The sequence below is a fragment of the uncultured Nocardioides sp. genome (assembly GCF_947488025.1).
In the GTDB taxonomy this organism is placed as follows: Bacteria; Actinomycetota; Actinomycetes; order Propionibacteriales; family Nocardioidaceae; genus Nocardioides.
The window spans coordinates 1-55606 of sequence record NZ_CANKYS010000011.1; the positions used below are offsets into that span (position 1 = coordinate 1).

At 72.3% G+C, this 55606-nt stretch carries 53 protein-coding genes (1 of these 53 cut by a window edge); 24 read left to right on the forward strand and 29 right to left on the reverse strand.

Annotated features, from left to right (window positions below):
- Positions 1-66 precede the first annotated feature (66 nt).
- From Q1B24_RS16720 to Q1B24_RS16730, 3 genes are all read right to left on the reverse strand, one after another.
- Entirely contained in the window at positions 67-1077 is a 1011-nt protein-coding gene (locus Q1B24_RS16720; RefSeq protein ID WP_299931151.1) for a sugar phosphate isomerase/epimerase, read from the reverse strand.
- Between the two features lie 111 nt (positions 1078-1188).
- Entirely contained in the window at positions 1189-3315 is a 2127-nt protein-coding gene (locus tag Q1B24_RS16725) for a PQQ-dependent sugar dehydrogenase (protein WP_299931152.1), read from the reverse strand.
- Positions 3316-3523: 208 nt separating this feature from the next.
- Positions 3524-5005: a class I SAM-dependent methyltransferase gene (locus tag Q1B24_RS16730; protein WP_299931153.1), complete on the reverse strand. Its 1482-nt coding sequence runs from the start codon at positions 5003-5005 to the stop codon at positions 3524-3526.
- On the opposite strand from Q1B24_RS16730, the gene Q1B24_RS16735 reads away from it, so the two are divergent.
- Positions 5004-5939 (forward strand): hypothetical protein, encoded by a 936-nt coding sequence (locus tag Q1B24_RS16735; RefSeq protein WP_299931154.1) that lies wholly within the window; start codon positions 5004-5006, stop codon positions 5937-5939. The two genes, Q1B24_RS16730 and Q1B24_RS16735, sit on opposite strands and share 2 nt — an antisense overlap.
- 86 nt (positions 5940-6025) lie before the next feature.
- Here the strand turns inward: Q1B24_RS16735 and Q1B24_RS16740 are convergent, their stop codons facing one another.
- A complete protein-coding gene (locus Q1B24_RS16740) occupies positions 6026-8347 on the reverse strand; it encodes a sodium-translocating pyrophosphatase (RefSeq protein ID WP_299931155.1) in 2322 nt (773 codons plus the stop codon).
- 182 nt (positions 8348-8529) lie between these two features.
- Positions 8530-8865 carry an anti-sigma factor antagonist gene (locus Q1B24_RS16745; RefSeq protein WP_129427178.1) on the reverse strand — a complete coding sequence of 112 codons (336 nt, stop codon included), beginning with the start codon at positions 8863-8865 and terminating at the stop codon, positions 8530-8532.
- 186 nt (positions 8866-9051) lie between these two features.
- Between Q1B24_RS16745 and Q1B24_RS16750 the strand changes: the two genes are divergently transcribed.
- Together Q1B24_RS16750 and Q1B24_RS16755 are read left to right on the forward strand one after the other, a co-directional pair.
- Complete coding sequence (locus tag Q1B24_RS16750) at positions 9052-11394, forward strand: DEAD/DEAH box helicase (RefSeq protein WP_299931156.1); 2343 nt, start codon at positions 9052-9054, stop codon at positions 11392-11394.
- A gap of 15 nt (positions 11395-11409) precedes the next feature.
- Complete coding sequence (locus Q1B24_RS16755; RefSeq protein WP_299931157.1) at positions 11410-11715, forward strand: hypothetical protein; 306 nt, start codon at positions 11410-11412, stop codon at positions 11713-11715.
- A gap of 8 nt (positions 11716-11723) precedes the next feature.
- Here Q1B24_RS16755 and Q1B24_RS16760 read toward each other — a convergent pair whose 3' ends face one another.
- The 7 genes from Q1B24_RS16760 to ssd all read right to left on the reverse strand — a co-directional run bounded on the left by Q1B24_RS16760 (position 11724) and on the right by ssd (position 16368).
- Positions 11724-12086 (reverse strand): Rv3654c family TadE-like protein, encoded by a 363-nt coding sequence (locus Q1B24_RS16760; protein WP_299931158.1) that lies wholly within the window; start codon positions 12084-12086, stop codon positions 11724-11726.
- Entirely contained in the window at positions 12083-12460 is a 378-nt protein-coding gene (locus Q1B24_RS16765; RefSeq protein WP_299931159.1) for a pilus assembly protein, read from the reverse strand. Before Q1B24_RS16765 ends, Q1B24_RS16760 begins: the two co-directional genes overlap by 4 nt.
- Positions 12460-12684: a DUF4244 domain-containing protein gene (locus Q1B24_RS16770; RefSeq protein WP_299931160.1), complete on the reverse strand. Its 225-nt coding sequence runs from the start codon at positions 12682-12684 to the stop codon at positions 12460-12462. Before Q1B24_RS16770 ends, Q1B24_RS16765 begins: the two co-directional genes overlap by 1 nt.
- A gap of 141 nt (positions 12685-12825) precedes the next feature.
- The gene (locus tag Q1B24_RS16775; protein WP_299931161.1) at positions 12826-13512 is read right to left on the reverse strand and encodes a type II secretion system F family protein; all 687 of its coding nucleotides are present in this window, start codon (positions 13510-13512) and stop codon (positions 12826-12828) included.
- Positions 13509-14060 carry a type II secretion system F family protein gene (locus tag Q1B24_RS16780; RefSeq protein ID WP_299931162.1) on the reverse strand — a complete coding sequence of 184 codons (552 nt, stop codon included), beginning with the start codon at positions 14058-14060 and terminating at the stop codon, positions 13509-13511. The genes Q1B24_RS16775 and Q1B24_RS16780 overlap by 4 nt, the downstream gene beginning before the upstream one ends.
- Positions 14061-14194: 134 nt before the next feature.
- A complete protein-coding gene (locus Q1B24_RS16785) occupies positions 14195-15358 on the reverse strand; it encodes a TadA family conjugal transfer-associated ATPase (RefSeq protein ID WP_299931163.1) in 1164 nt (387 codons plus the stop codon).
- Complete coding sequence (gene ssd / locus Q1B24_RS16790) at positions 15355-16368, reverse strand: septum site-determining protein Ssd (protein WP_299931164.1); 1014 nt, start codon at positions 16366-16368, stop codon at positions 15355-15357. The genes Q1B24_RS16785 and ssd overlap by 4 nt, the downstream gene beginning before the upstream one ends.
- A 146-nt stretch (positions 16369-16514) precedes the next feature.
- On the opposite strand from ssd, the gene Q1B24_RS16795 reads away from it, so the two are divergent.
- Positions 16515-17312: an HAD-IB family hydrolase gene (locus tag Q1B24_RS16795; RefSeq protein ID WP_299931165.1), complete on the forward strand. Its 798-nt coding sequence runs from the start codon at positions 16515-16517 to the stop codon at positions 17310-17312.
- Positions 17313-17565: 253 nt separating this feature from the next.
- On the opposite strand, the gene Q1B24_RS16800 is transcribed toward Q1B24_RS16795, so the two are convergent.
- Positions 17566-18282 carry an oxidoreductase gene (locus Q1B24_RS16800; RefSeq protein ID WP_299931166.1) on the reverse strand — a complete coding sequence of 239 codons (717 nt, stop codon included), beginning with the start codon at positions 18280-18282 and terminating at the stop codon, positions 17566-17568.
- Between the two features lie 57 nt (positions 18283-18339).
- Between Q1B24_RS16800 and Q1B24_RS16805 the strand changes: the two genes are divergently transcribed.
- From Q1B24_RS16805 to Q1B24_RS16830, 6 genes are all read left to right on the forward strand, one after another.
- A complete protein-coding gene (locus Q1B24_RS16805) occupies positions 18340-19188 on the forward strand; it encodes a class I SAM-dependent methyltransferase (RefSeq protein ID WP_299931167.1) in 849 nt (282 codons plus the stop codon).
- Between the two features lie 71 nt (positions 19189-19259).
- On the forward strand, positions 19260-20741 hold the full coding sequence (locus Q1B24_RS16810; RefSeq protein WP_299931168.1) for a calcium-binding protein: 1482 nt from the start codon (positions 19260-19262) through the stop codon (positions 20739-20741).
- Between the two features lie 77 nt (positions 20742-20818).
- Positions 20819-21946: a histidine kinase gene (locus tag Q1B24_RS16815; protein WP_299931169.1), complete on the forward strand. Its 1128-nt coding sequence runs from the start codon at positions 20819-20821 to the stop codon at positions 21944-21946.
- Positions 21943-22656, forward strand: coding sequence for a LytTR family DNA-binding domain-containing protein (locus Q1B24_RS16820; protein WP_299931170.1), 714 nt, complete (start codon positions 21943-21945; stop codon positions 22654-22656). The genes Q1B24_RS16815 and Q1B24_RS16820 overlap by 4 nt, the downstream gene beginning before the upstream one ends.
- Positions 22653-23048, forward strand: coding sequence for a hypothetical protein (locus Q1B24_RS16825; RefSeq protein ID WP_299931171.1), 396 nt, complete (start codon positions 22653-22655; stop codon positions 23046-23048). Before Q1B24_RS16820 ends, Q1B24_RS16825 begins: the two co-directional genes overlap by 4 nt.
- Entirely contained in the window at positions 23045-24559 is a 1515-nt protein-coding gene (locus tag Q1B24_RS16830; RefSeq protein WP_299931172.1) for a cation acetate symporter, read from the forward strand. Before Q1B24_RS16825 ends, Q1B24_RS16830 begins: the two co-directional genes overlap by 4 nt.
- A gap of 139 nt (positions 24560-24698) precedes the next feature.
- Here Q1B24_RS16830 and Q1B24_RS16835 read toward each other — a convergent pair whose 3' ends face one another.
- Positions 24699-24980, reverse strand: coding sequence for an excalibur calcium-binding domain-containing protein (locus tag Q1B24_RS16835; RefSeq protein ID WP_299931173.1), 282 nt, complete (start codon positions 24978-24980; stop codon positions 24699-24701).
- Between the two features lie 511 nt (positions 24981-25491).
- Here Q1B24_RS16835 and Q1B24_RS16840 point away from each other — a divergent pair.
- The 4 genes from Q1B24_RS16840 (at position 25492) to Q1B24_RS16855 (ending at position 30404) form a co-directional block, all read left to right on the forward strand.
- Positions 25492-26451 carry an ATP-binding protein gene (locus Q1B24_RS16840; RefSeq protein WP_299931174.1) on the forward strand — a complete coding sequence of 320 codons (960 nt, stop codon included), beginning with the start codon at positions 25492-25494 and terminating at the stop codon, positions 26449-26451.
- Positions 26444-29014 carry a S8 family peptidase gene (locus Q1B24_RS16845; protein ID WP_299931175.1) on the forward strand — a complete coding sequence of 857 codons (2571 nt, stop codon included), beginning with the start codon at positions 26444-26446 and terminating at the stop codon, positions 29012-29014. The genes Q1B24_RS16840 and Q1B24_RS16845 overlap by 8 nt, the downstream gene beginning before the upstream one ends.
- Positions 29015-29238: 224 nt before the next feature.
- On the forward strand, positions 29239-29529 hold the full coding sequence (locus tag Q1B24_RS16850) for a DUF1801 domain-containing protein (protein ID WP_299931176.1): 291 nt from the start codon (positions 29239-29241) through the stop codon (positions 29527-29529).
- Positions 29530-29621: 92 nt separating this feature from the next.
- Entirely contained in the window at positions 29622-30404 is a 783-nt protein-coding gene (locus Q1B24_RS16855; RefSeq protein ID WP_299931177.1) for an aminoglycoside phosphotransferase family protein, read from the forward strand.
- A gap of 32 nt (positions 30405-30436) precedes the next feature.
- On the opposite strand, the gene Q1B24_RS16860 is transcribed toward Q1B24_RS16855, so the two are convergent.
- Positions 30437-31852 carry a carotenoid oxygenase family protein gene (locus Q1B24_RS16860; protein WP_299931178.1) on the reverse strand — a complete coding sequence of 472 codons (1416 nt, stop codon included), beginning with the start codon at positions 31850-31852 and terminating at the stop codon, positions 30437-30439.
- Between the two features lie 68 nt (positions 31853-31920).
- Here Q1B24_RS16860 and Q1B24_RS16865 point away from each other — a divergent pair, with 68 nt between their 5' ends.
- Together Q1B24_RS16865 and Q1B24_RS16870 are read left to right on the forward strand one after the other, a co-directional pair.
- Entirely contained in the window at positions 31921-32568 is a 648-nt protein-coding gene (locus tag Q1B24_RS16865) for a TetR/AcrR family transcriptional regulator (protein WP_299931179.1), read from the forward strand.
- A 143-nt stretch (positions 32569-32711) separates the two neighbouring features.
- On the forward strand, positions 32712-33506 hold the full coding sequence (locus tag Q1B24_RS16870) for an alpha/beta hydrolase (RefSeq protein ID WP_299931180.1): 795 nt from the start codon (positions 32712-32714) through the stop codon (positions 33504-33506).
- Here the strand turns inward: Q1B24_RS16870 and Q1B24_RS16875 are convergent.
- The gene (locus tag Q1B24_RS16875) at positions 33493-34113 is read right to left on the reverse strand and encodes a hypothetical protein (protein WP_299931181.1); all 621 of its coding nucleotides are present in this window, start codon (positions 34111-34113) and stop codon (positions 33493-33495) included. The genes Q1B24_RS16870 and Q1B24_RS16875 overlap by 14 nt on opposite strands.
- A 356-nt stretch (positions 34114-34469) precedes the next feature.
- Here Q1B24_RS16875 and Q1B24_RS16880 point away from each other — a divergent pair, with 356 nt between their 5' ends.
- From Q1B24_RS16880 to hrpB, 3 genes are read left to right on the forward strand one after another with little or no spacing between them, the layout of a single operon-like run.
- Positions 34470-35537: a substrate-binding domain-containing protein gene (locus Q1B24_RS16880; RefSeq protein ID WP_299931182.1), complete on the forward strand. Its 1068-nt coding sequence runs from the start codon at positions 34470-34472 to the stop codon at positions 35535-35537.
- A gap of 60 nt (positions 35538-35597) precedes the next feature.
- Positions 35598-36905, forward strand: coding sequence for an FAD-binding protein (locus tag Q1B24_RS16885; protein ID WP_299931183.1), 1308 nt, complete (start codon positions 35598-35600; stop codon positions 36903-36905).
- 27 nt (positions 36906-36932) lie between these two features.
- Positions 36933-39458 carry an ATP-dependent helicase HrpB gene (gene hrpB / locus Q1B24_RS16890; RefSeq protein ID WP_299931184.1) on the forward strand — a complete coding sequence of 842 codons (2526 nt, stop codon included), beginning with the start codon at positions 36933-36935 and terminating at the stop codon, positions 39456-39458.
- Between the two features lie 39 nt (positions 39459-39497).
- Here the strand turns inward: hrpB and Q1B24_RS16895 are convergent, their stop codons facing one another.
- Positions 39498-40286: a hypothetical protein gene (locus tag Q1B24_RS16895; protein WP_299931185.1), complete on the reverse strand. Its 789-nt coding sequence runs from the start codon at positions 40284-40286 to the stop codon at positions 39498-39500.
- Positions 40287-40429: 143 nt separating this feature from the next.
- Between Q1B24_RS16895 and Q1B24_RS16900 the strand changes: the two genes are divergently transcribed.
- Positions 40430-40708: a hypothetical protein gene (locus Q1B24_RS16900; protein ID WP_299931186.1), complete on the forward strand. Its 279-nt coding sequence runs from the start codon at positions 40430-40432 to the stop codon at positions 40706-40708.
- Positions 40709-40720: 12 nt separating this feature from the next.
- Here the strand turns inward: Q1B24_RS16900 and Q1B24_RS16905 are convergent, their stop codons facing one another.
- From Q1B24_RS16905 to Q1B24_RS16925, 5 genes are all read right to left on the reverse strand, one after another.
- Positions 40721-41830, reverse strand: coding sequence for a uroporphyrinogen-III synthase (locus tag Q1B24_RS16905; protein ID WP_299931187.1), 1110 nt, complete (start codon positions 41828-41830; stop codon positions 40721-40723).
- Positions 41827-42186: a nitrite reductase small subunit NirD gene (gene nirD / locus Q1B24_RS16910; protein ID WP_299931188.1), complete on the reverse strand. Its 360-nt coding sequence runs from the start codon at positions 42184-42186 to the stop codon at positions 41827-41829. The genes Q1B24_RS16905 and nirD overlap by 4 nt, the downstream gene beginning before the upstream one ends.
- The gene (gene nirB / locus Q1B24_RS16915; RefSeq protein ID WP_299931189.1) at positions 42183-44813 is read right to left on the reverse strand and encodes a nitrite reductase large subunit NirB; all 2631 of its coding nucleotides are present in this window, start codon (positions 44811-44813) and stop codon (positions 42183-42185) included. Before nirB ends, nirD begins: the two co-directional genes overlap by 4 nt.
- Positions 44814-44944: 131 nt before the next feature.
- A complete protein-coding gene (locus Q1B24_RS16920) occupies positions 44945-45379 on the reverse strand; it encodes an SRPBCC family protein (protein WP_299931190.1) in 435 nt (144 codons plus the stop codon).
- 47 nt (positions 45380-45426) lie between these two features.
- The gene (locus Q1B24_RS16925) at positions 45427-45861 is read right to left on the reverse strand and encodes a hypothetical protein (protein ID WP_299931191.1); all 435 of its coding nucleotides are present in this window, start codon (positions 45859-45861) and stop codon (positions 45427-45429) included.
- Between the two features lie 64 nt (positions 45862-45925).
- On the opposite strand from Q1B24_RS16925, the gene Q1B24_RS16930 reads away from it, so the two are divergent.
- Together Q1B24_RS16930 and Q1B24_RS16935 are read left to right on the forward strand one after the other, a co-directional pair.
- The gene (locus Q1B24_RS16930) at positions 45926-46636 is read left to right on the forward strand and encodes a hypothetical protein (RefSeq protein WP_299931192.1); all 711 of its coding nucleotides are present in this window, start codon (positions 45926-45928) and stop codon (positions 46634-46636) included.
- A gap of 15 nt (positions 46637-46651) precedes the next feature.
- Positions 46652-47383, forward strand: a complete 732-nt coding sequence (locus Q1B24_RS16935; RefSeq protein ID WP_299931193.1) for a phospholipase D-like domain-containing protein — start codon at positions 46652-46654, stop codon at positions 47381-47383.
- Positions 47384-47390: 7 nt separating this feature from the next.
- Here the strand turns inward: Q1B24_RS16935 and Q1B24_RS16940 are convergent, their stop codons facing one another.
- Entirely contained in the window at positions 47391-48932 is a 1542-nt protein-coding gene (locus Q1B24_RS16940; protein ID WP_299931194.1) for an alpha/beta fold hydrolase, read from the reverse strand.
- A 152-nt stretch (positions 48933-49084) separates the two neighbouring features.
- Here Q1B24_RS16940 and Q1B24_RS16945 point away from each other — a divergent pair, with 152 nt between their 5' ends.
- A complete protein-coding gene (locus tag Q1B24_RS16945; protein ID WP_299931195.1) occupies positions 49085-50167 on the forward strand; it encodes a methyltransferase in 1083 nt (360 codons plus the stop codon).
- A 1-nt stretch (position 50168) separates the two neighbouring features.
- Here the strand turns inward: Q1B24_RS16945 and Q1B24_RS16950 are convergent, their stop codons facing one another.
- The 5 genes from Q1B24_RS16950 to Q1B24_RS16970 form a co-directional block, all read right to left on the reverse strand.
- The gene (locus tag Q1B24_RS16950) at positions 50169-51071 is read right to left on the reverse strand and encodes an NAD(P)-dependent oxidoreductase (protein WP_299931196.1); all 903 of its coding nucleotides are present in this window, start codon (positions 51069-51071) and stop codon (positions 50169-50171) included.
- Entirely contained in the window at positions 51068-51754 is a 687-nt protein-coding gene (locus Q1B24_RS16955; protein WP_299931197.1) for a phosphatase PAP2 family protein, read from the reverse strand. Before Q1B24_RS16955 ends, Q1B24_RS16950 begins: the two co-directional genes overlap by 4 nt.
- Positions 51755-51826: 72 nt before the next feature.
- Complete coding sequence (locus Q1B24_RS16960) at positions 51827-52750, reverse strand: ATP-binding protein (protein ID WP_299931198.1); 924 nt, start codon at positions 52748-52750, stop codon at positions 51827-51829.
- 144 nt (positions 52751-52894) lie between these two features.
- Positions 52895-53944: an S-adenosylmethionine:tRNA ribosyltransferase-isomerase gene (locus Q1B24_RS16965; RefSeq protein ID WP_299931199.1), complete on the reverse strand. Its 1050-nt coding sequence runs from the start codon at positions 53942-53944 to the stop codon at positions 52895-52897.
- Positions 53941-54654, reverse strand: coding sequence for an SDR family NAD(P)-dependent oxidoreductase (locus tag Q1B24_RS16970; RefSeq protein ID WP_299931200.1), 714 nt, complete (start codon positions 54652-54654; stop codon positions 53941-53943). Before Q1B24_RS16970 ends, Q1B24_RS16965 begins: the two co-directional genes overlap by 4 nt.
- 49 nt (positions 54655-54703) lie before the next feature.
- Here Q1B24_RS16970 and soxR point away from each other — a divergent pair, with 49 nt between their 5' ends.
- A complete protein-coding gene (gene soxR, locus Q1B24_RS16975) occupies positions 54704-55183 on the forward strand; it encodes a redox-sensitive transcriptional activator SoxR (RefSeq protein WP_299931201.1) in 480 nt (159 codons plus the stop codon).
- Between the two features lie 20 nt (positions 55184-55203).
- On the opposite strand, the gene Q1B24_RS16980 is transcribed toward soxR, so the two are convergent.
- Positions 55204-55606, reverse strand: the 3' portion of a protein-coding gene (locus Q1B24_RS16980; RefSeq protein WP_299931202.1) for a VOC family protein. It continues 8 nt past the right edge of the window; the window shows 403 of its 411 coding nt (coding positions 9-411); the start codon falls outside the window, past its right edge — the gene reads right to left on this strand; the stop codon is at positions 55204-55206.

Here is a 55606-nt window from a genome sequence, read left to right on the forward strand (position 1 = left end):
AGCTCAGAAACCTAGACAGGGAACGGCGTGCTCACGTTTCAGACGCGCAGGGCACCCACGGATGCGTCACATGAGCCAGAACTCGAGACCCTCGAGGTAGCGGAACCCCGTGTTGGCGGTCGCCGCCGGACGGAAGTCCGGGGTGTCGTTCTCGACGATGTACTCCTCGGCCTGGTGGGCCTTGAAGATCGTCGGGAAGTCGATCACGCCGAGGCCGAGGTCGGCCATGTCGCCGGGCTGCTGGTTGTAGAGCGCGACGGCGTCGGCACCGTGACGGTCCTTGACGTGGTACTGGCGGACCTCCTGCGGGGCAGAGCGGACCACGTCGATCGCGAACTGCAGCGGGTCGGCCGCGTTGGTGTTCACGCCAGCGGCGTAGGCCCAGTAGAGGTCGACCTCGAGGTGCACGAGCTTGGGGTCGAGCTCGCTGGTGAGGATGTCCCACGGGGTCTCCCCGCCACCGAGGTCGATCGTGAACTCGTGGGCGTGGTTGTGGTAGCCGTAGCGCATCCCGCGTCGCTTCGCGGCCGCCGCCTCGGTGTTCATCTGCTCGGCCCAGAGCTGCCACTCGCTCTTGCTGGTGGAGTTCAGGTAGGGCACGACGATGTACTTCTGGCGGAAGGTCTGCGCGTCGTCGAGCTTCTTGTTGAGCGAGGCCGCGTCGGCACTGATGCCGTCGTGGCTCGACGAGGCCCAGATGCCGCGGGCGTCGAACTCAGCCTTGAGCTTGGCAGCGGTGTCGAGCCCGGCAGCGGCGTAGAGGCCGGCCCGCTCCACGCGCTGGTAGCCGAACTTCTCCAGCTGGTCGAGCTGCTGCAGCACGCTGGCGTTGGTCGTCATGGCCGACCGCAGGGTGTAGAGCTGGATGCTGATGAGGTCGGTCGGCACCTCCTTCTGACGTCCGTGGCCGTGGTCGTGGCCCTTGCCCGGCTTGCCCGCCATGGCCGGCGAGCCCGCGGCGAGCACGGTGGCTCCCGCCGCGCCCGCGACGGCGCCGCGGATCAGACCGCGGCGGCTGGCGCCCTTCCTCTCGAGCGACTCGCGCAGGGCGGCGTCGCCGTCATATCCGAAACACATGTGCTGCCTTCTTCCTTGTTTCTCGGGGGATTCTCGGGGGCGGGTGGTGCTGGGGGCCTGGGGCGGGCCCGGGAGGACCCGGGCCCGCCTCAGGTCGGGGTTGGGTGGGAATCAGCCGGCCGGCTCGAGGACGACCTCGTCGGACCCGCTGAGCGGGGGCTCGGAGCCGCTGTCGGTGTACTCCGCGACGAAGACGCCCGCGAGGTCGTCGGTCGCCGGGTCGTGGCCGCCGGGCACCGTCGTGGTGAGCGATCCGGTGCAGCCGGTGGCCGTGGACTGCGGGTGACCGTGGGTGTCGTGGCCCAGCACGTAGGTCACGGTGACCCGGCTGCAGTCGACCGGCTGGTCGTCGGTCACCGTCACCTCGTAGGTCACCGTGTCACCGAAGGTGAACGTCTGACCGGCGACCGGCGAGACGAACTCGACGACCGGGGCCTCGTTGCCGACGACGACGTCGACGTCGGCCGAGGCGCGGCGGCCCCCCTTGTCGGTCACCGTCAGCGTGGCGCGGTAGGTGCCGTCCTCGGTGTAGGTGAAGGAGCCGTCGGCCCGTCGGCTGTCGATCTTGCCGTCACCGTCGAAGTCCCACGCGTAGCGCAGCTTGGTGTCACCGTCGGGGTCGGTCGTGCCCTCGCTCGAGAACTCGACCGTCAGCGGGGACTTGCCTGCCGTCGGCTCGGCCGCGATCGCGGGGACCGGGCTGCGGTTGTTGCCCTCACCGACGAAGTCGATGCGCGAGAGCTGCGCGTCGGGGTTCTCGGCGAAGAAGCCGTCGCCGTACTCCAGGACGTAGAGCGCGCCGTCCGGGCCGAACTCCATGTCGATCGGGTTGTCGGTGACGATGTCAGGGATGACATCCTCGATCGCGGCGACCTCACCGTCGTCGAGGTGCAAGCCCTTAATGTAGTCGCGGGTCCACTCGTAGAACAGCGGGGTGTCGTCGTAGCGCTTGGGCCAGGCGACGGGGTTGCGGCCCTTGGTGGCCTTCTTGTCCCACTGGTAGGCCGGTCCGGCCATCGGGCCGATGCCGCCGGTCTCGAGCTCGGGGAACTCCTCCGAGAGCCCGTAGCCGTACCAGATCTCCGGCTGCTCCACCGGCGGCAGCTCGCGCAGGCCGGTGTTGTTGGGAGAGTCGTTGACCGGGGCGTCGCAGTTGAACTTCGGGCCACTCGTGCGGGTGGCGAAGTCGAAGTCGTTGTAGGGCAGCTCGGCGGTGGCGCAGTAGGGCCAGCCGTAGTTGGACGGCCCGTCCACGACCGCCCACTTGCCCTGCCCGGCGGGGCCACGGTTCGGGTCAGCGTTACGGGCGTCGGGTGCGTAGTCGGCGACCCAGAGGTCGTCGGTGTCGGGGTCGATCTCGATGCGGAAGGGGTTGCGCCAGCCCATCGAGTAGATCTCCGGGCGCGTCTTCGGCGTCCCGGGGGCGAACAGGTTGCCCTCCGGGATCGTGTAGCCGCCGCCCGCCTTCGGCGTGATCCGCAGGATCTTGCCGCGCAGGTCGTTGGTGTTGGCCGAGGTGCGCTGCGCGTCGAAGGCGGGGTTCCGGTCGGGGCGCTCGTCGATCGACGCGAATCCGTCGGACTGGAACGGGTTGGTGTCGTCACCGGTCGACAGGATCAGGTTGCCCTCGGAGTCGAAGACGATGTCACCGCCGACGTGACAGCACATGCCGCGGTCGACGGGCACGTCGAGCACCTTCTGCTCCGAGTCCAGGTCGACCTGACCACCGGTGAACTGGAACCGGGACACCGTCAGCTTGCCCTTGTAGGGAGCGAAGTCGGCCGCCGTGCCGGTCTCCGGGGCGTCACCCTCGTTGATCGAGGTGGTCGCCGGGTCGTCGACCGGGGTGTCGAGCGGCGGCGAGTAGTAGAGGTAGATCCACTTGTTCTTCTTGCCGTCGTAGCCCGGGTCAAGAGCGATGCTCTGCAGGCCCTCCTCGTCGTGGAGGTAGACCGGGATGCGGCCGGCGATGCTGTTGACGCCGGTCTGGGCGTCGTTGCGCCAGATGACGCCCGCGCGTGTGGTGTGCAGGACGTCGCCGTCGGGCAGCACCGCGAGGTCCATGGGCTCGCCCGGACGGTCGTTGAGCGTGACCTTCTGGAAGGCCCCGTCAGGCGGTGGCGGAGGCGCGTCGTCGTGGCCATCGTGGGCGGTGGCCGCGGTGGTCACGGCCAGCATGGGCAGGCAGAGGGCGGCGCCGACGGCGGCCGTGAGCCCTGTGCGGAAGGGATGCTTCATTGGGGGGTCTCCTGTTCCCGAGGTGGCTGGGAGCCGACAAGTAACGTAGGCACGTGACCGGCGTCACGTCAACGAGCACACGACTTTTGTTCGCCTGTCGACACAAGTGCCACGCTCATGGGCCCACCCGCAGCGGTGAACCAACGCGGCTGTCGGTCGCCCGCCGCGACGTCCCACCCCGCGCGGCGGTCAGCCAGCCCCCGGGATGTCAGTCGAGGACCAGGAAGCCCTCGCCCACGAGCTCGCGCACGACGGGCAGGTAGGTCGTACGCAGCTCGGTCCCGTCACGCTGCAGCAGCGCGCCGATGGCGCCGAGCAGCTGCCCGAGCGACAGGTCACCGTCGCTGGCACCCACGAGGGCCGCCTCGACCGTGTCGGCCGTCCGGGCGCGGCGGAAGCCGTGCTGCTGGCGCAGCACGATCGCCTCCGGGTCCTCGGCGCCCGGTCGTCCGACCGTCTCCTGCTGCACGTCCTCCCGCGCGCGCAGCACCGAGCCCAGCAACGCGTCGTCGGTGAGCCCGCGCAGGCCCGTCGCCGCCTCGCCCCACGCCTGGATCGCGGGCCCGATCGGCTGCTCGACGTCGTACGGCCACTCGAGGAGCTCGTGGCGTCCTCCCCCGCCCAGCCGGACGTTGATCCAGCCGAACCCGACGCCCTCGATGCCGGTCTCCTCCAGCCAGGACAGCCAGGTGTCGTAGCGCCGGGCGTAGTCCGGGCGACCGTGGTGGCCGCTGTCCTTGAGCCAGAGCTCGACGTACGCCGACGGGTCCAGCGTCTCGCGCTGCACCACCAGCGCGTCGCAGTCGTCACGCAGCCAGGAGCCGAGCCGCTCGTCCCAGGGGCGGCCGTCGACGATCGCCCAGTTGGCGAGGACCTGCAGCCAGCCGCCCTCGGTGAGGTGGTCGGGCCCGCTGCGCACGATGTGCTCGACGACGCGGTCGCCCGGCAGGCCGGAGTCGCGGTAGACGAGGCGCTCGCCGGTCGCCGGGGAGATGACGAACGGCGGGTTGGTCGCGATCAGGTCGAAGCGCTCGCCCGCCACCGGCTCGAAGAACGACCCGTCCCGGACGTCGACCTCGACCTCATTGAGGGCCGCGTTCAACCGGGTCATCCATAGCGCCCGCTCGTTGACGTCCGTCGCCACCACGGTGTCGGCGTGGGTGGCGAGGTGCAGCGCCTGCACGCCGCAGCCGGTGCCGAGGTCGAGGGCGCGTCCCACCGGCTCGCGCATGGTCAGCTGCGCCAGGCTCGTCGAGGCGCTGGAGATGCCGAGGACGTGGTCGGGGCCGACCGCGACGGGTGCTCCGTCGAGCCCTGGGGTCAGGTCGGAGACGACCCAGAGGTCGCGCTCCCGTCCCGCCTCCGAGGTCGCGTAGGGCCGGCAGTCGGTCCGGGCCGCGACCTCGGCGACGCTCTGCTCGAGGAGCCCGGCGTTGCAGAGCCGGTCGACCAGGCCGGGGAGTGCTCGCTCCGCCTCGGCGCGCGCCACGGGCGTCTGCAGCAGGAAGAGGCGGACGAGGGTGTCGAGCGGCGCGCCCGACGTCGTACGCCGCAGCGCGGGGAGGGTCTCGTTGCGTCCGAGCGCCCGGTGCGCCTCCTCCCCGATCGCCTCGGCCACGCGGTCGTAGGTGAAGTCGGCGGCGAGCAGGGCCTCGCGCAGGGGGCCGGTGAAGTCGAGGTCGGACGGCATGGCCCCAGCCTCGCAGGTGTCGGGGTGGTTCGATGGCGCGGTGCTCGAACGACCGCCGGACGTGACCGACGACGAGGTGCTCGCCCTCGCGTGCCGCCTCTGGGAGCCGCGAGCCGACGCCGTCGAGCACCTGCCGGTCGGGTGGGGCGCGCACCACTGGCGCGTCGACGTGGCCGGGTCTCCGACCCTGTTCCTGACCCTCGATCCCGACCTGCCCCGGCACACGCGGGCCAGCCTGGAGGCGGCGTACGCCTCGGCGGCCGCGCTGGGCCTGCCGTTCGTGTGGCCGTCGCTGCCCTCCGCCGACGGCACGTACACCGCACCAGTCGGTGCGCGGACGGCCAGTGTGACCGGGTGGCTCGAAGGGAGCCGTCCCGAGGAGTCGGTCGCCGAGCTGCCCGACCTGCTGGCCCACCTGCACGCCGCACCCGCTCCGGCCGCCGCGCGCGCATGGCACACCGAGATCCCGTCCGACCTGCCCGTCCTCCTGCGCGACCTGCTCCAGCGACCGTGGACGGGCCCGCTCGGTCCAGCGGCGCGCGAGCTCCTCGTCGACCACCTCACCGCCGTCGGCGGCTGGGCCCGCGAGCATGCGCGCCTCGTCGCGCTCGCCGACCCCGCGGCGTACGTCGTCACGCACGGTGAGCCGCACGTCCGCAACCAGTGGCTGGCTCGCGGGCGCACCTGGCTGGTCGACTGGGAGTCGCTGCTGCTGGCTCCGCGCGAGCGCGACCTGGCCACGCTCGTGCACGAGGGCCGGGATGTCGACCACGACCGGCAGATGGTGCGACTGTTCGACCTGGAGTGGCGGCTCTCGGAGATCTGGTCGTTCGCCCAGTGGCTGCAGGGGCCACACGTCGGCGACACCGACGACCACACCGCGCTCGGAGGACTCACCGAGGAGCTGACCCGGCCGCACTTCGGCGAGAGCTGAGCTAAGCAGACAGCGTCATGGCGGCCGATCGCCGGAGCGACCAGCCGCCATGACGTCTGGAGCGGGGTCGAGCTGGGTGGAGCGGGTCAGGCGTGGTGCGTGAAGGACGACGAGCCGGTGTTGTCACCGTCGTCGGCGATGGCGACCTCGCGGCGCTTGGAGATGATCACCGCGCCGGCGATGATCGCGACCGCGACGAGCGCGATGACGATGCGCAGGACGTCACTCTGGTCCTCGCCGACGCTCAGGGAGACGACGGCGCTCGCGATGAGCAACGAGACGAGGTTCATCACCTTGATGAGCGGGTTGATGGCCGGGCCGGCGGTGTCCTTGAACGGGTCCCCGACGGTGTCGCCGATGATCGTGGCCTCGTGGGCGCCCGAACCCTTGCCGCCGTGGTGGCCGTCCTCGACGAGCTTCTTGGCGTTGTCCCACGCCCCACCGGCGTTGGCCAGGAAGACGGCCATGAGGGTGCCGGTGCCGATGGCGCCCGCGAGGAAGCCGGCCAGTGCGGTCGCACCGAGGCCGAAGCCCACGGCGATCGGCGCCAGGACGGCCAGGATGCCGGGCGTCACGAGCTCGCGCAGCGAGTCCTTGGTGACGATGTCGACGACCTTGCCGTACTCCGGACGGCCGGTGCCCTCCATGATGCCGGGGATCTCGCGGAACTGGCGGCGCACCTCCATCACGACCGCACCGGCAGCGCGGGCGACCGCGTTGATGGCGAGGCCGGAGAAGAGGAACACCACGGCCGCACCGAGCAGCACGCCGACGATGACCGCCGGGTTGAAGACGCTGAAGTCCAGCAGGTAGGCCTCGTCGGGGCCCACGTTGGCCTCGCGGAGCGACTCGAACACCGAGGTGGCGTAGGAGCCGAACAGCGCGGTCGCGGCGAGCACGGCGGTGGCGATCGCGATCCCCTTGGTGATGGCCTTCGTGGTGTTGCCGACCGCGTCGAGCTCCGTGAGGATCTGCGCGCCCTCCTCGCTGACGTCGCCCGACATCTCGGCGATGCCCTGGGCGTTGTCGGAGACCGGGCCGAAGGTGTCCATGGCGACGATGACACCGACGGTGGTGAGCAGACCGCAGCCGGCGAGCGCCACCGCGAACAGCGACACCGTGAGAGCCGCGCCGCCGAGGAGGTAGGCGCCGAAGACGGCGGCACCGATGACCAGCGTGGTGTAGACGGCCGACTCGAATCCGACCGAGAGTCCGGACAGGATGACCGTGGCCGGCCCGGTCAGGGAGGTCTTGCCGACGTCCTTGACCGGGCGGTGCTCCGTGCCGGTGTAGTAGCCGGTGAGGGCCAGGATGCCGGCCGACATCACGATACCGATGACCACGGCGGAGGCGGCGATGAAGCGGGGGTCGCCGTCGGCGCCGGCGAGGTCGCCGGCGATGTTGGTGAACTCCGCGAAGCTGCTCGGCAGGTAGACGTACGACAGCACGACGCTCGCGACGGCGGCGATGCCGGAGGAGAGGTAGAACGACTTGTTGATCGTGGTCAGGCCGTTCTCGCCTGCCTTGGGCTTGGTCAGGTAGACGCCCGCGACCGCGGTGAGGGCCCCGATGGCGGGGATCAGCAGGGGGAAGACCAGGCCCTTGTCGCCGAAGGCCTGCGAGCCGAGGATCAGCGCGGCGACCAGCGTGACGGCGTACGACTCGAAGAGGTCGGCGGCCATGCCGGCGCAGTCGCCGACGTTGTCACCGACGTTGTCGGCGATCGTCGCGGCGTTGCGCGGGTCGTCCTCGGGGATGCCCTGCTCGACCTTGCCGACGAGGTCGGCGCCGACGTCGGCGGCCTTGGTGAAGATGCCGCCGCCGACTCGCATGAACATGGCGAGGAGCGCCGCACCGAAGCCGAAGCCCTCGAGGACGACGGGCGCGTCGTCCTGGAAGAACAGCACGACGAGGCTGGCTCCGAGCAGGCCGAGGCCGACGGTCAGCATGCCGACCATCGCGCCGGTGCGCAGGCCGATCGTCATGGCCGGCTCGCGACCGGTGCTCTCTGCGGCAGCGGCGACGCGCAGGTTCGCGCGCACCGCGAGGTTCATGCCGAGATAGCCCACAGCAGCCGAGAAACCCGCGCCGACGATGAAGAACACCGAGCGGAAGATGCGAACGGTGGCGTCGTCGGCCGGCAGCACGAGCAGCGCGAAGAACGCGATCGCCGCGAAGATGGCCAGGGTCCGGAACTGCCGCTGCAGGTAGGCGTTGGCGCCCTCCTGCACGGCCTGGGCGATCGTCTTCATGTTGTCGGTGCCCTCGCCCGCGGCGAGCACCTGCGACCTGAAAATCGCGGCCATCCCGAGCGCGCCGAGCGCGATCAGGGCGACGACGACGACCAGGACGAGGTTGCTGCCTTCGAGCTCGGGAGTCGCGACGACCGCGGGCAAGATCCCCGTCATGCGTGTCCTCCTCGGACTTCATCAAGCGCTGGAAAAGATCCGTGAACGCGCCGGAGTCTACGCAGACGTGATCCAGATCACGGTGCGGCGTGACACACACCACACCGGCTATCTGGACCGGGTCGGGTTGGAACGTGACAAAACCCCTCCGGGCACGTCCGGAGGGGTGATGGGGGTGCGGATCAGGCGCCGGGCGCCAGGCCGACGGAGTCGTGGATCACGAACACCTTGGCGAGTCCGGTGATGCGGAAGATCTTGAGCAGCCGCTCCTGGGTGCAGACCAGGTCGAGCGAGCCGTCGTGGGCGCGGACCTTCTTGAGGCCACCGACGAGCACGCCGAGGCCCGTGGAGTCGAGGAACTCGACCGCTTCGAGGTCGATGACGATGTCGTAGGTGCCGGCACCGACGAGCTCGGTGATGCAGTCACGCAGCTTGGGGGCGGTGTAGACGTCGATCTCGCCGCCGACGGCAACGACGGCGCGGCCGTCCACCTCGCGTGTCGCAAGGGTGAGATCCACGACTGCTCCCCGGTCCCCGAACTCGTTCGGACAGTGCGCCTTCGGGCACGCTCGTGCCCCTTCGTTCTTCCGGGTGGTATCAAACCACGAGTCACAAGGGTTCCGCAGGACTCCTCTCCACATCACACCCGCCGCACCCCCGCCACCGCCGCGGGCGACGTCCCCGGCCTTTGCCAGACTGCGTGGGTGAACCCCTCCCGCCCCGGTGTCGTGCCGCCGGTCGACGTGCTCGTACGTCGGCTCACCGGCGCACCCGGACGCGAGGACCGGCTGCGACACCTGGAGGTGCTGCCGGCCCGCGAGGCGGTGCACGAGGACTGGCCCGCGTGGGTGCCCGACGACGTCCGCGGGGCCTTCGCCGCGCAGGGCGTGGCCCGGCCGTGGCGGCACCAGGTGGTGGCGGCCGACGCGGCCCACGCCGGCGACCACGTGATCGTCGCCACGGGCACGGCGTCGGGCAAGTCGCTGGCCTACCAGCTCCCCGCGCTGTCCGCGATCCGCGCCGCCCGCGGTCCGCGTGGCGAGCGGGGCGCGTCGGTGCTCTACCTCGCCCCGACCAAGGCGCTGGCCCACGACCAGCTCGCCGGACTGTCGTCGCTGGGGCTCGACGTACGCCTCGCGGCCCACGACGGCGACAGCTCGCGCGAGGAGCGCGACTGGACCCGCGACTTCGGCGAGTACGTCCTCACCAACCCCGACATGCTCCACCGCTCCCTGCTGCCGTCGCACCACCGGTGGTCGCGCCTGCTCGGGTCACTCCAGTACGTCGTGGTCGACGAGTGCCACCACTACCGCGGCGTGTTCGGGGCGCACGTCTCCCACGTGCTGCGCCGGCTGCGACGCGTCTGCGCGATGTACGGCGCCCACCCGACCTTCGTGCTCGCCTCGGCCACGGTCGCGGAGCCGGAGGTCACCGCCGGCCGGCTGACCGGCCTCGACGTGGTCGCACTGACCCGTGACGACTCACCGCGCGGGGAGGTCTCGCTGCTGCTGTGGGAGCCCCCCTTCACCTCCCACGCCGGCGAGAACGGCGCGCCGGTGCGACGGGCCGCGTCGTCCGAGGTCGCCGACTTCCTCGCCGACCTGGTGGCCGAGGACGTGCGCACCCTGGCGTTCATCCGGTCGAGGCGGGGCGCGGAGCAGGTCGCCCTGTCGGCCGCCGAGCTGCTGGCCGAGGTCGACCCGTCGCTGCCCGGACGGATCGCGGCCTACCGCGGCGGCTACCTCCCCGAGGAGAGGCGGGCGCTGGAGGCCGCGCTGCGCCGAGGTGACCTGGTCGGGCTGGCCGCGACCAACGCGCTCGAGCTGGGCATCGACATCAGCGGGCTCGACGCCGTGCTCATCGCCGGCTTCCCCGGGACCCGTGCGGCGTTCTGGCAGCAGGTCGGCCGGGCCGGTCGCGGCGCCCAGGACGCGCTCGGCGTGCTGGTCGCCAAGGACGACCCGCTCGACACCTATCTCGTGACCCACCCCGACAAGCTGATCGGCGCACCCGTCGAGGCCTCGGTCTTCGACCCGTCGAACCCCCACGTGATGGGACCGCACCTCTGCGCGGCGGCGCAGGAGCAACCGCTCACCGAGGCCGACCTTCCGCTCTTCGGGCCCACCGCCCGCGAGGTCGTCGACGAGCTGACGACCCTCGGCCTGCTGCGGCGGCGCCCGCGCGGCTGGTTCTGGACCGACCGGAGCAGGGCGGCCGACCTGGCCGACATCCGGTCGGCGGGCGGGTCGCCCGTCCAGCTGGTCGAGGCCGGCACCGGCCGGGTCGTCGGCACGGTCGACGCCGGTGGTGCCCACAACCAGGCCCACCCCGGCGCGGTCTACGTGCACCAGGGCGAGACGTGGCTGGTCGAGGACCTCGACCTCGAGCACCACGTGGCGACCATGCGCCGCGACGAGCCGTCGTACTCCACCACCGCCCGCGAGGTCACCGACATCAGCATCGTCGAGACCCGCGAGCGCCGGTCGTGGGCCGGGTGCGAGCTCGCCCTGGGCGAGGTCGACGTCTCCCACCAGGTGGTCTCCTTCCTCAGGCGGCGCCAGCCCGGGGGCGAGGTGCTGTCGGAGGAGGCGCTCGACCTGCCGGAGCGGACCCTGCGCACGACGGCGGTGTGGTGGACGGTCCCCGACGACGTCGTGGCCGAGGCCGGGCTCGCCGCGCTCGACGTGCCGGGCGCGGCCCATGCCGCCGAGCACTGCTCGATCGGCCTGCTCCCGCTCTTCGCGACCTGCGACCGCTGGGACATCGGCGGCGTCTCGACGGCCCGCCACGCCGACACCGGCGTGCTCACCGTGTTCGTGTACGACGGCCACCCGGGCGGGGCCGGCTTCTCCGAGCGAGGCTTCCGCACGGCCGTCGCCTGGCTCACCGCCACCCGCGAGGCGATCGCCAGCTGTGAGTGCGCCAGCGGCTGCCCGTCGTGCATCCAGTCGCCCAAGTGCGGCAACCAGAACAACCCGCTCGACAAGGCCGGCGCCATCTCCCTCCTCGACGCCCTCCTCTCGGGGGCACCGCACGAGGGTGGGTAGGACTAGATTCAGACCATGGTGATCCTCGGTCTTGGCCTCATGATCCTCGGCGGCATCGCCGTGCTGTCCGCGCTCTTCGTCAGCGAGCCCGGGTCGGGCGGCGAGCTCCTCGGCTTCAGTGTCACCACCCTCGAGTCCTTCCTGGTCGGCGTGGCTGCGGGCGCGGCCATCCTGTGGGGCTTCGCGATCCTCAAGTGGGGCACCAGGCGGAGCCTGGCCCACCGCCGCGAGCGCAAGGAGCTCACCGAGCTCAACCAGAAGCTCGAGCGGGTTGAGGCCGAGCGCCGCACCGACGACCCCGAGAACCGCGACACCGTCTGACCCGCTGGTCACCCGGGCCCCGCTCGCGCCTCGGCGCTCACCCTGACCTCCCGCCACGGGACGTCCGGGCCGTCCACGGAGACAGTGACCCGGACCGTCCGGCCGTCGGGGGTGCACGCGTCGAGCGCGGCCGCGTTGGCGCCGGCGACCCGGGCAGCGGCCGCGCACGCGTCGGCCGAGCCACGGACGCCCGCAAGCGCTGACGCTCCCCCGAGCGCGGCGAGGTCTGCCGCGGCCTGGGCCCGGCGCTGGGCCGTCACCAGGCCACCGACGGCAGCCAGGCCCACCATCACGAACATGAGCACGCCCGCCATCGCCACCACGAGCACCGTCGCCGCTCCGCTCTCGCCGCGGGCCTCCCGGAACGTCACGACTCCTCCACCGCCGCCACCGCGTCGGCCGTCACCGTCACGCCGGGCAGCGCGCCGAGCAGACCGCCAGGACCCCTGACCCGGGCGGTGGTCGTCACCACCACCTCGGCCTCGCCGACCTCGACCCGGACCCGCGCCCCCTTAGGGGCGATGCGCGTGGCCAGGCCCTGGGCCGAGGTGGCGTCGTCGCCGCGGGCGACCGCGCGTGCGGCCTCGCGGGAGGCGTCGATGACGCGCACCTGTGCGGCCCCGACGGCCAGCATCCACACCAGGCCGGCGGTGAGCGCGACGAGGAGCGGGATGCCGATCGCGAGCTCGGCGGTCGCCGCACCCGCCTCACCCCGGGACCGTCCCCCGCGAGGCCGCACGGACATCAGCCGATGCCGAGCAGGCTCATGACGTGCTTGAACATCCGCTCCAGCAGCTGGTCGCCGAAGGCGCCGGTGAGCAGCGTGTAGAGCAGCCCGGCGAACCCGGCCCCGGCGGCGGTCCCCACGGCGTACTCCGCCGTCGTGATGCCGGCCTCCGGCTCCGACCGGCTGGACCTGCCGCCGGACCTGCCGGACCGGCTGCGTGAGAGGTGGTGCGTGAGCTTCATCAGTTCCCCTGTCGTCGTGGGGCTCCCGATGAACCCCGACTGGCCTCCAGCCTGCGAGGGCCGCGGCCCGCCCGCACGACCGCGACGACGCGCCTGTGGAGGACACCCCGAACGACAGCCCTGTGGACGCCCGGTGGCCAGTCACGGAGTCACCGAACCGAAGAGCGACGCCACGGTCGGCACGACGCCGAGCAGCATGAAGGCCGGGAGCAGGCAGGCGCCGAGCGGGACCGCAGCGGCCACCCCGATGCGGCGGGCGGCGTCCTCGGCGCGCGCGAGCGACTCCCGCTGCAGCTCGTCGGCGAGGCGTTCGACGCTCTGGACGACCGATGCCCCGGACACCTGCGAACGGACCATCGCCCGCGCCAGGGGCGCCAGCTCGGGATCGTCGACGACGGAGGTCCAGGCCTCGACGCCACCGGCTCCCCACCGGGACTGCTCCACGACCGGCACCAGCCGGTCGGCGGCCGGACCCGGGAGTGCGGCGCAGACCTGCGCCAGGCCGGACACCGGCTCGGAGCCGGCACGCAGGGTGGCGGCGAACAGGTCCACGAGGTGCGGCAGGGTCCGCTCCACATCCTCCCGCTCGCGGCGCGCCGACGGACCCTCGGCCGCGGCGAGCACCCTGCGGGCGACGAGGCCCGCCACCACCGCCACCACGGCGCCGACGACACCCCCGACGACGAGCCAGGCACCGATCGCGACGCCGCCCACCGCGAGCGGGCGCAGCCCGGGCACCGACGACGAGCGCCGGCGCGAGGTGCGGGGAGCCGACGGCAGCATGACCACGACCGCCAACGTCGCGCACGCCACGGCCACCCAGGTCACGGCGCCGCCGCCCGGTCCGCGAGCCGCTCGATCCACCACAGGCCGAGGCCGACGAGTGCCAGGCCGACGACACCGCAGGCCCACCCGACGGGTGTCGTCAGGAGGAACGACCACGGGTCGGACCCGGCACCGGACCCCATGAGGAGCACGGCGACGGGCAGGCAGGCCACGAGCCGCGCGGTCGAGCGGGCCGACGCCAGCTCGGAGTCGACGAGACGTCGCGTGCGCCGTCGGGCACGGAGCCCGGCCGCCGTGCGTTCGAGTGCCGCGGCGAGACCGTGGCCGGAGTGCTGCGCCACCTGCCACGCGCCGGCCACCCAGCGGAGGTCGGCCGCTCCCCGTCTCTCGGCTGCCAGCCGGCGCATCGCCTCGGGGACGTCGGAGCCCAGCCGCATCGCCTCGACGACCGGGAGCAGCGGCGGCCACCTCTCGGCCCCGGCGGCGAGGGCGGCCTCGGGCGGACGCCCCGCCGCGAGGTCCGCGGCCAGCAGGTCGCACACCTCCAGCACGGCCGCCTGGTCGGCCGCGGCACGCCTGCGCCGGGCCACGATCGGGACCGGCGGGGACCAGCGCCGTGGTGGCGGTCCCCCACGTCCTCTGACGAGTGGCCCCAGGGCAGGCCCCACCCCCGGCAACACCACCGCGACGGCGCCACCAATCAGCAGCGCGGCGAGCCATCCGGTCACCAGGCCACCGACCCGAGCCGGGCGGCGAGAGCGCCGGCGGCAGGACCACGTACGACGCGGTCGGCCTCGAACGTCGCGGCGGTGCGGAGGGCGACGTGGCCGGACCCGTCACGCTCGGGCACCCCGAGCTCCAGCACGCGACGGCGCCCGTCCCGCCCCCGACCGAGGTGGATCACGACGTCGAGCGCCGAGGCGAGCTGGCTGTGCGCCGCCGACCGCGGCAGACCGGCGGCGAGGGACAGTGCCTCGACCCGCGCGGGGACGTCGGCGGCCGAATTGGCATGGAGCGTGCCGCACCCTCCGCCGTGCCCGGTGTTGAGCGCGGCCAGCAGGTCGACCACCTCGGCGCCGCGCACCTCGCCGACCACCAGCCGGTCGGGGCGCATCCGCAGCGCCTGCCGCACCAGCACCTGCAGGGAGATCTCCCCGGCACCCTCGATGTTGGCCGGTCGGCCCTCCAGAGCGACGACGTGGGGGTGGTCGGGCCGGAGCTCGCTGGCGTCCTCGACCAGGACGATGCGCTCGCCGGGGTCGACGAGCGACAGCAGCGCGGAGAGCACCGACGTCTTGCCGGTGCCGGTGCCGCCGGTGACGAGGAAGGCGCAGCGCGAGTCGACGATCTCCTCCAGCAGGAACGCACCGTCCGGCGGCACCGCTCCTGCCGTCACCAGCTCGGGCAGCGTCCACACGCGGCCGCGCGGGACCCGCAGGGACAGCACGGTGCCCGACCGGGCCACCGGCGCCAGCACGGCGTGGAAGCGCGTGCCGTCGGGGAGGCGTACGTCGGCGTGCGGGGTCGCGTCGTCCAGGCGCCGCCCGGCCGAGGCGGCCAGCCGCTGGGCGAGGCGGCGCACCGCGGCGTCGTCGGGGAACGACACCGGTGCGCGCTCGAGCCCGCCGCCGCGGTCGATCCAGACCTCGTCGGGCCCGTTGACGAGCACGTCGGTGACGTCGGGCAACCGGAGCAGGTCCTCGAGCGGTCCGGCCCCGAGCACGTCGCGACGGAGCAGGTCGTGCACGGCGAGCACGGTCGCGTCGCCCACGGGGGACCCCGAGGCTCGCAGGGCCTCGGCCACCCGGTGCGGGGTCAGCTCGCCGGCCGAGCCCGCCAGCCGGCGGCGTACGTCGTCGAGCACCGCGCTCGGGACCGGGGTGCTCATGCCGCGTCCGCCAGGAGGGCGCGGGCGACGCGGGCGAGCGGGCCCCGGGCGGCCAGCGGGCCGAGGCCACGGTCGACCGATGCCGCCACGCCGCGCTGGTCGGCCACCGCGGCCACGACCGGCAGGCCCGTCACCCGCTGGGCGTCGGCGTCGCTGAGGCTGCCCGGACGCAGCACCAGCCCGGCCCGGCCGTCGCGGCCGAGGTCGGCGACCAGGCGCGCGGCCGCCGCCAGGCCCGGCACCGTCGCGGGGGTCACCACCAGCAGGTCGTCGCACCGGTCGACCAGCTCGGCCAGCAGCGGACCGCCCTGGCGCGCGAGGTCGACGACGACGAGGTCGTGGCCGAGCACCGCGGCCGGGAGGACCCGCCGAGCCGCCGTCAGGTCGAGCCGGCGGCGCAGGCCCGACCAGGTGAGGACGCCGAGGTGGTCGCGTCTCGGCACGCCCTCGCGCAGGGCTCGGGCGCCGAGGCGACCTGCCGTCTCGGCGAGCGCCTCCCACCTGACGCCGGGCAGGTCCTCCATGCCGAGCAGCCGGTCGAGGCCGGGCCCGAGCGGGTCAGCGTCGACGACGAGCGTCGACGCCCGCGCCGCGTGCCACTGCGCCAGGGCGCACGCGAGCGTCGTGGCACCGGCGCCCCCGGCCCCGCCCACCACGCCGACGAGGCGGCCCGGGGAGGCCCGCTCACCGACGTCGGCGAGCTCGTCGGAGAGCCAGCCCGCACCCGCGGGCAGGTCGACGACGGAGGCCGCGCCCAGCTCGACGGCGTGACGGAAAGCGGCGTCACCGACCCCGACCCCGACGACGTGGACACCCGCGCGTCTCGGCGGGGCCAGCTCGGCCAGCGCGGCTGCGAGGTCGTCGCCGACCAGCACGAGATCGGCCTCGCGCCAGGCGGCCAGGGAGAGGGAGGGCTCGGCGCAGACCTCTGCCCCGACCCCCGCCGCCGCACAGAGGGGGACGACCGAGTCGTGGACGGACGGGGACCGGGTGATCAGGAGGACGGGCATGCCCCCGAGCGTCGACGCCGGCACCGACGCCTGGCAGCCCACCCGGGCGCAGCCTGTGGACGACGGTCGCCCGAGGCCACCTGTGGACACCTGCTGGCCCGGCGGAGCACCGGGGTCCGCATGACGAGGCCCCCTACGATGGCCGCATGCCCCGCCCCCAAGCGGCCTTCTTCGACCTCGACAAGACGATCATCGCCAAGTCGAGCACGTTGGCGTTCAGCCGCGAGTTCCAGGCGGGCGGGCTCATCTCGCGGCGAGCCATGCTGCGCTCGGCGTACGCCCAGTTCGTCTTCTTCACCGGCGGCGCCGACCACGACCAGATGGACAAGATGCGCGAGTTCATGTCGCAGCTGTGCGCCGGCTGGGACGTGGCGACCGTCCGCGACATCGTCCACGAGACCCTCACCACGATCGTCGAGCCGCTGGTCTACGACGAGGCGGTCACCCTGATCGAGGAGCACCGTGCGGCCGGGCGCGACATCGTCATCGTCTCGGCCTCGGGCGTCGAGGTGGTCGAGCCGATCGGCGAGATGCTCGGCGCCGACCGGGTGATCGCGACGCGCATGGAGATCGCGGACGGGAAGTACACCGGCAACATCGACTACTACGCCTATGCCGAGGAGAAGGCCCGCGCGATCGAGCAACTCGCCGCGACCGCGGGCTACGACCTCGACGAGTGCTACGCCTACAGCGACTCGGTGACCGACGTCCACATGCTCGAGGTGGTGGGCCACCCGTTCGCGGTGAACCCCGACCGGGAGCTGAGGCGCGTCGCGACGGCCAACGGGTGGCCGGTCCTGCTCTTCGTACGACCGGTGGCGCTGCGTCGTCGGCTCGTGGTGCCGGCGGCCCGCCCGACCCTCGCCGCGCTGGCCGTCGGAGGCGCCGTCGCTGCGGGCGGAATCCTCTGGTCGAACCGTCGCAAGCGGATCACCGGCGCCTGAGCGGAACCCATCGACGGCCCCCAAAGTCAACCCTTGAAGGTGCCCGTGGACCGGGATAGAACTGAAGCAGAACTCCAGAGCAACACGTGATCCGGGTACCCACGCGGCGATCAACCCATCCGATGGGGTGCTGGCCGATCGGGATCTGCCCGAGGCAGCAATTAGACAATGCACGCTTGGTAGCCAGGCATCACGTGTCAGCGGCGGCACCCGATCCACGTGAGCGGGTGCCGCTCGCACGTGCTGGTGGCGGCTACCCCCGCAGCGGCGAGGCCTCGGCCCCCGCGCTAAAGGCCTCAGCCCCGTAGAGCGCCCAGGCGTGGACCCCGCTGGGCCCGCCGTCGCGGTAGGCGCGCAGGTTGGACTCGTACGCCGCCCGGTGGGCCAGGTGCCCGGCCTCCGGCACGACGAGCGACTTGGCGTCGACGCCGCGCGAGACCAGCACCAGGCGCTCCAGCGCCCGGGCCACGATGCCGTTGTGCGAGGCGAACGGCGCTGCGCTCGCCACGTCGGCGTGGGCGACCGCGGCGACCAGGAGGGCCGGCGCCTCGGTGCCGGAGAGCAGCAGCTCGGCCACCCCGCGCAACCGGTCGGCCGACGCGGCGTCGCGCGGGCGCCCGAGCTCGTCGGGCGCGAGCGCCGAGGCCCCCACGACGGCGTGCAGGCGCGCGATGGCCTGCAGCGGGGCGGTCTTGAGCAGCGGTGCGAGCGCCAGCATCGAGGCGGACAACCGGACGGCGTCGGCCGCGATCTCGTCGACCTCGCCCGCCCGCACCTGCTCCAGCGTGGCCGTCGACCCCTCGAGCACGGCGCTCGCGTGGGCGCCGCGCAGCAGGGACTCCGCGGTCAGCTCCGGCGACGTACGCCGCAGGCCGCGGTCGCGCAGCATCACGTCGATCCCGTCGCGGGTGCCGGCGTAGGACGAGCGGACCCCTTCGAGGTCGGTGAGCCAGGCGAGCGGGTCGGTCATGGGGAGGACGGTAGTCGCGGCGACCGCCCCTCCCGCTCGCGGGATAGCCTGACGCCGATGAGCGACGACCGACCCGAGACCCCAGCCACCGCCGACCGCGCGCGGTCCTTCGGGACCGTCGCCGAGGCGTACGACCGGGGCCGGCCGACCTATCCCGCCGAGGCCGTGGCGTGGCTCGCCGGCGGCGAGGCGAAGGTCGTCCTGGAGCTGGCCGCAGGCACCGGCAAGCTGACGCGCGAGCTCGTCGACCAGGGACACGCGGTCTTCGCGACCGAGCCCGACGAGGCGATGCTCGAGGTGCTCCGCCAGCGGGTGCCCGAGGTCAGCGCCAAGGTCGCCACCGCGGAGGAGATCCCGGCCAACGACCGCTCCGTCGACGTGGTGGTCGTCGCGCAGGCGTTCCACTGGTTCGACCACGACGTCGCCCTCGCCGAGATCGCCCGGGTGCTCAAGCCGGGTGGCCACGTGGCTCTCGTGTGGAACAGCCGCGACGAGCGCATCCCGTGGGTGCGGCGGATGGGCGACATCATGGGCCGCCAGGACCTCGACACCTCGTCCGCGGAGAAGCTCGTGCACAGCGACCTCTTCGGCTTCATGGAGGAGGCGAGCTTCAAGCACTGGCAGGAGGTCAACCGCGAGACGATCATCGACATGGCGCGCTCGCGATCGAGCTTCACCGTGATGGGTGAGGACGAGCGCGAGCGCCATCTCGCCGAGGTGCGCGCCTTCTACGAGGACTACGGCCGCGGCATGGACGGCATGCAGATCCCCTACGTCACGCGGTGCTACCGCGCGGCCGTGGTCGACCGGGACGACACCGGCCCAGCTCCGGAGGACCAGGAGCCGGACGGTCCGGTCGTGAGCGACGGCACCGACACCGACATGCTGCTCATCGACTTCCGCTGACCCGCAACCAACCGGCGTTCCGGCGCATCTCACCGGCGACCCATCCACACCTTGCTCTCGGGGGAGACACCATGCGCCGTACGACGCCGCCCACCGCACCGCTCACGACCGCCGGCCTGCTCGGGCTGGCGCTCCTCGCACCAGTCGCTTGGGCATCCCCGGCCGCGGCTGCCGCGGAGACCTGCCGCGGGGAGATGGCGACCATCGTCGGCACCGGCCCGACCGTCACCGGCACCGAGGGCCGCGACGTGATCGTCACCGGCTCGGCGACGTCGGTCGACGCGCTCGGCGGCGACGACCTCATCTGCGTCGCGATCATCGGCTCCCCCAACGCCAACGTCCTCGACGTGGACGCCGGCACGGGTGCGGACGTGGTCGACACCACGGCGATGGGCGGCGGCTACTACGTGGCCACCACCCTCGGTGCGGGCACCGACACCTTCGTCGGCGGCCGCACCGGCGACACCGTCTGGGCCGGCGACGGGTCCTGGGACGGCGCGGGCACCGACACCGAGATCGACCAGATCGACACCGGCACCGGTCGGGACAGCGTGCTGAGCGGCACCCCCGGCACGGCCAACCACGACGTCGTACGCCTCGGGGACGGTGACGACGACCTGACGCTCGGGTCGCCCGCCCTCGCGGCGGACGCCCTGGTCGACGGCGGCGCGGGCGAGGACGGCCTGACCCTGCGGACCCAGGACGACGACGTCACCCTCGACGTGCCCAGCAGCACCTTCACCAGCGCGGCCGGTACGGCGGCGTTCAGCGGCTTCGAGCGCTCCAGCATCGTCGCGGGGTCGGGCACCGTGACCTACCGCGGCACCGACGGCGACGACACCTTCGACGTCCACCCGCAGGGCGGCACACCGACCCTGCGCGTGACGACGGGCGCCGGTGACGACGGCGTGACGGTCGAGCCGGCCACGATCACCGCCGCCAGCAGCATCGACACGGGCGCGGGCGACGACAAGGTCGTGGCGGCGACCCAGACGGGTTCGCTCGCCATCGACCTGCCGCGCGACGTGCTCACGGTCGCCGGCGCCGAGGTGCCGGCCGTCGGGGTGGAGGACGCCTGGCTCCTGGCACCGACCGTCGCCATGACCGGCGACGGCCAGGACAACGAGCTGACGTGGTCCGGCTGCGACGCCACGCTGCGCGGCGGCGAGGGTGACGACTCGCTCGCCTGGAACTACGACTACCTCTTCGAGGCCTACGAGTTCGACTGCGCCGGCGGCAAGGCCACGATGAACGGCGGCGACGGCGGCGACTACCTCCGCCCTGCCGGTGGCGACGACCGCCTCGTCGGCGGCCGCGGGCACGACAAGATCTTCGGCCGCGGTGGCGACGACACCATCCGCGGCAGTGCGGGCAACGACACGCTCGACGGCGGCGAGGGCCGCGACGACGTCCGGGGCCAGCAGGGACGCGACAAGCTCCTCGGGCGCGGGGGCGGCGACACGCTCCTCGGCGGCCCGGGCCGCGACACCGTCGACGGCGCCAACGGGCGCGACCGCTGCGCCGCCGAGCGCGAGCGCCGCTGCGAGCGCTGACCACCCGGGTCGAGTGCCGAGGCGGTCGTACGCTGCGCTTGGCCCAGCACTCGACCCGTGGCGGTTAGTCTCCGGCCATGGCGTGGAGATGGCGGCGTACGTCGCTGGGCGGCGAGGCCGATCGCGCCGCCTTCCGCGCCCTGCACAACGCCACCCTCGCCAGCCCGGCGCTGCGGGAGGGGTTGACCACCGCGAGCGCGGAGCGGTCCGTACGCCACCTCCGCGCGCTGCTCGGCACCCCGGCGGCGGGCCTGGGTGACACCAGCGGGCTGCTGGCGTGGGACGGCCTCGGCGCGCACCACCGCTCGCAGCTGGCGGGCACGATCGCCCAGGTGGCGGAGACCGGGCGCACGATGATCGTCGACGAGCGCACGCTGGTCTGCGAGGACGGCGGGTGCCAGGTCCGGCAGGCCATCGTCAGCCCGCTGGTCGTCGAGGACACCCTCGTGGGCGCCCTCGTCGTCGGCGCCCCGCACACCACGGGTGGCCTGGTCCGCGCGGCGGACGAGGTGGCGTCGTGGGTCAGCGGCCAGCTCGAGCTCGCCGAGCTCGACCTCTCCCGCAACCGGCTGATGGAGGCCGAGGTGCGCGCCCTGCGCGCGCAGATCAGCCCGCACTTCATCTACAACTCCCTCGGCGCGATCGCCAGCTTCGTCCGCACCGACCCCGACCGGGCCCGCGAGCTGCTGCTCGAGTTCGCCGACTTCACCCGCTACTCCTTCCGCCGCCACGGCGAGTACACGACGCTCGCCGAGGAGCTCCGCTCCGTGGAGCGCTACCTCCTGCTCGAGCAGGCACGGTTCGGCGACCGGCTCCAGGTCACGCTCCAGGTCGCCCCGGAGGTGCTGCCCGTCGCGGTGCCGTTCCTGTGCATCCAGCCGCTCGTCGAGAACGCCGTACGCCACGGGCTCGAGGCCAGCGCCGACAAGGCCGACGGCGTCGGCCGGCTCTCGATCGTCGCGCGCGACCACGACCAGGAATGCATCCTGGAGGTCGAGGACGACGGCTCCGGCGAGGACCCCGAGCGCGTGCGACAGGCGCTCGCCGGCGACGCGTCGATGGACTCCGTCGGGCTCGGCAACGTGGACGCGCGGCTGCGCAACGCCTTCGGAGACGACTACGGTCTGGTCGTCGAGACCGCACCCGGCGCGGGCACGAAGGTGATCGTCCGGGTGCCGAAGTTCGCCCCGGGAGTGCAGGTATGAACGCCTTGAGAGTGCTCGTGATCGACGACGAGCGACCCGCTCTGGACGAGCTGACCTTCCTGCTGGGTCGCGACCCGCGCATCGGCGAGGTCATGGGCAGCGACTCCGCGACCGAGGCGCTGCGGGTGCTGCAGGCCGAGGAGGTCGACGCGGTCTTCCTCGACATCCAGATGCCCGGCCTGACCGGGCTCGACCTCGCGCAGGTCCTCTCCCGCTTCAAGTCCCCGCCCCCGGTGGTCTTCGTGACCGCCCACGAGGAGCACGCCGTCGCGGCCTTCGAGCTCCGCGCCGTCGACTACGTCCTCAAGCCGGTGCGCGAGGAGCGCCTCGCCGAGGCCGTACGCCGCGTGGTCGAGGCCGGCGGCCCGGCACCGTCGGGCGACGTGCAGATCCCGGTCGAGCGCGGCGGCGTCACCCGCTTCATCAGCCGCTCCGAGATCACCCACGTCGAGGCGCAGGGCGACTACGCCCGCCTCCACACCGCCGACGGCTCGCACCTGGTCCGCACCCCGCTCTCCTCGCTCGCCGAGCAGTGGGCGTCGGCTGGCTTCGTCCGGATCCACCGCTCGGTGCTCGTCGCGCTCCCCCACGTCGAGGAGGTGCGCAGCGAGGGCGGGCGGGTCAGCGTCGTCATCGGCGGCACCGAGCTGCCGGTGAGCCGGCGCCACACGCGGGAGCTCCGCTCGGTGCTGACCCGGCGCGAGACATGAGCGAGCAGCCTCCCCAGCGCGTTCGGGTGACCGGCCCGCCGCGGCGGCGCGCGGACGTCGTACGCCCTGTCGGCACGCGGGAGATCGACGCGGAGACCGCGCTGGGCGAGGTCTTCATGCGCTCCCTGCTGCGCGAGCAGCTCTTCCTCGCGCTGCGCGTGCTGGCCGCGCTGGGGCTCACGCTCGGGATGCTGCCACTGCTGTTCCACCTGTTCCCGTCGCTCGGTGACGAGCGGGTGGGGCAGATGCCGCTGGCGTGGCTGCTGCTCGGGGTCCTGGCCTACCCGTGGCTCGTGGTGCTCGGCTGGTTCTACATCCGGCGCGCCGAGGACCACGAGCGCGACTTCGCCGACCTGGTGGGGTCGGTCGGCTCCGACGAGGCTCCGTCATGAGCACCGACGTCGTGCCGGGCGTCGTCGCCGTCGTCCTGGTCTCGCTGGCGACGCTCGTGATCGGCACGTGGGGGTTGCGGATCTCGCGCACGACGAGCGACTTCTTCGTCGCCTCGCGCACGGTGCGGCCGCGTCTCAACGCCAGCGCGATCGGCGGCGAGTACCTCTCCGCGGCGTCGTTCCTCGGGGTCGCCGGGCTGCTGCTGACCTTCGGCGCGGAGATGCTCTGGTACCCCATCGGCTGGACCGCGGGCTACCTCGTCCTGCTGGTGCTCGTCGCCGCTCCCCTGCGCCGCTCGGGTGCCTACACGCTGCCCGACTTCGCCGAGGCGCGGCTGGGCTCGCGGGGCGTGCGCAAGCTCTGCTCGGTGCTGGTGGTCGGGATCGGCTGGCTCTACCTGCTGCCGCAGTTCCAGGGGGCCGGGGTGACGCTGCGCTCGACGATCGGCGCGCCGACCTGGGCGGGCTCGCTCGTCGTCGCGGTCGTGGTGCTGGCGTCGGTGAGCCCGGGCGGGATGCGGTCGATCACCTTCGTGCAGGCCTTCCAGTACTGGCTGAAGCTCACCGCCCTGCTCGTGCCGGTCTTCGTGCTGCTGGCGGTGTGGCTGGCCGACGGTGCGGCCGACCCCACCGCCGCGGCCCCACCCTCGTGGTCGATCCCGCTCGCCTCGCCGGGGGGCGGCATCGGCCTCTACACGACGTACTCCCTCATCGTCGCGACGTTCCTCGGCACGATGGGGCTGCCGCACGTGGTCGTGCGGTTCTACACCAACCCCGACGGCCGCGCCGCTCGTCGTACGACGCTCGCGGTGCTCGGGCTGCTGGGCATCTTCTACGTCCTGCCACCGGTGTACGCCGCCCTCGGCCGGATCTACGCACCCGAGCTCGCCGGGGGCCGGTCCGACGTGCTGGTGCTGGAGCTGCCGTCGTTGATGGTCGGCGGTGCGCTGGGCGCCGTGCTCACCGGCCTCGTCACCGCAGGGGCCTTCGCCGCCTTCCTGTCCACCAGCTCCGGCCTCACCATCGCGGTGGCCGGGGTGCTGTCACAGGACGTGACCGGGCGCCGGTGGGGCAGCTTCCGGCTCGGCGGGGTGGCGGCCTTCCGGGTCGCGGCCGCCATCGCGGTCGTCGTACCCCTCCTGCTGTCGCTGCCCGCGCAGGACGTGGGCGTGGCCCGGACCGTCGGCCTGGCCTTCGCGGTGACGGCCTCGACCTTCGCGCCGCTGCTGATGCTCGGCATCTGGTGGCGCGGGCTGACCCCTGCCGGCGCCGTCGCCGGGCTGCTGGTCGGCGGGCTGGGGTCGGGCTTCGCGGTCGCGTGGACGCTCGCCACCTCACCGTCGGACGGCTGGGCCTCCGCGATGCTCGGTCAGCCCGCCGCCTGGTCGGTGCCGGCGTCGTTCCTCACGATGGTCGTCGTCTCCCGGCTGACCCGGGCCTCGGTGCCGGCCCACGCGGGGCGGTTCATGGTCCGCCTCCACACCCCCGAGGCCGTCGAGCTCCAGCGCTGAGCCCGCCGCTACCGCTGGTTGAGCAGCGAGGAACGAGCGTGTCGAAACCAAGGCCCCACTAGCTGGTCGAGAAGGGACCCCTCCGCTGGTCGAGGAGGGCGCACAGCGCCCGTCACGAGACCACGACGGCCGCCCCCCGTCAGCCGTTCTCGCAGGCGGTCCCGTCCTTGTCGCGGTCGAGGCTGCGGTGGTTCTGCCAGTACACCTGGACCGCGAGCTTCGTCGTGGCCGGACGCGAGTAGCCGTCCCGGACAGCCTTGGCTGCCGCGACAGGACCCTTCGCAACACCCTTGGGCCACTTGGCGGTCAGGGCGTCACACGAGCGGAAGCTGGGCGCCGCGGCCTCGGCCGGCGTCGTCATGATGAGCAGCGGAGCAGTGAGAGCGAGAGCCGCAACGGCTCCCCGGAACGTCTTGGTCATGAGCGTGACGCTAGATCCGTTGTGCCGCCCCCGCAGACGAACGGGCAATCCGGCACGACGGCGAGCCTTTCGCCCAGAATGGGTCATGCCGAACGGCCGCACGGCTGAGTCGGCGACTCAGCTTTGGCAGTGATGAAGGTCGTCGGCCTCTGCAGCGCCTGCCGCCACGACAGCGCACTGTCCCGTGGTATCCAGCAGCGACCGGTACCCCGAGCGGGCAACAGTCCGGGCACCTGAGCCCCTCCAGACGGGCAGGCTGCCGGGCGCATCGAGATCCATCCGGCCCGGTGGCCGGCTCAGGCCGGGCGCGGCGGTTCCTCGTGCAGATGTCAGCACCGATGGTTAGCATGTCGACTGAGCCCGGGAAGCCCGGCGGCTCGACAGGACCAGACAGGCAGCAGCACCGGCTCGAGCCTCCAGGGCCGGCAGCCTCACCAGACCCGCATCATCCGATGACGCCGAGCCGACCAAAGACCGACGAGACGACCAGCGGGGGATAGACGTGTCCGGGTTGGGTGACCACATCACCGCGATGGTGCGCAGCCACGCCGCCGGCGACGACTCGTCCTTCTACTCGGTCGCCCTCCAGATCGCCGCGCGTGAGGCCAAGCGCGGCCACCACGTCCTGGCAGCGGACATCAAGAAGGCCGTCGACGCCTCGCGCGAATCCGTGACGAGGGCGAACGTCACCGCGCTCGGCCAGCCCCGCGGCGACCTCGCCGACCTGATCCTGACCACGCACCCCACGACCGCGCTGCGAGACCTAGTCGCCCCTGCGCCTCTGCTCGCCGAGATCAAGCACGTCCTGGCCGAGCAACGGCAGCGCAAGCGGCTCCTGGACAGCGGGTTCACGCCTGTGCACCGGCTACTGCTGGAGGGCCCGCCGGGCACCGGCAAGACGATGACCGCTTCAGTCCTGGCCCACGAGCTCGGGTTGCCGCTTTTCACCATCCGTATCGACGCCCTGATGAGCAAGTTCATGGGTGAGACAGGCAACAAGCTGCGGCTTGTCTTTGACCAGGTTGATCAGCGCCGCGGCGTGTACCTGTTCGATGAGTTCGATGCGCTCGGCGCCGACCGGGCTGGCAACGACGTCGGCGAGGCACGCCGGGTCCTGAACTCGTTCCTGGTGTTCCTGGAGAACGCGAGCGCAACCTCGATCGTGGTCGCCGCCACCAACCATCGCTCCATCTTGGACAAGGCACTGTTCCGGCGCATGGACCTGATAATCACCTACACCCGACCTGACGCCCGCCAGGCCGTCAGCGTGATCCGGGCACGACTCGGTTCGCTGGTCAGCAAGACCAGCCTCGCGAAGCTCAGCGAATACACCGACGGACTCAGCCACGCCGACCTCGTCAAGGCGGCGGAGTCAGCCGCCAAGGTGAGCCTGATGCGTGGAGAGGACGCGGTCGACCGCGAGGTGCTGATCCAGGCCCTCCAGGCTCGCCGGTCGGCCAGCCTTGGCTGAGACATCCGACCGCCTCGAGCATCTCTTCGTCGCCGGCCGGGTCCGCGGTGAGGAATTCACCCGTGGCGGTCAGGGAAACGCCAAGATCCGACCTGTCGAGCACCGCAGCCACGGCCTGGCGCTGCGTGGAGAGCTCGAGCAGGTGCTCCAAGAGACCGACCAACGGCGCAACTCACTCGTCGACATTGAGGAGCTCCGGGCGGTCGGATCTGTGCTGGTCCTCGAGGGCGCCGACGCCGCCTATCCGCTCCAGCTGGACCAGCTCAGCCGGCTCAACCGCGCCCGCAAGGTCCCGCGGCGCCCGCAATGGCTGCTGCTATCGGTCCAGCCGGCCACCGACGACCAGCCTGAGCGCGCCACCGTGTGGGTTGCCGACGAGTACCGCGCCCGGTTCCTCCAGGTGTTTGAGGACTACCTCACGAAGTTCACCACCCCTGACGACCCGGACCGCTGGGAGACCGCCGACGGCAACCCGCGTTATCGGGCGCTAGTGGCCAACATCGCCCACATCCGCCGCGCCTTGCTGCGGGACCTGTGGACCTCCGAGGGCGACCCGCCCGAGGACGGTGTGCACTGGTGGGAACTCTGGCTGGACACCAGCCAGCAACACGCGGACACCTTCGACGGATTCGCCAACGCCTTTGGCCTACGCACGATCCCCCGCTCGCTCACGTTGCAGGATCGCAGGGTCGTGTGGGTCGAGGCGACCTTGAGTCAGCTCGAGATCCTCCCCGCCACGAGCGTTCCCGTCGCCGAGGTCCGTCGGCCGGAGTTCATCGACACCGTCGAGGACCTCCCGGTCGCCGACCAAGACGAGTACGTCACCGACCTTCTCAGCCGGCTCACCCCGGCCCCCGACCACGCCCCGGCCGTCTGCCACCTCGACACGGGCGTCTTTCGGCCCCACGCCCTGCTCGCTGGATCGCTCGCGACCACCGACCTGCACACCGTGGTCGGCGAATCCGGCAACGACAACCATGGCCACGGCACCGCAATGGCCGGCCTCGCGCTGTTCGGCGGCGACCTCGACGAGCACCTCGCGTCCAACTCCCCCCTCACGCTCGAACACCGCTTGGAGTCGGTCAAGATCCTCCCCGACCCCGACGAGCCAGAGCACGACCCACGCGACTACGGCAGCGCCACCGTCGAGGCCATTGCCATCCCCGAGATCATCCACGGCCGCCGCCGCGTGTTCTGCCTCCCGGTTAGCACCGAGCCCGACCGCCCCGGACAGCCGACCCTGTGGTCAGCGACCGTCGACGCACTCGCCGTCGGCACCGACAGCGTTCGCGACGGCGACGATCTCTCGCTGCTCGCCACTCCGGACCCGGCCCTGGCGCGCCTCATCGTGGTCGCGGCCGGCAACGTCATCAACTACCAGGCCGACCATCGCACCGAGTCAGACACCACCCCGGTCGCCGATCCGGCCCAGGCATGGAACGCCGTCACCGTCGGCGCTCACACCAACCTCACCGGGGCCACCGACGACCCCGCCTACAAGGGGTGGACCCCGCAGGCCGGTGACGGTGAACTATCGCCGCACAGCCGCACATCGCTGCTCTTCGACCAACGTCGCTGGCCGATCAAGCCCGACATCTGCATGGAGGGCGGCAACGTCCTGACCGACGGCGCCACCAACTTCGAGGACAAGCACCCGCTGCTGTCGCTGCGCTCGACCGGCCACACCAATGACCTCGCCCTGACCTCCGCGAATGCCACCAGCGCTGCCACGGCCCAGGCCGCACGTCTGGCCGCCCGCACGATGGCCCGCTACCCCGTCTACTGGCCCGAGACCGTCCGCGGGCTGCTTACGCACGCTGCCGAGTGGACACCCGCGATGCGCGCCGAGCTCGACGGCGCGGCGGGCAAGGGCGCCCGCCTGCAGCTGCTGCGACGCTACGGCTGGGGCGTGCCGGACGAGCAGGCGCTTCTCACGTCCGCCTCAACGGCGGTCACCATGGTCGTCCAGGACGAGTTCGTCCCGTTCGAGGGCGCGGACCTGCGAATGCGCCAGTTCCGCCTCCACCATCTGCCCTGGCCCGCCGAGGTCCTCCAGGACCTGGGCGCTTCCGAGGTACGGATGCGGATCACCCTGTCCTACTTCGTCGAACCGTCCGCATCCCGGCGTGGGTGGCGCCAGCGCTACCGCTACCCCTCCCACATGCTTCGTTTCGACCTGCAGGCCCCCCTCGAGACCAGCGAGGAATTCGTCCACCGGGTCAACCGCGACGCGCAAGCCGACGAGGACGGCGCCACGACATCGTCCGCGTCCTCGTCGGACCGTTGGTTCATCGGTGCCTACCAGCGTCACCTCGGCTCCCTCCATCAGGACGAGTGGGTCGGCACGGGGGCCGAGCTCGCGGCCTCGAGCCGGATCGCCGTCTACCCCGTCGGCGGCTGGTGGAAGAGCAATCGGCGCGCGGACCGCACCGACCTGCCCGTCCGCTACGCGATGGTTGTCTCCCTGCGCACGGCCGAGACGGGCGTCGACCTCTACACCCCGATCGCCACGCAGATCGGCGTGCCGACCCGCGTCCCAGTGGAGATCCAGATCCCCACATGAGGCGCGCGATCCTGATGCCTTGACCAGTATGGACACCGCGCGGACGCCCGTTTGGAGATGCGTCCTTCCGCCGCGATCGTCCGCGCCTCGGATCCACAGGGGGTTGTCTTGGTTCACACGAACGGGACCCAGCTGCCGTTGCCATCGAGCCATACTGCACACATGCCGAAGTTCGCGTCGGTCGACGACTACCTCGCCTCGCTGCCCGCTGAAAAAGGAAGGTGGTGGAGGAGATCGAACGACGGGTGCTGCTGGTGGCGCCCGGCGCAGACCGCGTGATCCGCTACGACATGCCGACCTGGCAGGTCGAAGGCGTCTCCCTCGTCCACGTGGCCGCCTGGAAGCAGCACGTCTCGCTCTACCCCGTGCCACCGGCAGGCGACCCTGATCTGGACGCCGACCTCGCGCCTTACGCCGGAGCGAAAGACACGCTCAAGCTGCCGTACCCCCAGGTCGACTACGCACTGATCGAGCGGGTCGTGCGACGGCTGCTCGAGACGCGCCCTCCGACATAGCGTCGAGGCTCCTCGGAGCTTCTGTGCAAGCGGGACGCGGGCCCTGCGACAACTCGATGGTGACCTTCCGCGGCCTGTGTGAGGGTGCAGGTATGGCCAGCGACGAGGCACTGAGCCGAGCAGCAGACGTGAATGACGAGTTCCGCCCCGTGACGTTGTCTGCCGAGACGGTGACGCGACCGGCGGGCCCTCAGAGCCGGACGGTGCATTCGCTCCTGCGCCACCTTCGCGAGAAGGGCCTGGACTGCGTTCCCGAGCCGCTGTCGCTCAGTGATGAGACCGAGATTCTCCGCTACATCGACGGCGAGAGCGGCGGGGACGGATGGAAGAACCAGCACCACGAGCGGGGGCTCCGCTCAGCCGCGCAGCTTCTGCGTCGCATCCACGACGCCTCGGCTGATTGGGTTCCGCCACAGGACGCCGTCTTCGACGCGCCGCCGACAGTCGAAGGTGGCGATGTCTTCGTCCACGGCGACCCCGGGCCGTGGAACTTCGTCTGGCGAGATGGAGAGGCGATCGCACTACTCGACTGGGACTTCCTGCACCCTGCACCTCGACTGGACGACGTGGCGTACGCCCTCCTGTGGTTCGCTCCGATGCGCGACGACGAATCGGCTCTGGAGTGGCACCACTTCCCAGAGGTGCCCGACCGCCGGGCGCGCATCGACGCCTTCCTCGACGCGTACGGAGTCCCGGCCGACTTCGACGTAGCCGACGCGGTCATCCGACGCCGTCACGCAACCATCGAGCACGTCCGCTTCCTCGCCGACCAGGGGCAAGAACCTCAGAAGACCTGGGTCGCCGAAGGCAGCCTCGAGCAAGAAGCAGCGGAGATCAGATGGATCGAAGAGAACAGGGCACTCTTCACCCGCTGACAGCTCCCCCGGCTCCGGCCGATCACCATGCGTCACCCGGCGCCGGGAGCCCAGTTGCCGTGGAAGCCGGTGGGCACCCGGCCGGGGAGGTGCACGGCGGCGACGTGCTCGAGGGTCTGTGCGTCGAGCAGCACCAGATCGCTGCGATCGGTGGCCCGGTCGTGGACGTAGCCCATGAGCACGCCGTGGTCCTCACCGTCGGAGCCCGGGTCCGGAACGAAGCAGAACTCGCCGGCCTCGCGGCCGGCACCGAGCCTGCGGCTCTGGGTGGTGCCGGCGACCACATCGTGCTTGAGCACGGTGTCGCCGAACCCGGCCCCGACCATCCCGATGGCGTAGCCGAAGCGGTGCGGCCTCCCGGTCAGCCGCTCGTCGTAGCGCGGGAACTCCTGGGCGTGCTCGTCGAAGCGGTGTTCCCGGGCCTTGCCCGAGCTGAGGTCCAGGGTGAATCGCACCAGCGACGCGAGGCCCTCGTTGGGTCCGGTGTAGTCGGTGGCGAACATCCGCGGGTGCCGTACCGCGTCCAGGACGACCTCGGGGCTGCCCGGCGTTCCGCTCTCGAAGGCGTTGAGGGTGTGGAAGATGTAGCAGGGGTCGATCTCGAACCAGCGGACGTCGGATCCGTCGCCGTCGCGCGGCACCAGACCGATCCGCGCCACGTGGTCGGGGTCCCACGAGTAGGGCAGCGGCGCCGCCGGGTTGGTGACGGACTCGCCGCGGGCCACGGCGTCGACGATCCACTCGGGCATCGGGTTGCCCCCCAGTGCGTCGCGCTGCTGCCTCGGCGTGAGCCGAGCCAGGCGTGGGACCCCGTCGGTCACCATGCCCATGTCGAAGGTGACCGGCAGGTCGTAGACCACCACGTAGTGCTCGGTCAGGGCGCAGTCGTGGATCATCGGCATTCCGCCGGTCTCGATCTCCGCGTGCTTGACGACGGTGCCGTCGGCGCCGACCACGGTGTAGTCGACCTTGGTGCCCCGCATCCAGTTGTACGAGATCGCGTGCAGGTCGCCGGTGACGGGGTCTGCGTGGGGGTGAGCGGTGTAGCCCTGCGACCCGCCGAAGTCGAGGGTGCCGCCGAAGTCGCAACGACCGACAGTGTCGAGATCGAAGGTCAGCTCGTACGGCGTGGGGCCGGACTCGACGATCGCCAGGGTCTTGCCGGCGTGCTGGACCACGTTGGTGTTCGGTCCGTGGTCCTCGCCCTGGGGCTTGACCCACCTGTTGCGGTACCACTCGGCGCGTCCGCCGGCGATCCGGACGCCGTGCACCATGCCCTGGCCGAGGAACCAGTGGTGCTGCGGGCCCAGGTCCTCGGCTGGATTGGGGCCGTTTCGCAGGTAGCGGCCGTCGAGGTGCTCAGGCAGGTTGCCCGTCACGGGCAGGTCGAAGGCCGTCAGCTCCGTGTGGACCGGCGCGAAGTTGTCGGCGAGGTATCGGTTCGGCATGGCACTGCACTTCCCATCCATAACACCGTTATGATCGGACCATAACCCCGTGATGTGAGGCTGGCAAGGTGGCAGGGAGTCCGGACCAGACAGGTGCAGGCAGGAGCGCGTCCTCCGCGGAGGTGCGCCGACGGCTGCTCGAGGTCGCCGCCCACATGGTGCGCGAGCAGGGCGCTCCAGCGCTGTCCGCACGCAAGCTGGCCGCGGCCACCGGCACGTCGACCATGGCGGTCTACACGCACTTCGGGGGCATGCCCGGCCTGGTCCGCGCCATGGTGGCCGAAGGCTTCAGCAGGCTCTTCGCGCGAGTGGCGGCGGTGCCGATCACCGAGGACCCACTGCTCGACCTGCGCAACGCAGCCGCTGCCTATCGCGCGCACGCCCGAGCGGACCCCGACCTCTACGCGGTGATGTTTGGCTCGGCCACGCTCGGCGACTACCGCCTCCACTACGAGGACCGGATCGTGGGGCTCGACGCGTTCGTGCAGATCAAGCAGTTCATGGAACGTGGCATGGCGGCGGGAGTGTTGCAGGAGGCAGACCCTGCGGCCGTGGCAGCACAGTGGTGGACCGCTCTGCACGGTTTCGTGATGCTCGAGCTGACCAGGTTCATCGACGTCGTCGACGACGCCGAAGACACCGTGCTGTGGCCCCTGATGGACCATCTGCTCAGCTCCCTGATGGTGACACCCGAGCCACCACGGAAGGACGTCTAGCCGCGGACCATGTTCGCCCTCGGATGTGGCCGGAAGAGCAGCTTCCGGATCGATCTGACGGTCGCGGCGCACCGACGGCGCTTCCTCGGGAAGCAGTCGGTCGACCAGGCCCGCGCGGTCACATCGGGAGTACCGTCGCATCCATGGAGACGGTCGAGGTGAATGGCCTCCGCCTCGCCTATCGCCGCACCGGGCACGGACCAACGGTCATCTTCGTGCACGGTGGCGTGGAGGACAGCCGCGCCTGGACACCACAGCTCGACGCACTCTCCGACGAGTTCACCGTGATCGCGTGGGACGAGCCCGGCGCCGGCGGATCTCAAGACGTACCCGACGAGTTCGGCCTGTCCGACTACGCCGATTGCCTCGCCGGCATGGTCCGGGCGCTTGTCGGCTCGCCGACGTCGGCCGTCGGGATCTCGTGGGGTACGACAGTGATCCTCGAGGTGTATCGACGCCATCCCGCAGTAGTCCGCAGCATGGTGCTGGCTGACGGGTACGCCGGGTGGCGGGGGTCGCTGGGCGCCGAGGAGGCAGACGCCAGGTTGGCAGCCGTGCGCGCGGCGCTGGCTGAGCCGGATGATGCGTTCGATCCGACCCTGCCCGGGCTCTTCGCGGGTGAGCCGCCCGCTCCCTTCGTAGGACTCATGGAGGCGATGGCGGCTGACGTCAGACCCCACAGCATGTTGACGGCGCTCACCGCGATGGCACAGGCCGATCTCACCGAGGTTCTGCCAACCGTTGAGGTGGCGACACAGCTGATCTGGGGTGCGCTCGACGCCAGATCGCCGCTGTCGGTGGCGCGCGAGTTCGAGCGCCGGATCCCTGGAGCGACCCTGGCGGTGATCCCCGACTGCGGACACGTCAGCAACCTCGAGGCACCGGGACCGTTCAATGAGGTGGTTCGCGGCTTCCTCCACGAGGTCAGCCGCGGGTGAAGGTGATGGACTTGACCAGCTGGGTCACCAGCTGGGCGTCACGCTTGGTCGCTCCGAACGTGCGCGCCCGGAGGACGTGTCGGGCGCCGTTCACGTCCAGGATCCAGATCCGGTCAACGGTTCCGGGGTCTTCGACGCTCTGGGTGTCATGGATGATGTCAACCGCCCCGTCCTGGCAGGTCGAGACCTTGGCGTCGTCGGGGACAGTCGCCTTGACGAACAGCCCGTCCATGCCGCCGACGGTGACCGCGACCGGCTTGGTGGTGGCGAGGTAGGGCTGGCGGTTCAAGGCTGACGCGAGGTCGCCGACGGTGGGCCCCACGACCTTGGGGTCGTGGTCTCGGCAGGGGTGCACTGGCAGTGCGGTGCGCTTGTTCGCCGGGGTCAGCGAGACGATGGAGTCCCCGCCGGCTCGTCGGCCCGGGTTCAGGTACACCCCGCTGTGCACGTCGGAGTAGGCGGGGAGGTCGAACTGGTACAGCAGCGACTTCGAGACCCGCACGGCGTATCGACCTGCATCCACCGGGGCGAAGCCCTCGACGTCCTGCGACAACACCTTGACCCCACCGGGGAGTGTCGGCTCGTCGGGATCGAACGGATCGAGCAAGCCGCCCGGCTTCTCCGGCTCGTCTGATTCGGTCGGAGTTGAGCTCTTCGCGCTGCCCGCCGTCGCGGAGCCCGGGTCGGGTGACTCGGCACTGCATGCACCGAGCAGCACGGCCAGCGTCACGAGCAGCGCCGGTGTCCATCGAGCTGCGCGGAGGCGGGTCCTCAGGACTCCTTCGCCATGGAGCGGGAGTGCCGCCCTGTCCACACCAAGCCTGGTCGGAAACATGGTGACCCTCCTCCGGGTCGATGACGCCGCACATATCTACTGTGCTATATCACTGATACAGTTAGTTTCACGACGTTAGGCCTCAGGAGGAACGATTGTCAACCTTTCAGCTCTACCCTCGATCGGGCTTGGGCATCGCGGCGCAGATCCGGGCCCGCATCGCCCTGCAGATCGCCGATGCGGAGCTCGCTCCAGGTGACCGACTGCCTTCTGTCCGCTCCTTGGCAGGCGACCTGGGCGTCAACGTCAACACGGTCCGTGCCGCGTACGCCAAGCTGGAGGCGGACGGTCTGGTCGAGACCAGGCAGGGAATCGGCTCGGTGGTGCTGGCGACGTCGACCGGGGGGTCGCCGAGTGGCGCAGTCGGGTTCGGAGCCAACACGATCGCCGTGCTCATCGCGGGCCTGAATCCGTTCTACCTCCCCCTGCTGCGCGGCATCGAGGACGCCGCGAGCGAGCGGGGGTCACTCGTGCTGATCACCGACTCCCATGACTCGCCCACCCTCGCCGATGCCATGATGCGTCGCCTGATCGCGCGCGGAGTGGACGGCATCATCGCGGTCTCGGTCGGCTCCACGCCGGATCCTGTCCCTGAGGACGGCACCGCTCGGCTGCCCCCGATCGTCTACGTCGACCAACCAGAGCGGCGCGGATACAGCCTGGTCTTCGACGGGTCCGGCGCAGGTTACGCCGCCACACGCCACCTCATCGACCACGGGCACGTCCGGATCGGACTGCTCACAGCTCCCCTCACCTTGCCCAACGTCGCCGAGGTCCACCGCGGATACCTGAAGGCCCTCGAGGACGCCGGTCCCGCGCCCTCGCCCGAGCTCGTGTCCGAGGTGCCAGAGTTCAGTGTCGAAGCCGGCCGCGCGGCCCTCTCCCGGTTGCTGGAGCGGCCCGACCCCCCCACTGCTGTCTTCGCGGCCGATTCGACCCTGGCCCTGGGGGCGCTGTACGAGGCGAAGCTACGAGGGCTGCACGTCCCGGACGATCTGGCCATCGTCGGCTACACCGACTCGCCTCTCTCGACGCTCGTCGACCCGCCGCTGACCATGGTCGAGGTCCCGGCACGCGAGATCGGCGCCAAAGCCATGCGAACCCTCTCTGACCTGATCGACGGCAAGAAGCCCCGCCGTCGGCGCACCGTGCTCCCCGCCGAGCTCATCGTGCGCGACAGCTGCGGCTCACACTGACGTACCTCCATCAGCGCAGGGTCGGGTTGTAGTTTCGAACGACACCGACGAGGAGACCGCATGCCCGGACCACAGCACGACCCGAGCGCCCCGACCGGCGATGACGGCTCCGCCGCCGACCCCGGCACCAACTGGGCCGGCAACCACGTCTACACGGCCGCGCGCTACGTCCGCGCGCGCTCGCTCGACGAGGCCCAGGAGGTCGTCCGCTCGTCCCGCAAGGTGCGACTGCTCGGCACCCGCCACTCCTTCAACGCCCTGTGCGACACCGAGGGGACGCTGCTGGACCTGACGGGCCTCGCCGCCGAGCCGGTCCTCGACCTGGAGCGCGGAACGGTCCGGGTCGCCGGCGGTACGCCGTACAACGACGTCGCGGCCCACCTGCAGTCTCGCGGCCACGCGCTGGCCAACATGGGTTCTCTCCCCCACATCTCGGTGGCCGGCGCCACGTCGACGGGGACGCACGGGTCGGGCGCGGCCAACCGCATCCTCGGCGCAGGCGTCAGCCGCCTCGAGCTGATCGGCGCCGACGGCGAGCTGCGCGCGATCTCCCGCGGCGAGCCGGACTTCGACGGCTCCGTCGTCGCGCTGGGCGCCCTCGGAGCCGTCGTGTCGCTCGACCTGGACGTCGAGCCGACCTACGACGTGCGCCAGGACCTCTACGCGCACCTGCGTTGGAGCGAGGTGATCGAGCAGATCGACGAGGTGCTGGGGTCGGCCTACAGCGTCAGCGTCTTCGGGCGGTGGAACGACGACGATCCCACCGAGGTGCTGGCGAAGACCCGCCTTCCCGACGGCGGGGCACCGGCCGACTGGACCCGCGGGACGGAGGCCGTCCCGGCCGCCACCGCGTCGCTCACCCTCGGCGGGGGTGACCACATCACGCTGCGCGGCACGCCCGGGCCGTGGTCGGAGCGACTGCCCCACTTCCGCGGGGACCGGCAGCCCAGCTTCGGCGAGGAGATCCAGTCGGAGTGGTTCGTCCCCGCCGCCGACGCCGCAGCCGCGCTGCGCGCCGTCACGGACCTCGCGGCCGCGACCGGCGGGGAGCTGGCCGCACTACTCATCGTGAGCGAGATCCGCGCCATCCGCTCGGACGACCTGTGGCTCTCCCCTGCCCAGGGGCGCGAGACCGTCGCGCTGCACTTCACGTGGAAGCGCGAGCCGGAGGCCGTGCTGGCCATGGTGCGGCGCGTCGAGGATGCCCTCGTGCCGTACGCCGCCCGACCGCACTGGGGCAAGGTCTACGACCGCGTCGAGCCCGCGCACCACCCCCGCCTCGCCGACTTCCGCGCACTGGCGGAGCGGGTGGACCCCGGAGGAACCTTCCGCAACCCGATGGTCGAGCACGTGCTCGGCATGGGGTGACACCGCCACCTCAGGCACACTGCACGAGTGTCCGACCCGCTGAGCGACCTGCTCGCCGCGCCGCCCGACCTCCCGGTCACCGCAGGTCTGGCCGCTCTCGGCGAGGCGCTCCGCACGCGCGGGGTCGCGGTGGTCCAGGCACCGCCGGGCACCGGCAAGACGACGTTGGTCCCACCCGCGGTCGCCGAGGTCGTCACCGGACGGGTCGTGGTCACGCAGCCCAGCCGCATCGCAGCCCGCGCTGCGGCCCGCCGGCTGGCGCACCTGCTGGGTGAACCGGTCGGCGAGACGGTCGGGTACGCCGTACGCGGGGACCGACGCAGCAGCCGACGTACTCGCGTCGAGGTCGTCACGACCGGTCTGCTGCTCCGGCGGATCCAGCACGATCCCGAGCTGGCCGGCGTCGGGGCGGTCGTGCTCGACGAGGTGCACGAGCGCCACCTCGACGCCGACCTGACCCTGGCGCTGCTCGTCGACGTCCGGGCCAACCTGCGTGAGGACCTGTCCCTGGTGGCGATGTCGGCCACCATCGAGGCCGAGCGGACGGCCGCCCTGCTCGGTGGTGGCGGCGCTCCGGTGGTCCGCGTCCCGGGTGCCCTGCACCCGGTCCGAGCGGTCTGGTGTCCGCCGCCTGCGGGGGTGCGCCGTACCGACGACCGCGGGATCACCCCGGCGTTCCACGACCACGTCGCAGCGACCGTGCGTCGTGCGCTGGTCGAGCACGAGGGGGACGTCCTGGTCTTCGTGCCGGGTGTCGCGGAGGTCGAGGCGACCGTACGTCGCCTCGCCGGCGTGGACGCATCCGTGCACGCCCTGCACGGACGTCTGTCCGGCGCCGCGCAGGACCGTGCGCTCAGCGAGGGCCCACGACGACGGGTGATCGTCTCGACCGCGGTCGCCGAGTCGTCGCTGACGGTGCCCGGCGTACGCGTCGTGGTGGACGCCGGATTCTCCCGCGAGCCGCGCACCGACCACCGTCGCGGACTGGCTTCGCTGGTGACCGTCGCGGTGAGCCGGGCAGCGGCCGAGCAGCGGGCGGGACGGGCCGGACGGCTCGGCCCTGGCGCCGTGCTCCGTTGTTGGTCCGAGGCGGAGCACGCGCACCTGGCCGCTCACCCGGAGCCCGAGATCGCCACCGCCGACCTGACGGCCTTCGCCCTGGAGGTGGCCTGCTGGGGCAGCCACGACGTCCGCGACATGGCGCTGCTCGACCAGCCACCGGCGCACGCACTGGCGGCGGCCCAGGAGGTGCTGGTGGGCCTGGGGGCGATGACCGAGGACGGACGAGCCACCTCGCGGGGCCGGGTGATCGCAGGCGTGCCCGCCGACCCCCGGCTGGCGCGCGCCCTTCTCGACGGGGCTGGTCTCGTCGGGGACAAGCGGGCCGCAGAGGTGGTCGCGATGCTGAGCGAGGACGTACGCGCTCCCGGCGGGGACCTGGTCGCCGCGCTTCGGTCGCTGCGCTCAGACCAGCGGGCCGGGTCGTGGCGCAGCCAGGTCGCCCGGCTGGAGGAGGTCGTCGCGAAGCAGGGCGACCGGCCAGCAGCGTCGGGCGACGCCCGCGCCCTCACCGACGACGTGGCAGTCGGTCTGGTGGTGGCCCTCGCGCATCCCGACCGGATCGCACGCAAGCGCTCCGGCACGTCGAGCTACCTGATGGCGTCCGGGACAGGCGCGGCGCTCGACCCTCGCGACCCAGGACCGCTGGCCGGGCTCGAGTGGCTCGCGGTCGGTGACGCCCAGCGAGGGCCCGGGGACCGCGAGGCCCGGATCCGCGCGGCGGCCCCGCTCACCGAGGACCTCGCGCTGGAGGCAGCGGGATCGATGTGGACCGAGGTGGACGAGGTCACCTGGACCGGTGGGCGGGTGGTGGCCCGCCGACGGACGTTGCTGGGCGCGATCGAGCTCAGCTCGACCCCGCTCAGCGATCCACCCGCGCAGGCCGTGAGCGACGCGATCGGAGAGGCGGTCGCGAGCGAGGGGATCACCCTCCTCACCTGGACGGAGGCGGCCACGGCGCTGCGCGCCCGCCTCGACTTCCTGCACCGCGCGCTCGGCGACCCGTGGCCCGACGTCAGCGACGCAGCACTGACGCAGGACCTCGACTCCTGGCTCGGGCACCAGCTGGCGCGGGTCCGCTCGGCGCAGGACCTTCGTCGGATCGACGTGACGGCCGCCCTGCGAGCGATGGTGCCGTGGCAGGAGGCGGGCAGGCTCGACGACCTGGCCCCCGAACGCGTCCAGGTCCCCAGCGGGTCGAGCGTGCGGATCGACTACTCCCAGGACCAGCCGGTGCTCGCCGTGCGACTGCAGGAGGTCTTCGGCTGGACCTCCGCACCGGTCCTGGCCGACGGCCGGGTCCCGCTCCTGCTGCACCTGCTCTCCCCCGCCCGACGCCCGGCCGCCGTCACCGCAGACCTGCAGTCCTTCTGGGACAACGGCTACCCCGGCGTGCGCGCCGACCTGCGCGGGCGCTACCCCAAGCACGCCTGGCCGGAGGATCCCCGCAGCGCACCCGCCACCGCGCGGACGAACAAGGCTCGCCGAGGCTGAGCGACTCGTGACGGTCTGCTCGCAAGTACCGGCGGGCGCTCAGAACCCGCCGAAGTCGAACCCGCCGCCGTCGAAACCGCCGCCGTCGCCACCGCCGTCGTACCCACCGCCGTCGCCGCCGTCGGATCCGCCGCCGTCGTCACCACCGCCTCCACCGTCGGAGCCGCCACCGAAGTCGCCGAACATCATCCCGCCCATGAACATCCAGGTCATGGGTCCGAAGGCACCGAAGTAGCCCGCGGCGTACGGCTCGTAGGCGCGCCCGCCCTGCCAGTAGGGGACCCGCTGCGCGCCGACCATGACCTTGCGGACGTCCGGCTCGGCGCCGGCGTTGACGCGCTCGACGTCGAGGGCGCACGCGGGCACGTCACGTTCGACGCCGTCCGGCGGGACGAAGAGGACGTCGGCGACCGACGGTCCGTGGCGCGGGTCGAAGAAGCACGGCGGCCGGCGGGTGGGGAGCGGCCGTCCCTCGACCCGAGCGCGCACGCACGCGATGGCGTAGCGGCCGTCCTCGACGATCGAGGTGATGTGCCGGATGTCCTCCGGCTTCGTGATGGAGTCGCCTGCGGTCTTGGCCGACTCGTAGGTGTCGAGCGCACGCTGGTAGTCGGCGTTGGCGCCGGCGTCCAGGACGTGACCGCTCATCTCGTAGTCGAGCTCCTGGAGGTCGACGCCGAACGCGGTGATGTCCTCGAAGGCCAGCTTCTTCACCGGGGCGAGCTCGTCCTCGCGCCGCTGGAGCTCCCGCGCCTTGTTGCGACGGGCCAGGACGACCGCGCCGACGCCCACCACGGCGAGCACCACCAGCAGCAGGATCACATCCATGACGAGAGCGTACGTCGCCTGCCGCAGCGGGTGGTCCGTCACTGAGTGCTCAAGATCATGGCCTCGCCCTATTGGATCGATCCAATCCCTGCTCCAGACTGGAGGTCACAGCCAGGCCACATCGCGACTCCGAGGGGTTGTCCATGACGAACCAGACCAGCCTGACCGACGAGCTCAACGCCCTCTACGCCAACTACGTCGAGTCCATCAACGATGCCGTCGCGGCCGACGACCTGGCCCTCGCGGCCGAGCTGGCTGACTCCTACGACCGGGACGCCATCATGCTGATGGCCGAGCGCGAGGGGCGCCAGAACCTGCTGGCCCACTTCGGCCTGACGCCGGACGGTGGCCGCCTCAAGGTGCAGCGCGACATCCCGCTGCGTCGTCTGGTGAAGAGCGTCACGGCACTGCGCTCCGCCTGAGCAGTCGGACGGCTACCCCACCGCCAACCGGTACCCCCGCTTCACGACGGTGAGCACGGCCTTCGTCCCGATGGCCGCGCGCAGCCGCGCGACCGCCATCTCGACCGCGTGCTCCGAGCCCGCCTGCCCCGAGGGCAGCGCAGCGAGCAGCGCCCGGCGCGACACCACGTGACCGGGGTTCACCAGCAGCGCGTTGAGCACCGAGAGCGGCGCGGGTGACAGCTCGACCGGCACCCCGTCGAGCAGGAGCGAGTCGGAGTGCACGATCAGCGTCCGTCCGTCCGCGAGGCGTACGTCGACCCCGTCCCGCCGCGTCGGGAGCTCGGTCTCGAGCTGCTTGACCATCCCGGCCAGGCGCGAGCGGTCGGGAAAGATCGTCGGGACGCCCCACATCTCGAAGGCCGCCGCGGTCACCGGGCCGACGCACGAGGCGACGACGTCGGACTGGAAGGCGCTGATCAGGTCGTCGCGCCGGCCGACGCTGTACGCCGCCTCCATCAGCGCCGCGACCGCAGGGGCTGACGTGAAGGTGACCGCGTCGAGCTCGCGGTCGGCGATCAGGTCGATCAGGCCGAACATCGGCGCCGGGTCGTCGGCCGAGGCCACGCGGTAGATCGGCACCGTCACCACCGACGCGCCCTGACGGCGGAGGGCGTGGGCGGCCATCGACAGCGACTGGCCGTGCTCCTGCACGACGATCCGCTTGCCGGTGAGGTCGCGGCCGCGCAGGTGGGCGAGCACGTCCTCGAAGCACTCCGACTCCGGCGCCCAGAGCTCGCGCAGGCCGTTGGCCCGGAGCACGCCGACGCTCTTCGGGCCGCGGGCCAGGATCTCCGCGGAGCCGAGCACGGCGACGAGGTCGTCGTACAACCCGGCGTCGGCGGCGGCCGCGAGCCAGGTCTTCATCCCGATCCCGGTGGTGGCGAGGAAGAGGTCGACCGGGCCGAGGATGACCTCCTTCGTCGCGGCGAGCAGCTCGCCGAGATCGACGTGGTTGGGCTCGAGCGACAGCGCGGCGGCCCACTCGACCGTGGCCCCGCGACGTTCCAGCAGTGCCACCTGCTCCTCGGCCTTGCGGGCAGCGGTGACCCCGATCCGGAACCCCGAGAGCGGCAGGCTCACGTGACCTCCCCAACCGGCCGGACCGACCCGACGTGCACGACGCCGTCGACCACCGAGACGTCGTACGACGGAACGGACACCGTCTCGTCGTCGAGGCAGGCGCCGGTGCGGAGGTCGAAGGCCTGCTTGTACATCGGCGAGCTCACCACCGGCGCGTCGCCGCGCGAGCCGACGATGCCGCGCGAGAGCACCGACGCACCGCTGAACGGGTCGACGTTGGAGAGCGCGAAGACCTCGCCGGAGTGCGTACGGAACACGGCGACCGCCTCACCGGACACCAGGGCGGCGACCCCGCCCTCGAGCGGGACGGCGGACACGGCGCACACGGGGGTCAGGGCTACGGCGACGGTGCTCATGCGGGCGCTCCCACGGGGATGAGGGCCGGGGCGATCGGCTGGATCTGGTCGCGCTCGGTGGTGAACGCGATCGACGGGTCGGGGGTGTCGGGGGCGTTGACGAAGGAGACGAACCGCTCCAGCTTGGTCGGGTCCTCGAGCGTCGCGCGCCACTCGTCCTCGTAGCCGCCGACGTGCCGCGCCATCTCCGCCTCGAGCTCCGCGCCGAGCCCGAGCGAGTCGTCGACGACGACCTCGCGCACCCGGTCGAGCCCGCCATCGAGCTGCTCGATCCAGGTCGAGGTGCGCTGGAGCCGGTCGGCGGTGCGGACGTAGTACATGAGGAACCGGTCGAGGTACGACACCAGCGTGGCGGTGTCGAGGTCACCGGCGAGCAGCCGGGCGTGGGCGGGCGTGGCGCCGCCGTTGCCGCCGACGTAGAGGTTCCATCCCTTCTCGGTCGCGATGACACCGAAGTCCTTGCCGCGCGCCTCCGCGCACTCGCGGGCGCACCCGCTGACCCCGCCCTTGAGCTTGTGCGGGCTGCGCAGCCCGCGGTAGCGCAGCTCCAGCGCGATCGCGAGACCGACCGAGTCCTGCACCCCGAACCGGCACCAGGTCGAGCCGACGCACGACTTCACCGTGCGCAGCGACTTGCCGTAGGCGTGGCCGGACTCGAACCCCGCGTCGACGAGCCGGCGCCAGATCGCGGGCAGCTGCTCCATCCGGGCACCGAAGAGGTCGATCCGCTGGCCGCCGGTGATCTTGGTGTAGAGCCCGTAGTCCTTGGCCACCTCGCCGATCACGATGAGCTTGTCGGGCGTGATCTCACCGCCCGGGATGCGCGGCACGACGGAGTAGGTGCCGTTGCGCTGGATGTTGCCGAGGTACTTGTCGTTGGTGTCCTGCAGCTCGGCGGTCGCCGGTTCGAGGATGTGGGTGCTGGTCTGGCTGGCCAGGATGCTGGCGATCGCGGGCTTGCAGACGTCGCAGCCGCGGCCGGTGCCGTGGGCCGCGACGATGTCGTCGAAGCGCCGGTAGCCGTGCACCGCCACGACGTCGAAGAGCGCCTGCCGGGTGAGCCGGAAGTGCTCGCAGATCCCCTTGTCGACGACCCGGCCGACGCTGGCGAAGTGGTCCTCGATGATGTTCTTCACCGTCGCCACGCACGACCCGCACGTCGAGCCGGCGCGCGTGCACTGCTTGACGTCGCCCACGCTCTCGCAGCCCTGGTCGGTGACCGCGTGGAGGATGTCGGCCTTCGTCACGTCGTTGCACGAGCAGACCTGCGCCTCGTCGGGCATCCCGAGCTGGATGCCGGCGCCGGTGCCGACCGGGAGGATGAGCTGCTCGGGGTTGTCGGGCAGTGCGAGGCCGCTGCTGACCATCGGCCGCAGGACGCCGTACGCCGACGCGTCGCCGACCAGGATCCCGCCGAGCAGCCGCGAGCCGTCCTCGCTGACCACGAGCTTCTTGTAGACGCCGGCGACCGCGTCGGCGTAGGTCAGCTCGAGGGACCCGTCGGTGGTCGCGAAGGCGTCGCCGAAGCTCGCGACGTCGACGCCGAGGAGCTTGAGCTTGGTCGACATGTCGGCGCCGGTGAAGGTGCCCGGGCCGTCGAGGAGCGCGTCGACGACGACCTCGGCCATGGCGTAGCCCGGGGCGACGAGGCCGTACATCGTGCCGCCCGGCGCCGCGCACTCCCCGATCGCGAAGACGTGCGGGTCCGCGGTCCGGCACTGCTCGTCGACCAGTACGCCGCCGCGCGGCGCGACCTCCAGGTCGCACTCGCGAGCCAGGGCGTCGCGCGGTCGGATGCCGGCGGAGAACACCACGACCTGCGCGTCGACGACCTGCGTCGGGGCGCCCTCGTCGGTGCCGGCCTGCCGCACCCGGAGCCCGGTGACGGACGAGCCGCCCTCGATGGCCTCGGTGACCACGCCGGTGTGCACGGTCACTCCGAGGCGCTCGATGTGCCGCACCAGCGTCGAGCCGGCGCCGTCGTCGAGCTGCACCGGCATCAGCCGGGGCGCCATCTCGACGACGTGGGTGTCGAGGCCGAGCTGGACGAGCGCGTTGGCCGCCTCCAGGCCGAGCAGACCGCCGCCGATGACGACGCCGCTGGTGGCCGCGGCACTGGCCGCCTGGATCGCCTCGAGGTCCTCGATGGTGCGGTAGACGAAGCAGCCGTCCTTGCCGCGACCCTCGACGGGCGGGACGAACGGCGCCGCGCCCGTGGCGAGCACCAGGACGTCGTACTCGTGGACGGTGACGGCGCCCGGCACCCCCTGCTGGTCGAGGAGGGCGTTCTGGCGCCCGTCACGAGACCCCACCGCGCTGGGCGGGGACACGACGGTGACGGTCCGCGCGGCCCGGTCGACCTCGGTCACGACGCTATCGAGCACGAGGCGCACCCGCGGGTCGTCGTACTCCCCACCGGGCAGCAGCGACAGCGCGTCCGAGCCGCCATCCCCATCGGCGTGGGCGAACCAGCTGGTGAGGGCGACCCGGTCGTAGGCCGCGCGCGGCTCCTCGCCGAGGACGAGGACGTCGTGGGTCTCGGTGAGGCCGCGCTCGACGGCGGCCTGGGCGAACCGGTGGCCCACCATGCCGTGCCCGACGACGACGATCCGCTGGCGCTTGGTCATGCCGATGAACCTAGGAAGCCGATGTTGTCGGCGGCTTCCACGAATGTTTCGGGCGTGAAAACTGGGTGGCACGGCCTCACGCGGGCCTGCCCCCGCGCGCGGACCCGTTGGCAGGCTGAACTGACGTCAATTCAGCTCGGCTTCGGACCCTCCTCCGTCACCCGCTTGATCGAGGCGGCCTCCGTCTCGACGTAGCGCTTCGTCAGCCTCTTCGTCATGAGCCAACCGACCCGGCCCATCGGCCCGGCGACGGCGACGGTCAAAGTCAGGCGGGTCGCGCCTGCGTCCGGCTCCACCACGTGGCCGGCGGAGATCGCGGCCCCTGGCGACCGCGACCTCCAGGTGAAGGACCGGCCCTGTTCGAGCTCCGTCACCATCCACACCGCCTCCGGCAGCCTGGGCTGCTGGAGCCGCGTGCGAGAGCCGACCGCCAGCGGACCATCGTCGAGCCGCTGGACCGAGTCGACCGTCGGTATCCGCTCCGGCCAGCGCTCGATGTCGACGACCACCTCCCAGACCCGCTCGGGTGGTGCAGCGATCCTGACGGTGTGCTGGAGACCGGGCATGTCCCGAGTGTGCACCGGTGCGCCCCCGCTCTGCGACGCTTGCCACCTCACACCGGCCGGGCGAGCTCCTCGCACATGTCGACGAGCACCTCGAGCTGCCCGGGAGTGACGTACGACGGATTGCTCCCGGCCGGCATCCGCAGCACCTCCAGCGCGGCGAGGTCCGGGTGGCCGACGAGCTCCGAGCGCAGGAGCGGCTGGTCGAGCGGGACCAGGACCATCGGCATGACCCCGTCGCGGGCAGGCCCCGTGATCCGGCCGTGGGCGTGGATGCCGGCGGGCAGCCCTGGCTCCGAGCCGCTCATCCAGAGCAGCACCGGCTGCCCAGCGACCGCGAGGTCGGTGCGGTAGGTCGGCCGCGCGCACCACGTCTCCACGCCCGCGAAACCGGCGCGCACGTGCTCGCGGGTCGAGCGCTCGGCGCCGCTGGCCTTCACCAGCCAGGCGCCGAGCGTGTCGGGCGAGAGGGCACGATCGGGCACGACCCGAGCGTCGCACGGTGACTGAAACGGTGACTGAAACGCGAGGTGCTGGGAACCTGTGGGGGTGAGCGAGTGGTTCCTGCCGGAGACGGAGCGCCCCTGGACCTCCGGCAACCTGGTGGTGCCCCGCGTGCACGGCTCCGCCTACTTCGCACGCCTCGTCGAGCTGGTCGGGGCGACCGCGGCCGGCGACCGGATCTACTTTACCGACTGGCGCGGCGACTCCGACGAGCGGCTCACCGCGGACGGACCGACCGTCGCCGAGTTGCTCCGCGACGCGGCCGCGCGTGACGTCGAGGTGCGGGCGCTGATGTGGCGCTCCCACCCGGGCCGGCTCAACGGCGAGGAGAACAACCACCTCGGCCGGATCGTCAATGAGTGCGGCGGCGAGGCGCTGCTCGACGAGCGCGTGCGCAAGGGTGGCTCGCACCACCAGAAGCTCTTCGTCGTACGCCACAAGGGTCGGCCCGAGGAGGACGTGGCGTTCGTCGGTGGCATCGACCTGTGCCACAGCCGCCGCGACGACGCCGACCACGCCGGCGATCCGCAGGCAGCACCCCTCGACGACCGCTACGGCGAAGCCCCGCCGTGGCACGACGCGATGGCGGAGATCCGGGGTCCGGCGGTGGCGCACGTGCTCGACACCTTCACCGAGCGGTGGGACGACACGACCCCGCTCGACCACCGCAACCCCTACCGCGCCGTCGCGCACCGGATCGCGAGGATGCCGCGGCACCCCGAGCAGCTGCCCGAGCGCTGGGACCCGCCGCCGTAGGCCGGCCGGCACCAGGTGCAGATCCTGCGGACGTACCCCTTCAAGCGGCCGCGCTACCCGTTCGCCCCCGACGGCGAGCGGTCGGTCGCGCGCGCCTACTCACGGGCCTTCAGCCGGGCGCGCAGGCTGGTCTACGTCGAGGACCAGTACTTCTGGTCCGACCTCGTGGCCGCGACCCTCGCCGACGCCCTCCGGCGCGAGCCGGGGCTGCAGGTCATCGCGCTGGTGCCGCGTTACCCGGAGGAGGACACCCGGGTCGGCGGCCCGCCGATGAAGCACGGCCAGCGCGTCGCGTGGGAGCGGCTGAAGGAGGCCGGCGGCGACCGCTTCACGATGTTCGACCTCCACAACGCCGAGGGCACCCCGATCTACGTGCACGCCAAGGTCTGCATCGTCGACGACGAGTGGATGACGATCGGCTCGGACAACCTCAACCTCCGCTCGTGGACGCACGACTCCGAGATCACCTGCGCGGTGGTCGACCCCCATGGCGAGCTGCCCCGCGAGCTGCGCACGTCACTGTGGGCCGAGCACCTCGGCCTGCCCGACGACGACCCCCGGCTCACCGACCTCGACGACCCGGTCGACCTGTGGACGTCGCGCGTCGGCGCTCCTGGGAGCCGGGTCCAGGCGCACGAGCCGCCTTCACTCCCACGTCGTACGACGCTGTGGGCCCGGCCGGCGTACCGCTACGCCTACGACCCCGACGGCCGGCCGCGACGGCTGCGCGGGACGACGGACTTCTGAGCATCCCTCACCGGTTCGTCACCGGCAGGTGCACCACCACGTCCTTCATCCGCATCGCACCGACGACGCGGCTGCCGAACCCAGCGGACATGTCGGAGATCGGCGCGACGGTGAGGAACAGCGTCTGTCCGGCGGGTACGTCGACCGCGACCGAGGGCAGCTCGACCCCGCGTCGCGGCTTGTCGATCGCGATGCCGTTCTCGCGGATCGGCAGCATGTTGTTCTGCACGACCCGCGCGTCGAGGGGGCTGGTGCCGACCGACAGCCCGAGGAAGGCGCGGTTGTCGGGGCCGATCGTCGTGAGCCGGGCGTCCAGGGTGGGCGAGCCGGCGATCGTGAGCGGGCCCTGGGCGACGGGGTAGGCGACGGGTGCGCCGACGCCGACCGTGCTGACGACCTCGCCGAGCTCGACGGCGGTGGTGGGTGCGACAGCGGGGACGCTCACGCAGCGGTCCCCTGCCGCGGTGGTCAGGTGGTAGCGCCCGAAGCCGGTGAGCCCGGTCCTCTCACCCTGCAGGTTCTGCTGCAGGAACCGCAGGCCGAGGTCGGCGAAGTCCGGGCTCCCGAGCGTCGGGGAGCAGGCGTCGGTGGTCGCGAGCGGGATGTCGAGGTTGGTGCCGGGCGGGAGCACGGCCGGGAGGGTGTGCCCGCCGTTGTAGCCGACGAAGATGCTGCGCGAACGGGCCCGGTCGGTGAGCAGCCGGCCGAAGTTGTCCAGGCGCTGGTCGAGCGGGAAGAGGTTGTCGGTCGCGCCCTGGCCGAAGAGCACCGGGACGTCGAGGCGGCGGCCCTGGCGCACGTGCCACTCCGGGCCGTTGCGGTCGAGGAAGTCGTGGAGGCGGGTCGGCACGTTGCCCGTCGCGGTTGCCTCGACGAAGCCCTGGACCACGCGCGGCGGGAGGGCGTCGGTCGGCAGCGCGGCCGCGGTCAGCGCCGCCGCCCACTCGGTGCGGGGCACGCCCTGCGGAAACAGGCTCTCGGTCAGGCTCCACCAGGTGATCTCGGGGACCAGCGCGTCGAACCGCGTGGCGCCGCGGTCGCGGATCTCGCTGAGTGCGCCGACGAACTGGTAGCCGCCGCCGTAGGACCCGCCGATCGCGCCGAGCACGGGGTCGCCCGGCCGCTCCTCCTGCACCCACGGCTGCGCGGCGACGAGGTCGACGACCTCCTGGACGTCCCGGCCCTCCACGTCGGGGTTCTCGATGTGGGCCTTGCCGCCGCTCTCGCCGAAGCCGCGCTGGTCGAAGCTCAGCACGCCGAACCCGGCGTCGGTCAGGTAGGCGAACGCCGCGGGATCCGTCGTACGGCTGCCGCCCCAGCCGTGGCTGTGCAGCACCATCGGCACGGGACGGTCGGGCGTGGCGCCCGCCGGCCGGAACAGCGTGAAGCAGATGTCGACCGGCGCAGTCGTGCCGGGATCGGGCACGCTCTGCACGCAACCGTCTGTCGTGGTGACCGGGTCGGCAGCAGCAACGGGCGTCGGGCCCAGGAGCGGGACGGAAGCAGCGGTGAGCACGACGGCGGCGGCTGCGGTAACGAGTCGGTGCATGGCATCTCTCCTGCGGCGGGGTCACCGGTACCAACGATCAGCCGCCGTGCGGGCTACGCCCCGGCCGTGTCGCGGGCTCCCTCACTGCTCTTGACGTCGTCAGCCTCGCTGACCATGATGGTCAGTATCCCTGACGATTTGGAGGGCAGCCCATGACCCGCCTACCTCCCGTCCGGGTCGCCCGCGCTGCGACGACCGTCCGCACCGCGGTCCAGGGCCTCACGCGCCGGATGGTGCCCCCGCCCGTCGGTGTACTCGAGCTGGTCTCGGGCCTCATCGAGGCCAACACGGTGTACGCCGTCGCGAAGCTGGGAGTGGCCGACGCGCTGGCCCGGGGTCCCCGCGCGGCCGCGGACGTGGCCGCCGAGCTCGGCACCAACCCCGACGCGACCTACCGGCTGATGCGGGCCGCTGCCGGCTACGGCCTGCTGCACCAGGACGGCGACCGGTTCGACCTGACCGCACTGGGGCGCCCCCTGCGGTCGGACGCGCCCGACTCGATGCGCGCGGTGGTGCTGATGATCGGCGACCCGCGCTACCAGTCGGTGTGGGCCCGGCTGCCGGAGTCGGTCACCACCGGGACGGCCCAGGCCGAGGCCGTGCACGGCGTGTCGATGTGGGAGCTGCTGGACCGCGACGCCGACTACGCCGCCACCTTCAACGAGGCGATGACGCGCCTCACCGCGCTCGACTGGCCGACGGTCGCGGCTGCGTACGACTTCACCCCCTTCCGGCGCATCGTCGACGTCGGCGGCGGCCACGGCCGGCTGCTCGCGTCGATGCTCGGTGCCGCACCGGCGGCCGAGGGGGTGCTGTTCGAGCAGGAGTCGCTCCTGCCCGCCGCCGAGGAGCTGCTGCGGGAGGCCGGGGTCCTGTCGCGGTGCCGCCTGGTGGGCGGCTCGTTCCACGACCGGGTGCCCGACGACGGCGACCTCTACGTCATGCGCCGCGTGGTGCACGACCTCGACGACGAGCAGGCGCTCGCCCTCCTGACCACCGTGCGCCGCGACATGCCCGCGGGCGCCACGCTGCTCCTGCTCGAGAGCATCGTGCCCCCGGGCAGCGGGCCCGACTTCGCCAAGACCCTCGACCTCGACATGCTGCTCTTCGCCGGCGGTCGCGAGCGCACCGAGCAGGAGTACGCCGCCCTGCTCGACCGCGCCGGGCTCGGGATGACGCGCGTCGTGCCGACCATCTCGACGATCTCGCTCGTCGAGGTGCGCCCGGCGGCGTGACTCAGCCGCGCAGCCCGGCCCGGAGCTCCTCGAGCGCGGTCGACAGGTCGACCCGAGGCGTCCAGCCCCAGCGCCGCGCGCGGTCGGCCACGACCTGCCCGGTCCATGCCGGGCTATCGTCCCAGGTCGGCTCGAGGTCCAGCGCGTCCGTCACGGCGCCGAGGTAGTCGCGCTGGGTGGCCGGCCCGCTGGCCACGTTGACCGGCGTGCACCCGCCCGCGACCGGACCTGACTCGGGGTCGTCGGCGGTCGCGATGGCGCCGGTGGCGACGTCGGCCGCGATGCTCGCCAGGTCGTCGACGTGCACCCACGCGAAGGTCTGGTCGGGGTTGGCGTGCCGCTCGGCCTCGTCGTCGCGGATCTCCGCCGGGCGCACGGTGTTCCAGATCGACGTGGGGCCGGGGCCGAGGATCGCCGGCGGGCGCAGCAGCACGCGCGTCGTACTTGCCAGCCGCTCGAGCGCGGCGTCGACGTCGCGCTTGACGACGCCGTAGGCCGACGAGTCGTCGGGCACCAGCGCCGCCGACTCGTCGACGTCACCCATCCCCGGGCTGCGGTCGTAGACGCCGGCGGTCGAGACGTGGACCAGGAGCGGCACGCCGGCGTCGACGGCCGCCTCGGCGATCGTCATCGTGCCGTCGAGCCCGACGCGACGCTGGTCGTCGCGTCCGCTGCCGAGCGGGTGGACGGTCGTGACGAGGGCGTCGGCACCGGCCACCACGGTGGCCGCGAAGGTGGGGTCGGCGAAGTCGCCGACGTGCTCCTCGACGTGCGGGTGCTGCGGCGCGGTGCCCACGCGGCGTACGACGGCGCGCACGGTCGCCCCGCGCTCGCCCAACGCGGACACGACGTGGCTGCCCACGAGTCCGTTGGCACCGGTGACGACGACGATCGGGGAGGTCATGCCTCCACCATGGCACTGCGGTCCTGAACGCGGTCGTCGGCCGTCCGGGGCAGGAGAACGCGGGCGACCGCCAGGACCCAGATGGTGGCGGAGACCAGGCTGGTCATCACGTCGGTCGGGTGGTGGGCGCCCTGGTAGAGCCGGGACGGTGCCACGACGAGCGGTGCGAGGAGCAGCGGCCAGACCCACCGGCGCCAGCGCGGCGCCACCGCAGCGACCCACAGCACGATGCCGCCGTAGACGACGATCGAGGTCGCCACGTGCCCGGACGGGAAGCTGTGGTCCGGCACGAGCCCGGGGTCGAGGATCTCCACCGGCGGCCGGTCACGCGGGACGAAGTGGGTGACGACGAGGTAGAGGGCGAGGTAGCCCGCGACGAGCACCGCGAAGTAGACGAACGGGCGCCAGGAGCGCTGCCACCACGAGCCGGCGAGGCCGACCACGACGGCGATGGCGACGCCGACGATCGTGTCGGCGATCGCGCTGCCGGCAGCCGCCGCGGTGTCGAGGTCGGCCGTGCGGTGGTCCTCCAGCCAGCGCGCGACGCCGTCGTCCCACGGGCCGACCGCCGAGACCAGCGGCCCGGTGAGGAGCCACCCGACCCCCAGGACCCCGAGGACGACGAGGATCCAGACGAGGGCCAGGGTGCGCGCGGCCTCGCGCCGCGTCGTCGACGTACTCACGCCGCCGAGGATGCCCCACGTCGTGGGCGTCGTCGTCCACCCCCAGGGATGTCCGCGGTCCGGGGCCTGACGCTAGGCCGGCTTGCGCACGTGCAGCCGCACGTGGGTGCCGGTGTCGTCACGACCGACGTCGACGGCCGCCACGAGCTGCCGGGCCAGCCACAGTCCGTAGCCGTGCTCGGCCGGCTCGTCGGGCGGCAGCAGCCCCGCGAGCGGGTGCACCGGCATCCCGCCGCGGTCCTGGACGTGCCACACCCACGTCTCGTCCTCGTCGTAGACGTGCACCAGGACCGGGGGCGAGCCGTGCAGCTGGGCGTTGGTCACCACCTCGGTGACCGCCAGCTCCAGGTCGTCGAGGACGCCGCGATCGAGGCCCAGGTCCGCTCCCCGGGTGCGCACCAGGCCCCGGACGAGGGCGACGCCGGCGTGCTGGGAGCAGTCGAGCGTGGCGGCGTACGCCGGCGGCTGCGAGACCGCCGCCAGGTCTGCCAGCACCGCCATCGGGTCCTGGAAGCGCGCGTTGGGCGTGACGGCACCGTCCTCGCACACCCCGTCGTGGGCAGCGAGGGCGATGTCGACCAGGTGCCCGGGCAGACGGGCGTCGTAGGGGCAGAGGAGGTCGACCGGCTGCTCGGCGAAGACGAGGCTGGCCGCCGACTCGAGCCTGCGGTAGTCGACGATCTCGACGGGGGTCCTCGCCGCGAGCGACTGCTCGGCGATCACGCACGACCGCACGCCCGGAGCCGCGGTCACGAAGTCGAGCAGCATCCGGTAGACGTTCCACTGCGGCCCGTAGGCCACGGCGTCGTCGATGACGGTGACCTCGTCGGCGTCACTGCCGAGCTCGGCCCGGATCGCCTCCACCCGCGACGCCGGCGCCATGACGAGCCCGCGGTGGCCCTGGTCGAGACCCGCGCGGAGGAACCCGCCCGCCTCGGTCGCGTAGTGGCGGTCGCCGTCGTAGAGCAGCGTCGTGTGCGTGGAGGTCGCTGTCACGGCTCGTGCCTCTGTCTCCCCGGCCGGAGCCGGCAGAGGTCGGCGGCCGCGCGGTGTCGCCCGTGCATCACCCGCTCAATCTAGGGCGGCGTGGCGGTGCGGGACCCACAGTTCTCCCACATTTTGGGCCACGGACCGGTTTTCTCACCTCCGCATCAGCAGCGCGGAGTCCCCGAACTCGTGCCAGAGGTAGCCCTCCGCGACCGCAGCGTCGTATGCCGCCTGGGTGAGCCGGGCGCCCGCCACCGCCTCGACGAGCAGGAGGTGCGAGGCCATCGGGTCGTGCCACCCGGTGACGAGGCCGTCGACCACCCGGGGCGGGTCCGCCGGCGTGACGACGCGGTCCGTCCACCCGCGCCCGGCGACGACGGAGGACCCCCGCACCGTGGACTCGACGGCGCGGGTCGCCGTGGTGCCGACGGCCACGACACGTCCGCCGTTGGCGCGCGCCTGGTTGATCACGCGCGCGCTGGTCGGCGTCACCTCGAACCACTCCGGCCCCGGGGCCTCTCCGGCCTCCTGCGACGACACGCCGGTGTGCAGCGTGACGGGTGCGAGCTGCACGCCCCCGGTGACCAGCCGGGTCACCAGCTCGTGCGTGAACGGACGCCCGGCCGACGCCATCTCGGCGCTGCCCGGCCTCGTCCCGAAGACCGTCTGGTAGTCCGCGAGCGGGTAGCGCCGGTCGAGGTAGCCGTAGGCGATGGGGCGCCCGTTCCAGTCGAGCTGGCGGTCCAGGTCGCCTCGCACCGACGCGCGCCAGAGGCGGTTGCCGACGCCCGTCGGGGAGGACGCCTGCCCGAGCCACGGCTCGCGGAGCACCAGGCGTACGTCGCCGACGCGCACCACGTCGTCCACGTGCGCGGTCAGCAGGGCCCGGGCGGCGTCGGGTGCGGTCCGCAGCTCGACGACGGCGTCCCCGTCGTCGAGGCGGTGCGCGACGTGGAGCACCACCGGACGCCCGTCGAGGTCGGCATCGACCTCGGCGGCGACGGTCGCCGAGGTGTTCACGACCAGCACGTCGCCGGCGCGCAGGTGGTCGGGGAGGTCGGCGAAACGGCCGTGGGACAGGCCGTCCGGGGTCGCCACGAGCAGGCGCACCTCGTCGCGGGCGAGTCCGCGCGACTCGACGGGTCGAGGTGCGAAGGTCGACGCGGCGAACCGCGTCTGCGGGGTCTCGTGGAGGAGCGTCATCGGCCTTCGCCCCCGAAGTCGGCGGCCCGGTGGCGACCGGAGTCCGGCCGCGCGGCCAGCAGCGCCAGCAGGTGCGGCACGACCGCCTCCGGGAGCGGTCGGTCCGAGATGTCCTCGCCGGGGAAGGCGTCCTGGTGCATCGCCGTACGCATGTCGCCCGGGTCGACGGCGTACGCGCGCAGTCCCGTCTCGGCGCCGTAGGTCAGGGTCACGTGGTCGAGCGCGGCCTTGCTCGCGCCGTAGAGGCCCCACGTCTCGTAGTGGTTCACAGCAGCGTCCGAGCTGATCGAGAGCAGCACGCCGTCCGTCTCTCGCAGCCACGGCAGCAGGACCGAGGTGAGGACCAGTGGACCGCCGATGTTGGTCCGCCAGACGTGCATGAGGTCGGGGATGTCGACCTCGGCCAGCGGGCGCATGGGCAGCGGGCCGAGCGTGCTGGCGTTGTGCACCAGGAGGTCGAGCCGTCCGTGACGCTCCACCTCTGTCCGCAGGCGCTCGCGGTGGTCGGCGTCGGTCAGGTCGCCGACGACCACCGTCACGTCGGCTGGGAGCTCGGCTTCCTTGAACCTCTCCTCGCTGCGCCCGTCCGTGACCACCCGCCAGCCGTGCCGCGCGAGCTCGGCGACGAGCGCGCGGCCGAGCCCGGCCGATCCTCCGGTGACCAGCGCCACCCGTTCCGTCGTCTTGTCAGTGCCTGTCTTGTCGGTCATGACACCATGGTTCAAGTTCAAGTGAACTTGAGTTCAAGAGGTGATTGCGATGGATGCTCGCGACCTGCTGCCGATGGGCGAGATCTCGCGGCGCAGCGGCTTCGCTGCATCGGCGATCCGCTTCTACGAGGCCGAGGGCCTGATCGAGGCGCACCGCTCGGGCAACGGTCAGCGGCGGTTCGAGCGCAGCGTCCTGCGGAGGCTGGCCTTCATCCGGGCTGCTTCCAACGTCGGTCTCAGCATCGAGGAGATCCGCGGCGAGCTCGCCCGGCTGCCCGGCAACCGCACCCCCACCAAGGCCGACTGGCACCGCATCTCCCGGCACTGGGGGCGCCGGCTCGACGAGCAGATCGCCGCGCTGCAGCGGCTCAAGGGCGGGCTCGAGGGCTGCATCGGGTGCGGCTGCCTGAGCCTGCGCTCGTGCGCCTTCTCCAATCCCGACGACGTGCACGCCGGGGACGGGGCCGGTGCGCGACTGCTCCCCGACTCGCTGCGGCGGCCGCACCCGACGCGGCGCTCGTCGGGGTAGTCCAGTGGCCTGCGGCCGGGTCAGGACTCCGCGCCCGGGGTGAACAGGGTCAGCTGCATGCCGTCGGGCGCGGCGACGCGGGCGTTGCGGTCGCCCCACGGCGTGTCGACGGCGGCGGCCACGGGGGTCGCGCCGGCGGCGGTCAGCGTGGCAGCGGCGGCATCGGCGTCCGGCACCTGCAGCGCGAGGCGCACCTTGCCCGAGACCCGCTCCCCCACCTCGAGGTCGTCGACCATCGCGGCCTGCGCCTCGTCGAAGAGCTCGAGCGTGGCGCGACCGGCGTCGAGCAGCAGCACGCGCCCCCGGTCGCTGCTCCAGTCGGCCACCTCGGGCAGGCCGAGCGCGTCGCGGTAGAGGCGTACGGCTGCGTCGAAGTCGTCGACGGTGAGGGTGATCCGGAGCTCCTGGACGGCGATCTGGGCA

Excerpts from the sequence above, each read along its gene's own strand:
- Q1B24_RS16885 (WP_299931183.1), top strand. The coding sequence starts at position 35,598 with ATGCCCGGACCACAGCACGACCCGAGCGCCCCGACCGGCGATGACGGC.
- ssd (WP_299931164.1), bottom strand. The coding sequence starts at position 16,368 with ATGCCCGTCCTCCTGATCACCCGGTCCCCGTCCGTCCACGACTCGGTC.
- Q1B24_RS16800 (WP_299931166.1), bottom strand. The coding sequence starts at position 18,282 with ATGACCGACCCGCTCGCCTGGCTCACCGACCTCGAAGGGGTCCGCTCG.
- Q1B24_RS16895 (WP_299931185.1), bottom strand. The coding sequence starts at position 40,286 with ATGGATGTGATCCTGCTGCTGGTGGTGCTCGCCGTGGTGGGCGTCGGC.
- Q1B24_RS16810 (WP_299931168.1), top strand. The coding sequence starts at position 19,260 with ATGCGCCGTACGACGCCGCCCACCGCACCGCTCACGACCGCCGGCCTG.
- Q1B24_RS16805 (WP_299931167.1), top strand. The coding sequence starts at position 18,340 with ATGAGCGACGACCGACCCGAGACCCCAGCCACCGCCGACCGCGCGCGG.
- Q1B24_RS16720 (WP_299931151.1), bottom strand. The coding sequence starts at position 1,077 with ATGTGTTTCGGATATGACGGCGACGCCGCCCTGCGCGAGTCGCTCGAG.
- Q1B24_RS16785 (WP_299931163.1), bottom strand. The coding sequence starts at position 15,358 with ATGAGCACCCCGGTCCCGAGCGCGGTGCTCGACGACGTACGCCGCCGG.
- Q1B24_RS16860 (WP_299931178.1), bottom strand. The coding sequence starts at position 31,852 with ATGCCGAACCGATACCTCGCCGACAACTTCGCGCCGGTCCACACGGAG.
- Q1B24_RS16900 (WP_299931186.1), top strand. The coding sequence starts at position 40,430 with ATGACGAACCAGACCAGCCTGACCGACGAGCTCAACGCCCTCTACGCC.
- Q1B24_RS16970 (WP_299931200.1), bottom strand. The coding sequence starts at position 54,654 with ATGACCGACAAGACAGGCACTGACAAGACGACGGAACGGGTGGCGCTG.
- Q1B24_RS16735 (WP_299931154.1), top strand. The coding sequence starts at position 5,004 with ATGGCCCCAGCCTCGCAGGTGTCGGGGTGGTTCGATGGCGCGGTGCTC.
- Q1B24_RS16940 (WP_299931194.1), bottom strand. The coding sequence starts at position 48,932 with ATGCACCGACTCGTTACCGCAGCCGCCGCCGTCGTGCTCACCGCTGCT.
- Q1B24_RS16820 (WP_299931170.1), top strand. The coding sequence starts at position 21,943 with ATGAACGCCTTGAGAGTGCTCGTGATCGACGACGAGCGACCCGCTCTG.
- Q1B24_RS16965 (WP_299931199.1), bottom strand. The coding sequence starts at position 53,944 with ATGACGCTCCTCCACGAGACCCCGCAGACGCGGTTCGCCGCGTCGACC.
- Q1B24_RS16795 (WP_299931165.1), top strand. The coding sequence starts at position 16,515 with ATGCCCCGCCCCCAAGCGGCCTTCTTCGACCTCGACAAGACGATCATC.
- Q1B24_RS16765 (WP_299931159.1), bottom strand. The coding sequence starts at position 12,460 with ATGTCCGTGCGGCCTCGCGGGGGACGGTCCCGGGGTGAGGCGGGTGCG.
- Q1B24_RS16920 (WP_299931190.1), bottom strand. The coding sequence starts at position 45,379 with ATGCCCGGTCTCCAGCACACCGTCAGGATCGCTGCACCACCCGAGCGG.
- Q1B24_RS16770 (WP_299931160.1), bottom strand. The coding sequence starts at position 12,684 with ATGAAGCTCACGCACCACCTCTCACGCAGCCGGTCCGGCAGGTCCGGC.
- nirD (WP_299931188.1), bottom strand. The coding sequence starts at position 42,186 with ATGAGCACCGTCGCCGTAGCCCTGACCCCCGTGTGCGCCGTGTCCGCC.
- Q1B24_RS16730 (WP_299931153.1), bottom strand. The coding sequence starts at position 5,005 with ATGCCGTCCGACCTCGACTTCACCGGCCCCCTGCGCGAGGCCCTGCTC.
- Q1B24_RS16830 (WP_299931172.1), top strand. The coding sequence starts at position 23,045 with ATGAGCACCGACGTCGTGCCGGGCGTCGTCGCCGTCGTCCTGGTCTCG.
- nirB (WP_299931189.1), bottom strand. The coding sequence starts at position 44,813 with ATGACCAAGCGCCAGCGGATCGTCGTCGTCGGGCACGGCATGGTGGGC.
- Q1B24_RS16815 (WP_299931169.1), top strand. The coding sequence starts at position 20,819 with ATGGCGTGGAGATGGCGGCGTACGTCGCTGGGCGGCGAGGCCGATCGC.
- Q1B24_RS16870 (WP_299931180.1), top strand. The coding sequence starts at position 32,712 with ATGGAGACGGTCGAGGTGAATGGCCTCCGCCTCGCCTATCGCCGCACC.
- Q1B24_RS16945 (WP_299931195.1), top strand. The coding sequence starts at position 49,085 with ATGACCCGCCTACCTCCCGTCCGGGTCGCCCGCGCTGCGACGACCGTC.
- soxR (WP_299931201.1), top strand. The coding sequence starts at position 54,704 with ATGGATGCTCGCGACCTGCTGCCGATGGGCGAGATCTCGCGGCGCAGC.
- Q1B24_RS16755 (WP_299931157.1), top strand. The coding sequence starts at position 11,410 with ATGGTGATCCTCGGTCTTGGCCTCATGATCCTCGGCGGCATCGCCGTG.
- Q1B24_RS16835 (WP_299931173.1), bottom strand. The coding sequence starts at position 24,980 with ATGACCAAGACGTTCCGGGGAGCCGTTGCGGCTCTCGCTCTCACTGCT.
- Q1B24_RS16950 (WP_299931196.1), bottom strand. The coding sequence starts at position 51,071 with ATGACCTCCCCGATCGTCGTCGTCACCGGTGCCAACGGACTCGTGGGC.
- Q1B24_RS16740 (WP_299931155.1), bottom strand. The coding sequence starts at position 8,347 with ATGACGGGGATCTTGCCCGCGGTCGTCGCGACTCCCGAGCTCGAAGGC.
- Q1B24_RS16725 (WP_299931152.1), bottom strand. The coding sequence starts at position 3,315 with ATGAAGCATCCCTTCCGCACAGGGCTCACGGCCGCCGTCGGCGCCGCC.
- Q1B24_RS16855 (WP_299931177.1), top strand. The coding sequence starts at position 29,622 with ATGGCCAGCGACGAGGCACTGAGCCGAGCAGCAGACGTGAATGACGAG.
- Q1B24_RS16825 (WP_299931171.1), top strand. The coding sequence starts at position 22,653 with ATGAGCGAGCAGCCTCCCCAGCGCGTTCGGGTGACCGGCCCGCCGCGG.